Origin of the sequence: Aeromonas sobria, from assembly GCF_000820145.1 — a bacterium.
Classification (GTDB): Bacteria; Pseudomonadota; Gammaproteobacteria; order Enterobacterales; family Aeromonadaceae; genus Aeromonas; species Aeromonas sobria.
The window spans coordinates 1-57,539 of sequence record NZ_CDBW01000003.1; the positions used below are offsets into that span (position 1 = coordinate 1).

Annotated in this window: 52 protein-coding genes and 1 pseudogene (1 of these 53 running past the window's edge); 26 read left to right on the forward strand and 27 right to left on the reverse strand. The window is 59.3% G+C overall.

Translation table 11 applies throughout. The annotated features are described in order from the left end of the window. A pseudogene (locus BN1135_RS00740) lies at window positions 1–221 on the forward strand (IS1595 family transposase); the annotation flags it as partial. Window positions 222–296: 75 nt separating this feature from the next. On the opposite strand, the gene BN1135_RS00745 reads toward BN1135_RS00740, so the two are convergent. From BN1135_RS00745 to BN1135_RS21925, 9 genes are all read right to left on the reverse strand, one after another. Continuing rightward, window positions 297–1,217 (reverse strand): L,D-transpeptidase family protein, encoded by a 921-nt coding sequence (locus BN1135_RS00745; RefSeq protein WP_042018088.1) that lies wholly within the window; start codon window positions 1,215–1,217, stop codon window positions 297–299. Between the two features lie 513 nt (window positions 1,218–1,730). Continuing rightward, the gene (locus BN1135_RS00750; protein WP_042018089.1) at window positions 1,731–2,972 is read right to left on the reverse strand and encodes a tetratricopeptide repeat protein; all 1,242 of its coding nucleotides are present in this window, start codon (window positions 2,970–2,972) and stop codon (window positions 1,731–1,733) included. Between the two features lie 11 nt (window positions 2,973–2,983). After that, window positions 2,984–3,619 carry an energy transducer TonB gene (locus BN1135_RS00755; RefSeq protein ID WP_042018090.1) on the reverse strand — a complete coding sequence of 212 codons (636 nt, stop codon included), beginning with the start codon at window positions 3,617–3,619 and terminating at the stop codon, window positions 2,984–2,986. A gap of 16 nt (window positions 3,620–3,635) precedes the next feature. Beyond that, window positions 3,636–4,043: an ExbD/TolR family protein gene (locus BN1135_RS00760; RefSeq protein WP_033137735.1), complete on the reverse strand. Its 408-nt coding sequence runs from the start codon at window positions 4,041–4,043 to the stop codon at window positions 3,636–3,638. Window positions 4,044–4,110: 67 nt separating this feature from the next. Further along, complete coding sequence (locus BN1135_RS00765; RefSeq protein WP_042018091.1) at window positions 4,111–4,638, reverse strand: MotA/TolQ/ExbB proton channel family protein; 528 nt, start codon at window positions 4,636–4,638, stop codon at window positions 4,111–4,113. A gap of 10 nt (window positions 4,639–4,648) precedes the next feature. After that, a complete protein-coding gene (locus tag BN1135_RS00770) occupies window positions 4,649–6,022 on the reverse strand; it encodes a MotA/TolQ/ExbB proton channel family protein (protein WP_042018092.1) in 1,374 nt (457 codons plus the stop codon). Further along, window positions 6,019–6,783: a DUF3450 domain-containing protein gene (locus tag BN1135_RS00775; protein WP_042018093.1), complete on the reverse strand. Its 765-nt coding sequence runs from the start codon at window positions 6,781–6,783 to the stop codon at window positions 6,019–6,021. The genes BN1135_RS00770 and BN1135_RS00775 overlap by 4 nt, the downstream gene beginning before the upstream one ends. Window positions 6,784–6,891: 108 nt before the next feature. Further along, window positions 6,892–9,447 (reverse strand): TonB-dependent receptor, encoded by a 2,556-nt coding sequence (locus BN1135_RS00780; protein WP_042018094.1) that lies wholly within the window; start codon window positions 9,445–9,447, stop codon window positions 6,892–6,894. Between the two features lie 443 nt (window positions 9,448–9,890). Next, entirely contained in the window at window positions 9,891–10,187 is a 297-nt protein-coding gene (locus BN1135_RS21925; protein WP_139245129.1) for a hypothetical protein, read from the reverse strand. On the opposite strand from BN1135_RS21925, the gene BN1135_RS00785 reads away from it, so the two are divergent. From BN1135_RS00785 to BN1135_RS00810, 6 genes are all read left to right on the forward strand, one after another. Then, on the forward strand, window positions 10,186–11,211 hold the full coding sequence (locus BN1135_RS00785) for an ABC transporter permease subunit (protein ID WP_042018095.1): 1,026 nt from the start codon (window positions 10,186–10,188) through the stop codon (window positions 11,209–11,211). The two genes, BN1135_RS21925 and BN1135_RS00785, sit on opposite strands and share 2 nt — an antisense overlap. A 216-nt stretch (window positions 11,212–11,427) precedes the next feature. Beyond that, window positions 11,428–12,471 carry an ABC transporter permease gene (locus tag BN1135_RS00790; protein ID WP_013724081.1) on the forward strand — a complete coding sequence of 348 codons (1,044 nt, stop codon included), beginning with the start codon at window positions 11,428–11,430 and terminating at the stop codon, window positions 12,469–12,471. A 149-nt stretch (window positions 12,472–12,620) separates the two neighbouring features. Continuing rightward, window positions 12,621–14,438, forward strand: a complete 1,818-nt coding sequence (locus BN1135_RS00795; RefSeq protein ID WP_042018096.1) for an extracellular solute-binding protein — start codon at window positions 12,621–12,623, stop codon at window positions 14,436–14,438. 31 nt (window positions 14,439–14,469) lie between these two features. Beyond that, window positions 14,470–15,591: an ABC transporter ATP-binding protein gene (locus BN1135_RS00800; RefSeq protein WP_223290083.1), complete on the forward strand. Its 1,122-nt coding sequence runs from the start codon at window positions 14,470–14,472 to the stop codon at window positions 15,589–15,591. Continuing rightward, complete coding sequence (locus BN1135_RS00805; RefSeq protein WP_042018097.1) at window positions 15,588–16,604, forward strand: ABC transporter ATP-binding protein; 1,017 nt, start codon at window positions 15,588–15,590, stop codon at window positions 16,602–16,604. The genes BN1135_RS00800 and BN1135_RS00805 overlap by 4 nt, the downstream gene beginning before the upstream one ends. A 202-nt stretch (window positions 16,605–16,806) precedes the next feature. Next, entirely contained in the window at window positions 16,807–17,598 is a 792-nt protein-coding gene (locus BN1135_RS00810) for a substrate-binding periplasmic protein (RefSeq protein ID WP_042018098.1), read from the forward strand. An 11-nt stretch (window positions 17,599–17,609) separates the two neighbouring features. On the opposite strand, the gene BN1135_RS00815 is transcribed toward BN1135_RS00810, so the two are convergent. Next, window positions 17,610–18,221, reverse strand: a complete 612-nt coding sequence (locus BN1135_RS00815) for a YitT family protein (RefSeq protein WP_005349421.1) — start codon at window positions 18,219–18,221, stop codon at window positions 17,610–17,612. A 245-nt stretch (window positions 18,222–18,466) separates the two neighbouring features. On the opposite strand from BN1135_RS00815, the gene BN1135_RS00820 reads away from it, so the two are divergent. The 5 genes from BN1135_RS00820 to BN1135_RS00840 all read left to right on the forward strand — a co-directional run bounded on the left by BN1135_RS00820 (window position 18,467) and on the right by BN1135_RS00840 (window position 23,195). Further along, on the forward strand, window positions 18,467–19,846 hold the full coding sequence (locus tag BN1135_RS00820) for a UDP-glucose dehydrogenase family protein (protein ID WP_042018099.1): 1,380 nt from the start codon (window positions 18,467–18,469) through the stop codon (window positions 19,844–19,846). Next, the gene (locus BN1135_RS00825) at window positions 19,843–20,856 is read left to right on the forward strand and encodes an NAD-dependent epimerase (RefSeq protein WP_042018100.1); all 1,014 of its coding nucleotides are present in this window, start codon (window positions 19,843–19,845) and stop codon (window positions 20,854–20,856) included. Before BN1135_RS00820 ends, BN1135_RS00825 begins: the two co-directional genes overlap by 4 nt. A gap of 165 nt (window positions 20,857–21,021) precedes the next feature. Beyond that, complete coding sequence (locus BN1135_RS00830; protein ID WP_042018101.1) at window positions 21,022–21,222, forward strand: hypothetical protein; 201 nt, start codon at window positions 21,022–21,024, stop codon at window positions 21,220–21,222. Window positions 21,223–21,377: 155 nt separating this feature from the next. After that, entirely contained in the window at window positions 21,378–22,229 is an 852-nt protein-coding gene (locus BN1135_RS00835) for a lytic transglycosylase domain-containing protein (RefSeq protein WP_042018102.1), read from the forward strand. Between the two features lie 129 nt (window positions 22,230–22,358). Further along, on the forward strand, window positions 22,359–23,195 hold the full coding sequence (locus BN1135_RS00840; protein WP_042018103.1) for a phosphorylase family protein: 837 nt from the start codon (window positions 22,359–22,361) through the stop codon (window positions 23,193–23,195). A 107-nt stretch (window positions 23,196–23,302) separates the two neighbouring features. Here BN1135_RS00840 and BN1135_RS00845 read toward each other — a convergent pair whose 3' ends face one another. Beyond that, window positions 23,303–23,809, reverse strand: a complete 507-nt coding sequence (locus tag BN1135_RS00845) for a YgjV family protein (protein WP_042018105.1) — start codon at window positions 23,807–23,809, stop codon at window positions 23,303–23,305. 57 nt (window positions 23,810–23,866) lie between these two features. Beyond that, a complete protein-coding gene (locus BN1135_RS00850; protein WP_042018106.1) occupies window positions 23,867–24,442 on the reverse strand; it encodes a Crp/Fnr family transcriptional regulator in 576 nt (191 codons plus the stop codon). Between the two features lie 243 nt (window positions 24,443–24,685). Between BN1135_RS00850 and ettA the strand changes: the two genes are divergently transcribed. From ettA to glnE, 5 genes are all read left to right on the forward strand, one after another. Beyond that, window positions 24,686–26,353 carry an energy-dependent translational throttle protein EttA gene (gene ettA / locus BN1135_RS00855; RefSeq protein ID WP_042018107.1) on the forward strand — a complete coding sequence of 556 codons (1,668 nt, stop codon included), beginning with the start codon at window positions 24,686–24,688 and terminating at the stop codon, window positions 26,351–26,353. Between the two features lie 96 nt (window positions 26,354–26,449). Beyond that, window positions 26,450–26,779, forward strand: coding sequence for a hypothetical protein (locus BN1135_RS00860; RefSeq protein ID WP_042018109.1), 330 nt, complete (start codon window positions 26,450–26,452; stop codon window positions 26,777–26,779). A gap of 297 nt (window positions 26,780–27,076) precedes the next feature. Further along, the gene (locus BN1135_RS00865) at window positions 27,077–28,420 is read left to right on the forward strand and encodes an NCS2 family permease (RefSeq protein ID WP_042018111.1); all 1,344 of its coding nucleotides are present in this window, start codon (window positions 27,077–27,079) and stop codon (window positions 28,418–28,420) included. 161 nt (window positions 28,421–28,581) lie between these two features. Next, a complete protein-coding gene (locus tag BN1135_RS00870) occupies window positions 28,582–29,028 on the forward strand; it encodes a GNAT family N-acetyltransferase (protein ID WP_042018112.1) in 447 nt (148 codons plus the stop codon). Between the two features lie 159 nt (window positions 29,029–29,187). Next, complete coding sequence (gene glnE / locus BN1135_RS00875; RefSeq protein WP_042018113.1) at window positions 29,188–32,097, forward strand: bifunctional [glutamate--ammonia ligase]-adenylyl-L-tyrosine phosphorylase/[glutamate--ammonia-ligase] adenylyltransferase; 2,910 nt, start codon at window positions 29,188–29,190, stop codon at window positions 32,095–32,097. A gap of 88 nt (window positions 32,098–32,185) precedes the next feature. Here glnE and BN1135_RS00880 read toward each other — a convergent pair whose 3' ends face one another. From BN1135_RS00880 to BN1135_RS00930, 12 genes are all read right to left on the reverse strand, one after another. Further along, window positions 32,186–32,716: a GNAT family N-acetyltransferase gene (locus BN1135_RS00880; protein WP_042018114.1), complete on the reverse strand. Its 531-nt coding sequence runs from the start codon at window positions 32,714–32,716 to the stop codon at window positions 32,186–32,188. A 95-nt stretch (window positions 32,717–32,811) separates the two neighbouring features. Continuing rightward, the gene (locus tag BN1135_RS00885; protein WP_042018116.1) at window positions 32,812–35,022 is read right to left on the reverse strand and encodes a glycoside hydrolase; all 2,211 of its coding nucleotides are present in this window, start codon (window positions 35,020–35,022) and stop codon (window positions 32,812–32,814) included. Between the two features lie 108 nt (window positions 35,023–35,130). Next, complete coding sequence (locus BN1135_RS00890) at window positions 35,131–35,964, reverse strand: DUF2861 family protein (protein WP_042018117.1); 834 nt, start codon at window positions 35,962–35,964, stop codon at window positions 35,131–35,133. Then, a complete protein-coding gene (locus BN1135_RS00895; protein WP_042018118.1) occupies window positions 35,961–36,608 on the reverse strand; it encodes a response regulator transcription factor in 648 nt (215 codons plus the stop codon). Before BN1135_RS00895 ends, BN1135_RS00890 begins: the two co-directional genes overlap by 4 nt. Next, window positions 36,605–37,987, reverse strand: a complete 1,383-nt coding sequence (locus tag BN1135_RS00900; protein ID WP_042018120.1) for an ATP-binding protein — start codon at window positions 37,985–37,987, stop codon at window positions 36,605–36,607. Before BN1135_RS00900 ends, BN1135_RS00895 begins: the two co-directional genes overlap by 4 nt. 322 nt (window positions 37,988–38,309) lie before the next feature. Next, window positions 38,310–39,929 (reverse strand): DUF7305 domain-containing protein, encoded by a 1,620-nt coding sequence (locus BN1135_RS00905; protein WP_042018121.1) that lies wholly within the window; start codon window positions 39,927–39,929, stop codon window positions 38,310–38,312. Continuing rightward, window positions 39,926–40,486, reverse strand: coding sequence for a PilW family protein (locus tag BN1135_RS00910; RefSeq protein WP_042018123.1), 561 nt, complete (start codon window positions 40,484–40,486; stop codon window positions 39,926–39,928). The genes BN1135_RS00905 and BN1135_RS00910 overlap by 4 nt, the downstream gene beginning before the upstream one ends. Beyond that, entirely contained in the window at window positions 40,480–40,872 is a 393-nt protein-coding gene (locus tag BN1135_RS00915; RefSeq protein WP_042018125.1) for a type IV pilus modification PilV family protein, read from the reverse strand. Before BN1135_RS00915 ends, BN1135_RS00910 begins: the two co-directional genes overlap by 7 nt. Further along, a complete protein-coding gene (locus tag BN1135_RS00920) occupies window positions 40,869–41,288 on the reverse strand; it encodes a GspH/FimT family pseudopilin (protein ID WP_042018126.1) in 420 nt (139 codons plus the stop codon). The genes BN1135_RS00915 and BN1135_RS00920 overlap by 4 nt, the downstream gene beginning before the upstream one ends. A gap of 1 nt (window position 41,289) precedes the next feature. Continuing rightward, entirely contained in the window at window positions 41,290–41,679 is a 390-nt protein-coding gene (locus BN1135_RS00925) for a type IV pilin protein (protein WP_042018129.1), read from the reverse strand. A 610-nt stretch (window positions 41,680–42,289) separates the two neighbouring features. Then, complete coding sequence (locus BN1135_RS21930; protein ID WP_175479096.1) at window positions 42,290–42,436, reverse strand: hypothetical protein; 147 nt, start codon at window positions 42,434–42,436, stop codon at window positions 42,290–42,292. Then, window positions 42,437–44,614 carry an AsmA family protein gene (locus BN1135_RS00930; protein WP_042018130.1) on the reverse strand — a complete coding sequence of 726 codons (2,178 nt, stop codon included), beginning with the start codon at window positions 44,612–44,614 and terminating at the stop codon, window positions 42,437–42,439. Between the two features lie 313 nt (window positions 44,615–44,927). Here BN1135_RS00930 and BN1135_RS00935 point away from each other — a divergent pair, with 313 nt between their 5' ends. The 5 genes from BN1135_RS00935 (at window position 44,928) to rbsK (ending at window position 50,461) form a co-directional block, all read left to right on the forward strand. Further along, the gene (locus BN1135_RS00935; protein WP_042018131.1) at window positions 44,928–46,472 is read left to right on the forward strand and encodes an AlkA N-terminal domain-containing protein; all 1,545 of its coding nucleotides are present in this window, start codon (window positions 44,928–44,930) and stop codon (window positions 46,470–46,472) included. Continuing rightward, a complete protein-coding gene (locus BN1135_RS00940; protein ID WP_042018132.1) occupies window positions 46,469–46,969 on the forward strand; it encodes a methylated-DNA--[protein]-cysteine S-methyltransferase in 501 nt (166 codons plus the stop codon). The genes BN1135_RS00935 and BN1135_RS00940 overlap by 4 nt, the downstream gene beginning before the upstream one ends. Before the next feature lie 273 nt (window positions 46,970–47,242). Beyond that, window positions 47,243–48,463 carry a PfkB family carbohydrate kinase gene (locus BN1135_RS00945; protein WP_042018133.1) on the forward strand — a complete coding sequence of 407 codons (1,221 nt, stop codon included), beginning with the start codon at window positions 47,243–47,245 and terminating at the stop codon, window positions 48,461–48,463. Window positions 48,464–48,523: 60 nt separating this feature from the next. Further along, window positions 48,524–49,525 (forward strand): GRP family sugar transporter, encoded by a 1,002-nt coding sequence (locus BN1135_RS00950; RefSeq protein ID WP_042018134.1) that lies wholly within the window; start codon window positions 48,524–48,526, stop codon window positions 49,523–49,525. A 15-nt stretch (window positions 49,526–49,540) separates the two neighbouring features. Then, window positions 49,541–50,461 (forward strand): ribokinase, encoded by a 921-nt coding sequence (gene rbsK / locus BN1135_RS00955; RefSeq protein WP_042018136.1) that lies wholly within the window; start codon window positions 49,541–49,543, stop codon window positions 50,459–50,461. Window positions 50,462–50,550: 89 nt separating this feature from the next. Here the strand turns inward: rbsK and BN1135_RS00960 are convergent, their stop codons facing one another. The 3 genes from BN1135_RS00960 to BN1135_RS00970 form a co-directional block, all read right to left on the reverse strand. Beyond that, complete coding sequence (locus BN1135_RS00960; RefSeq protein ID WP_042018138.1) at window positions 50,551–52,410, reverse strand: peptidase U32 family protein; 1,860 nt, start codon at window positions 52,408–52,410, stop codon at window positions 50,551–50,553. A gap of 143 nt (window positions 52,411–52,553) precedes the next feature. Next, window positions 52,554–53,162: a LysE family translocator gene (locus tag BN1135_RS00965; protein WP_042018141.1), complete on the reverse strand. Its 609-nt coding sequence runs from the start codon at window positions 53,160–53,162 to the stop codon at window positions 52,554–52,556. Between the two features lie 127 nt (window positions 53,163–53,289). Continuing rightward, window positions 53,290–54,231 carry a LysR family transcriptional regulator gene (locus BN1135_RS00970; protein ID WP_042018143.1) on the reverse strand — a complete coding sequence of 314 codons (942 nt, stop codon included), beginning with the start codon at window positions 54,229–54,231 and terminating at the stop codon, window positions 53,290–53,292. A 225-nt stretch (window positions 54,232–54,456) separates the two neighbouring features. On the opposite strand from BN1135_RS00970, the gene BN1135_RS00975 reads away from it, so the two are divergent. The 4 genes from BN1135_RS00975 to BN1135_RS00990 form a co-directional block, all read left to right on the forward strand. Next, window positions 54,457–55,545 carry a ketoacyl-ACP synthase III gene (locus BN1135_RS00975; protein WP_042018144.1) on the forward strand — a complete coding sequence of 363 codons (1,089 nt, stop codon included), beginning with the start codon at window positions 54,457–54,459 and terminating at the stop codon, window positions 55,543–55,545. 262 nt (window positions 55,546–55,807) lie between these two features. Next, entirely contained in the window at window positions 55,808–57,022 is a 1,215-nt protein-coding gene (locus BN1135_RS00980; protein WP_042018145.1) for a methyl-accepting chemotaxis protein, read from the forward strand. Between the two features lie 9 nt (window positions 57,023–57,031). Continuing rightward, window positions 57,032–57,400 (forward strand): response regulator, encoded by a 369-nt coding sequence (locus BN1135_RS00985; RefSeq protein ID WP_042018146.1) that lies wholly within the window; start codon window positions 57,032–57,034, stop codon window positions 57,398–57,400. A gap of 13 nt (window positions 57,401–57,413) precedes the next feature. After that, a protein-coding gene (locus BN1135_RS00990; protein ID WP_042018147.1) for an STAS domain-containing protein crosses the window boundary here: on the forward strand, window positions 57,414–57,539 show its 5' portion. 201 nt of this gene lie beyond the right edge of the window; only the first 126 of its 327 coding nucleotides appear in the window; it begins with the start codon at window positions 57,414–57,416; its stop codon lies beyond the right edge, outside the window.

The following is a 57,539-nucleotide window of genomic DNA, read 5'->3' on the forward strand; positions in this document are numbered from 1 at the left end:
AAGGTGAACGGGTCATGGGGGCATACCACATTCAACATGTAAACGGGTATCACCATAGGTTGAAGGAGTGGATGGAGCGTTTCCATGGAGTAGCAACTCATTACCTGAGGAATTATCTGGGTTGGCGCAGGATGCTGGAGCGTTACGGGAAGGGAGTGAATATCAAAGCGTGTTTGCATGAGGCGCTGGGGCACCCCATGCAACACGTAATTGGGACATAGCCATAAAAAACGGCGACCAGATGGTCGCCGTTTTCTTTATCTTGCCAGTGCACTCGGCACCGCCAACTGCCTCAATCAGGGATTGAGACGGGTCGGCATACCGGTACGCTGTTCCAGCACCTGCTTGACCACGTTGGAGTCAGACTCGACATGGGCGATAAAGCGGGTAGTAGCCTGGGTCATCGGAAGCGGCACAGAGGCAGTGGAGTTGAACTCCTCCTCGTTGCGCGACAGCGGCTCGTGCACTTCCATGTAGCGACCACCATCCGGCTCGACCGAGGTCTTGACCGGCTGGTTGACGAACTGGACACGAGTACCGACCGGCACGTTGTCGAACAGATACTTGATGTCATCGGCACGCAGACGGACGCAACCGCTGCTCACCCGCAGGCCAATGCCGAAGGTGGCGTTGGTGCCGTGGATGGCGTAAAGGTTGCCGATGTAGAGGGCGTGCAGACCCATGGGGTTATCCGGGCCAGCCGGCCAGACCGCAGGCAGTGTCTTGCCCTGAGCGGCATAGCGGCGACGGATGTTCTCGGTCGGGGTCCAGGTCGGGTTGGCGCGCTTGCGCTCTACCTTGGTGATCCAGTTCTCCGGGGTGTTTACCCCCAGCTGGCCGATGCCGATGGGCAGCACTTCCACCACATTTTTCCCTTTCGGATAGTAGTAGAGACGCATCTCGGCGACGTTGATGACGATCCCTTCGCGGGGTGCGTTGGGCAGGATCAGCTGGTGGGGGATGATCAGGGTGCTACCCGCCTTCGGCAGATAGGGATCAACGCCCGGGTTGGCTTCCATGATGTTGGTCAGACCCAGCTGGAAGTCAGCAGCGATCTGCTCCAGCGGACGGTTGTCCGCAGGCACCACGTATTGCTGGTTTTCACCGATCAGGCGGCTGTTGGCCGCAGGCAGGTGGTACTCGACGGCGGCAGCCTGCTGGCTGACCAGCGCAAATGTGCATAAAAGGGCCGAAGCGGCAGTGCGAAGGGGATTCATAAAATTCCTGTGTGGTTTCCTGTACCAAATGGGCCGTGGGCCGTCTCATCCTCGGTCTGCCGGTGGCGGGTAAACCTGCACCACGGCGCCAATAACCGAGCGCGCATTCTTTCCTGAGTCGGCCAAAATTTCAACTTCGATATGTTGCTTTTCTTGTTAAAAGTGGCCGTTTGCGGTGTGACTCTTATCAACAGGGCAAAAGCTACCCTAGCAAGTCGCCGCTGAGAGAAAGATGAACAGCACCAATCTACTGCCAACGGGCCACCCGCGCCCCCATCAACCACAGCGCTGCGCCACCTGGTGTCACGGTGGAAGCAGAGGCCAGAACGGTTATAACACCCAAGTAGATAAGCCAATGTCGACAGTGGCACTTTATTGGTATGAAAAGGAGTAAAACAGCACATCAGCCACCAGCTGGTGCTTGCTGCCATTGAGATAAAAAAACCGCTCCGAAGAGCGGTTAATGGAGCCACCAGGCAACCATAAAAGGGACTACAGGTGTTGTCATTGGAATTACTGGACCGTCGCCTCCCCTGCGCCACTCTGCTCCTTGAGGAAGCTGATCCAGGGGGATGCCCGACCACTGACGTTGCCATTCTGAGCCGCTTGGGTGAAGGCGTTGAGGGCCTCCTTCGGCTTCTGTTGCTCAAAATAGGCGACCCCGGTCAGGAACTTGAGATCCGCACGCTGTTCACCATTGGCATTGGCCGCCGGTTTGGTGGCTAGCGCCACCAGATCCTGATAGCGCTTGCTCTGAATCATCATGCGCGCCATTTTCAGCTGCAATTCGGCGTTCGGAGCCAGCAGATAGGATTTGGCCAACGTGTCGATGGCCGGATCCAACTCTTTGGCCTGATGCCAGTAGTTGGCGAGGGTCTTGTAGTTGCTGGCGCTCTGCCCAATCACCCCATCCTTCATCCCCTTCTCCATCACCCGTGCCGCGCGATGGGGAATGCCGGTGAAGGCGAGGTAGTTGGCCAGCCGCTGCAGCTCGGCGGCCTCGGTCAACATGCCGAGGTTGTAGGCCGACTCCAGCGCTGCCAGCGCCTTGCCATCATTACCCGCCTGCATATGCATGGCCGAGAGCTGGGTCCAGTACTTCTTCTTCTCCGGGAACATGCTGACCAGGGTTGTCAACACCTCGGTCGCCGGTTTGTACTGTTTCAGCTCGTAGTGAGCGCCCATCTTCAGCAGATACCAGGACTCCGGCGCTTTACCTGCCGACAGCTTGATGGCCTGATCCACCGCCGGGATCGCGTCACGGTACTGCTTGAGCTGCACGTGGGCGTTGGCCAGGGTGATATAGGCATGGGAGTTGGGCTTGTCATCCTTGCCCTGGTTGGCAAACCACTCCTTCATGGTCTTGATCGACCCCTGGTAATTGCCCTCAGCCATATAGAGCTGGGCCAGGTTGTAGCGCACCTGCTGGGCCACCGGTGGCGGCAGGCCGCCTGTCGCGATGGCATCGGCAAAGTACTTGGTCGCCTGACCGTATTTCTCCTGCTGGGCGGCCACGAAACCGAGAGTCTGCAATATGACCCCCTTGTCGTAGACCCGCTCGCCCGCACCGGAGAGTGCATCTTGCAACTTGGCATTGGCCTCGCCGTATTTCTTCTCGGTGATCAGCGCCTGCGCCTTGTTGACCGCCCGATAAGCCCGATCCGACAGGGCCGGCTGCTCGGCGGCCCAACTGGCGGTGCTGAGCAGCACCGCCATGGCGACCGGGGCGAGGATCATCTTGTGTAACTTGTTCATCGCCACCTTCCTTAGTTGACCGCAAACTCGATTTCTTGCTGCATCCGGCTCGCTTGCGGCTTGCCATCCACCATGGACGGCTTGAACGTCCACTTGGCGATGGTTTTGCGCGCCTCTTTGCCGAGGTCATAGCTGCGCGGCTCTTCCTTGACGATCCGCACGTTGCTGACGGTACCACGCTCGGTGACGGTGAACTCCACCAGCACCTTGCCGGAGGCCAGACCCGCCAGAGCCGCCTTGCGGGGCATCATGGGCTCGAAGGTTGCCAGCGGAATGGCGCCGTTGTTGCCACCCACTCCGCCACCACCACCGCCGGTGCTGTAGGCACCGAGGGCGTTGCCACCACCGATATTGACCGGGATGTCGAGCTTGGGCATGTCCATGGGAGAGCTCTCCATCTGCGGCCGATCCGTGCTGGCCACCTCCATCTCTGGAGGGGGCGGCGGACGGTTCGGCGGCGGCGGTTTCGGCAGCTCCCGTTGCTTCTCTTGCAGGGTCTCCTGGGGCTTGATGCGAATGAAATCGGTCATGGCGACGTCATCCTTCTCAACCAGCTCCCGATGATCCGGTGTGATCAGCTTGTTCATTCCCAAAAACAGAAAGAACACCACCACACAGGAGACCACCAACGATATCAGGTATCTCATAGGTCTCTCTCCAGCATCAGCTGCTCTTGCTGGCAGCGATGGAGATGTTCTGGACACCGGCCATACGGATCTGATCCATGACCTGCACCACCAGACCAGAACGGGATTCGGTATCGGCCTGGATCACCACGGCGCTCTCCGGGTTTTCGGCCCGCAGCCGCTCGATGTTGGCACGAACCGCCCCTACTTCCACGATGCGCTTGTCGACCCAGACCTGACCGTTTTCGCGTACCGCGACCATGATATTGCCCTTCTTCACCGTCTCGGCCGTGCTGGCACTGGGACGGTTGATCTCGACACCGGACTCCTTGACGAAGGAGGTGGTGACGATGAAGAAGATCAGCATGATGAACACTATGTCCAGCATGGGGGTCAAATCGATAGCCGCCTCGTCAGCACCGCTGTCGCTGTAACGTTTTCTCATAGCAGAAACTCCTTGCTTGTTCTGTGCCCCCGGCAGGCCATGCCTCGCCGGGGGTATGCATCCTGCATCAACCGTGTTTCAGGTTGTCTTCCAGCTTTTGCACCGCCAGTTTGGCTTTGTGATCGAGCTGGTTGACAAAAAACAGGCCGGAAAGGGCGGCAATCATGCCCGCCATGGTCGGTACCGTTGCCTTGGAGATCCCCGATGCCATGGCCCGCGGCGAACCGGTGCCGGTGATGGCCAGGGTGTCAAACACCTGCACCATCCCCACCACGGTGCCAAGCAGCCCCATCAGTGGACAGAGGGCGATCAGCACCTTGATGACCGGCATCCCCTTGTCCACCGCCATGGCGACCCGTGAGACCAGCTCGCGCCGGATCTGCTTGGCAGACCAGGAGAGATGATCGCTGCGGGCCAGCCAGGTGGCCTTGGTCTGCTTCACCTGCTTGGGGTAGACCGCCATGAAGTAGATCCAGCGCTCCAGCAACAGGGCCCACATCATCAGGGTCAGGAAAAACAGGGCGACCAGCACGTCGCCCCCCAATCCCAGAAACCGGCGGACCGACTCGACTTCTTCAATCAACCAGAACCACATGGGTGACTCCTTACGCTGCAGCTTTGGAGGCGTGCAGACGTTCCTGATAACGGGCAACGAAACCGGCACTCTGCTCTTCCAGCACCTGGATCAGACGACGGCTCTGGGTCTGCACAATGGTGTAGAGGAACAGCATGGGCACCGCGACAACCAGACCCTGCATTGTGGTCACCAGCGCCTCGGAGATACCGCCCGCCATCAGCTTGGGATCGCCGGTACCGAACAATGTGATGGCCTGGAAGGTGGCAATCATCCCCACTACAGTACCCAGCAGGCCCAGCAGCGGTGCGACGGAGGCGATCAGCTTGATGATGCTGATGCCCTTCTCGAACTTGGGCACGTTGCGCAGGATGATCTCGTCGAGCTTGGACTCCAAATCCTCGATGTTGTCCCCGCGATGGCTCTGGTAAGCCCCCAGCATGTCACCAATGGGGTTGCCCTTGATGATCTGATCGGATTTCAGCTGCTTGCGCATGGACGAGCCGATCAGCGACAGGCGGATACCGCAGAAGATGGCCAGCAGGGTACCGAGCACACCGAGCACCATGATGACGTAACCCACTTCACCACCCTGATCGACCCGCTCCTTGAAGGTCGGAGACTGCACCAGCAGGGAGAGGATCACGCCGCGAGACGGGTCGATGAAGATGGGTTTGACCCCGTCACCACCCTGTTCAAACTCGGCGATCGGCTCCAGCACCCCCTTATCCGGTTGACGAGAGAGCTGCTCGAACTTGCCGGTCTCCGGCACGAAGGTGAGGTACTTGCCTTCGGAGACGGTGTTGAACTCACCGATCTGGGTGACGGTCTTCTCGGCCTGGTTGCCCTCGCCATAAACCACGGTCGCCGGGATCTGGCTCACTTTGCCACCGTCCACCATGCGGCCGAGGGTGGTAGTCCAGAACGCTTCCAGATCGTCGCTTGAGGGGAGTTCTTTACTCTCGGCCAAACGGGTCAGCAGGGCGGATTGCTCCGGATGCTCGACCCGGCGGGCGGAGGCGTTGAAGATCCCCTTGAACTCACCGGCGAACTGACGCAGCACCCCGAACATCTCCCCCATGTTGCCGGAACGCTGGCGCAGGGTTTCAGTCAGTTCGGTCAGCTGCTTGTCGTTGGCATCGAAGGCCGCCTTGAGCTGCTCGCCCTTGGCGGTTTCGGCAGCCAGCTCGGCCTTGGCCTTCGCCAGCAATGCCCCTTGCTCGTTCTTGTCAGCCAGGAAACGGGCTTCCCGCTCCTTGTTGAGCTGGGATTCGCTCAGGCTGGAGGCCTTGACCTGATTGAGCAGCGCATTGAGATCCACCGGTTTCTCGGCGGCGGTCACCGGCAGGGTGACCAGGGTTGCTCCCGCAATCAGGGAGGCAATAGCAAGTTTGATTCCTTTCATGATGCTTTCTCCGCAGTTTGAACCGGCAGCTTGATCAGCGCAGGAGGCGCCTGCTTCTTGGCGATGCGAAGGCCCTGTTCAACCGCACTGCGATACTCCTGGGGCAACTCTTCCCATTGACGGGTCTTCTTGTTCCATATGCCGGTCTCATTGCCATCCGGGGACTGATAGAGCAGGGCAATGCGGCCAACGCGCAGGAACTCGTAGGTCTTCTCGCTGCCATCCTTGTCTAGGCTCGCCTTGTAGGACTCGATGGTGCGGCTGAAGCCCTCCTCGATCTGGTAGGCCTCCAGGATCTTGCGGTACTTCTCGGAGATGGTGACATCGGCGCTGTTCATCAGGTCGGTCAGCGCGGCAACCCGATCTTCACGCTCGACCTTCTGGAACGGCAGATCCAGTGACACAAACTGCTCGAGGGAGTCGATCATCTTGAGCATCAAGGGCACCACTTCGGTGCTGGTCTGATCAATCTGGGCGATCTGCTTTTGCATCGACGCCAGCTCGGTGGTCTGGGACTCGACCATCTTGCCCACCTGCTCGTTGTAGGTGCGCAGACTGTCGACCTGACGCAGGGCAGCCTTGTACTGGGCCAACGCAGATTCGGCAGAGTCGGCATAGCTGTCGATCTTCTGCTGGGAAACTTTGGATGCATTATTGGTGGCGGCTTGAGTGTCCACGGCCTGACCGGCGGTGGCAGCACTCAGATTGAAGCTGGTCAACAAGGCGGCCGAAACCAGGCTGCCAAGAAGCGCTTTCTTCATTGTAATGGTCCTTGTCTTCATAGGATTACCCTATCTCCGTAACTTCCTTGGACGTTGGGCACAGCCGACCCGACCGGGCCGGCTGAGGTTGTATATCAACGGGGTTGATTAGAACTTCTGGGTGTAGTCGATGTAGTAGACACGACCGTCGATGCCGTAGAGGTCTTCTTCATAGGTGAAGCCATCGCTCGACAGGGAAGGTCCGCGGTTAAACATGTTCTTCACGCCGGTCTGGATCTTGGCATTCCAGCTGGTATCGACAGCTACGTTCAGGTTCCAGATGGTGTTGGAAGCGATATGACCCTCTTCCTGTCCATTCACGTAATCCTGACTCTGGGAGTCGATATAGTTGGCGCTCAGATAAGCATCCAGATTCCACCACTGCGGGAAATTGGCACCGACCCCGGAGTTGAAGCGAAGGTTTGGCAACGCATTCCAACCCTTCTTGTCGATCATTGGGCCACCGGCAAACAGACCTTCTTCATACTTCAGGATGTAAGTACCACCGAAGTCATAGCGCATCGCGAAGAAGTTGAAGTCGTACTTGTAGTCAGCCTTGAAGTCGATACCACTGGTCTTGAGTTGCCCCAGGTTGACCATGCCGGCGTAAACCATCTCGACATCGCCGTTGGCGTCACGAATGACGTTCGGGTTGCTGCCGGTGTTGAGCTCCTGATAGAACTGGGTCTGGGTGGTAGCCAGCTGGATCACGTCATCAATCTTGATGTAGTAGTAATCGAGCGACAGGTTCAGGTTGTCCAACGGGTTGTAAGCAGCCCCTATGGTGAAGGTATTGGCGGTCTCTTCCTTCAGGTTTTTGTTGGCTTTACGCGTTGTGTCGTACTGCGCTTCGGAACAGTTGGCAACGCCATTGGCCTGGCAACCTACATAGTCCTTGGCAAAGTCGGCAGAGAAGGAGTCTGCGGCATAGAGATCATCCAGACCCGGTGCGCGGAACGACTGGGACCAGGAGGTGCGGAACATCAACAGGTCGAGCGGCTGATAACGCAGACTCGCTTTGGGCGAGAAGGCGCTGCCAAAGTCGCTGTACTTGTCGTAACGGCCCGCCAGGTTCAACTCGATCTGCTCGGTGATGGGGATCAGGCTCTCGATGTAGGTGGCAAACACATCGCGCACACCGCTACCTGAGTTTCCAGATGAACCCAGCACGTTACCCGCTTCGGACTGACTGTCATAGGTATCGGAGTAAACCCAATCGTTATACTCGGCTCCCAGATACCAGCTGACGGGGCCAGCAGGCAGTTCACCCATCTCCCAGCCCAGACCTCCGTACCACTGGAAGAAGTCCATTTTGGAGGCACGACTGGTATCGTATGAAAGGTCCTTAGTGGCCGCATCAGAGAAGCTGCCATTAACGAATTTGCCGCTATTGACCTGAGTCTGTACTGCGGGCTCCAGAACGTAGCCGGAACCATTGCTGCGGTTATCTGTTTTGGAATACATGTAACCGGCGTTCCACTCCAGATCGCCCACCGCTTCGGTCGGCACAGTCCCTTCAAAACCAAGGTTCATGTTACCGGTCAAGTCAGTCACATCGTTATCACGGGGACCGACGTTGTTGAAGCGGTAGTAAACGGTCGCAGCCTTGGCGGTGCTGAAGTTGTTGGCAGACAGGACTGCTGCGCTTTCAGGGGTGGAACCATCCACGGTGAAGGCACCGGCAGCTGGCGCGAAGCGGCCAAAACTGGTGACGCGGGAACCAATCAACTGCGGTACGAAATCCACATTGTCATTTATATGGTAGCGACCATTCACATAGACGGTATCGCGAGTACGAGAGGCAGTCTTGGCGGCGACCTTGGCAAAGTCGAAGCGGCAAGCCGTGCCCTTGGTGACGAAGCCGGTTCCGGTACTTTCACAGTCAACCCCATTCAGGGTACGGGTAACTGTCTTACCGGTGGTGGCATCCACCCCTTTGATATTGCGGCCATAGAGACTCGGCGCCGTGGCCCCCTCTTTCGCCAGATAGTCGCGATCCTTGTAGTAGATCTCGTCCTTCACATCGTGCTCATAAACCATCATCAGGGAGCCTTTCTCACCCGAGATGCCACTGACGATGGAACCACTCTGCTCGTCACCACCCTCTTCGGTCGGCGAACCAATACGCCCCTGGAAAGTCAGCCCTTCGAAACCCTCTTTGAGGATCACGTTGATAACGCCGCCGATGGCATCAGAACCATACAGGGCGGAGCCGCCATCCAGGTTCACTTCCACCCGCTCAACGGCTGCCATGGGGATGGTGTTTAGGTTGATGGAAGTACCACCCATGGTCGGTGAACCGGCGATCCGCTTGCCATTGAGCAGTACCAGAGTACGGGTAGAGCCCAGACCACGCAGACCAACGGTTCCCTGAGATTGATAGGAGTCACCGGAGGAAGGGGAGTAACCACCAAAGGAGTTGTAGGAGGCCTGTTTCAGATAATCGGCCACAGTCTGCTGACCAGACTGTTCAATTTGGGCCTTGCTGACAGAGACAACCGGAGTCGCCCCCTCAACATCAACACGGGAGATACGGGAGCCAGTGACTTTGATTTTCTGCAATTTTTCGACGTTCTGCCCTTCTTCGGCAGACACTGATGGGGCCACTGCAAGGCTCGCCAAGGCGAACGCAATCGCAGCAGAGATTCTGCTCTTCCTAAGCATCGCTTATATCCTTCCTGGTTGTTTTTTGTTTGCTTCCTGATATCGCCCTCTTTGGAGCGATGTGTAAGGCTTATCAATCTTTGACTGGCGGCGTCAATGGAGTAGGGGTGTGGCGAGGTCAGGCGTAGAATAAGCGGAGTGTATTAATTTTGACCGGAATAATTAGTGAATAATTCTGCCAAAAACAACCAATGCAATGTGAAAACATTGTTAATGAATGTAAATGACGCTGAATTAAAATTTGATGAACTTATTAGTTAACGTGCTGTCCGTTTATATCTTATTTCGATTTATCGGCCTTAATAAGAATAAAACACTAACTTCATCACCAGTGAACCACACCAATTTGGTAGTGGAGATAGATAAAATCGCCGAGATGATATCGTTTTCCCTCAGTTTCACCACCCCAACAAAAACATTAACAATCAATGAGTTAAAAACAGTTAAAACTTAAATAAACAGCTGTTTATATTTTTTAAAATAATGTTGAGCAGTAGCGTTTTGTTTTGATTTTCACTTTTTAGATAAAAAACATCATTTTTCGGCGTTTTTGGTCTCAGCGGGTCATTTGTCCCAGTTTTCCATTTCCTTGTACTTGATTTTTGTTGCAGAGCTTTTACAGTGGCCAAGCTGATTGTCTGCTGTTTGGCAACCAATCCAGCGCGTAATGCCAGGAAGGATAGGCCCGTCACCGGATTTGACTGGTCGCAAAAAGAACAACAAGGACGAGGTTCCACCATGCTGTCGTATTTCCTACGCCGGATGCTTCTTATCATCCCGACGTTTCTCGGTATCACCCTGCTCGTCTTCACCATCACCCGTTTCGTGCCGGGCGGCCCGGTCGAACGCATGCTGCTGCAAGCCCAGGTTTCCCAGAATGAATCTGGCCGATCCAGCGGCAGCAAGGGGGCGCAGGCACTCTCCGATGAACAGATCGAGGAGCTCAAGGCCTTCTATGGTCTCGACAAGCCCATGCTGGTCGCCTATTGGGAGTGGTTGCAGAAGCTGGCGGTGCTGGATCTGGGCGAATCGACCCGCTACTACGAGCCAGTGTGGGATCTCATCAAGGATCGGCTCCCCGTCACCGCCTTCTTCGGGCTGGCGACCTTTCTGCTGAGCTATGCGGTCTCCATTCCGCTCGGGGTGGCGAAGGCGCTCAAGCACAACAGCCGCTTCGACTCGTTGAGCTCCATGCTTATCTACATGGCCTATGCCCTGCCCGCCTACGTGGTGGGGATCTTCCTCATCACCGTCTTCGCCTTCCATCTGGAGTGGCTGCCCATGGGAGGTTTTCCGGGGGACGATTTCGATTCCATGGAGAGCAGCTGGGACCAGATCCGTACCGTCTTCGCCCATGCGCTGCTGCCGCTTATCGCCTACGCCATCGGCGATTTTGCCATCCTCACCATGACCATGAAAAACAGCCTGATGGAGAACCTGTCGGCCGATTATGTGCGTACCGCCGTGGCCAAGGGACTGCCATTTCGCAAGGCTGTCACCGACCACGCCATGCGCAACAGCCTGATCCCCATCGCCAGTCATCTGGGGTCTGTGCTCACCGTTTTCTTTGGCGGCTCCTTCCTCATCGAGACCATCTTCAACATCGACGGCATCGGCCTGCTCGGTTACGAGGCTATCGTCGAGCGGGATTACCCCACCGTCATGGGCATTCTGGCCATCACCTCCATGCTGATGCTGATAGGCAATATCGTCTCCGATATCTGCGTTGCCCTTGTCGATCCCCGTGTGCGGTTTGGAGATTGACCATGAACCAGACCCTTTTTGCCATGCCGATGCTGACATCACGCCATATCGTCTCCGATATCTGCGTTGCACTTTCTGTTGCCCCCCGTGTGCGGTTTGGAGACTGACCATGAACCAGACCTCTATTGCCATGCCGATGCTGATATCACGCTATATCGTCTCCGATATCTGCGTTGCACCTTCTGTTGACCCCCGCGTGCGGTTTGGAGACTGACCATGAAGCTCAATCCGGTTACCTTGAAAAAACTCAAGCGCTTCAAGTCGATCAAGCGCGGTTACTACTCCTTCATCATCTTCACCACCCTGGTGCTGCTCTCCCTGCTGGCGGAGCTGCTGGTCAACAGCCGGGCACTGATGGTGAGCTATCAGGGCCAGCTGCACTTCCCCACCTATGGCGATGTGATCCCCGGTCAGCAGTTCGGGCTCGATTACGAGTACGAAACCAACTACCGCCAGCTCAAGGCCAAATTTGCCGCAGAGGGCCAAGGCGACTGGGTACTGCTGCCGCCGGTACCCTGGAACCCCTACGAGCAGGATTTCAAGGAGGATGCCTACCCGCCTTACGCCCCCAGCGCGGCCGAGCGCCACTTCCTCGGCACCGACACCAGCGGCCGCGACGTGCTGGCGCGACTGGTTTACGGCTTTCGCATCGCCATCGGCTTTGCCTTTATCGCGCTGGCGGCCAGTTACGCCATCGGGGTCACCATCGGCTGTCTGATGGGCTTTCTCGGCGGCCGCTTTGACCTCATCCTGCAACGCTTTATCGAGATCTGGTCCCAGGTGCCGTTTCTCTACGTCATCATGATCCTGGTGTCGCTTGCCAAGCCCAACTTCGGCCTGTTTGTCGCCATCAACGTGCTGTTCGGCTGGATGGGGATCACCTGGTATATGCGCACCCTCACCTACAAGGAGCGGGCACGGGACTATGTGATGGCAGCACGGGCGCAAGGGGCGACTACCGGGCGGATCATCTTCAACCACATCCTGCCCAACACCCTGATGATGATCGTCACCCTGGCGCCGTTCGCCGTGGTGGGCAATATCTCCACCCTGACAGCCCTCGACTATCTTGGCTTCGGGCTGGCACCGCCGACCCCGAGCTGGGGGGAGCTGCTCTCCCAGGGGATCAACAATCTGGATGCCATCTGGATAGTCAGCTCGGTGGTGGCCGCGGTGAGTCTGGTGCTGATCATGGTCTCCTTTATCGGCGAGGCGATCCGCGAGGCGTTCGATCCGCGCAAATTTACCCGTTACCAATAAGCCAGCCGATGCCAGCGCATCGGCAGGCGCCGGGTAACGAACAGTCATTAATGAAGGACGGGCCGCCGCCACTGGCGGTCCCGAGAGCAAGGGATAAACCCGTTATCAATCAAGACCCCCAGTGCAGGGGCCAGACTTGGAAGTCAAACATGAAAAATAAAATCAAATGGATAGGTGCTCTCTTTGTGCTGGTGAACGGATCCTGGGTCTGGGCGGCAAGCTTGCCCGCGGATCTCAAATGGGAAACCAACGACACGGATCCGGTATTCGCCTCTCCCAAGGCGCTGCCGGGCGGCAGCCTCAATATGTTTGTCGACAGCTTTCCGCTGACGTTCCGTACCGTGGGGCCTGACTCCAACGGTTCGTTCCGCTCCTTTATTCAGGACAACCAACTACGACTCATCAGCTTTCACCCCAATACCGGCAACCCCATCCCCTCGCTCGCGACCCACTGGGCCATCGCGCCAGACAGCCAGACCGTCTACTTCAAGCTGGATCCGCAGGCCAAATGGTCGGATGGCAAACCGGTCAATGCTGACGACTACACCTTCGGCTACGAGATGATGCGCTCAAAAGAAATCCGCGCCCCTTGGTACAACAACTACTACACCACCGAAGTGGTAGCGGTAGAGAAGATCGATGACCACACCATTATGGTCAAAACGGGCAACCGCAAGGCCAAGCTGGACCTGCTCAACACCACCGAGCTGTACCCTCAGCCCAAGCACTACTACAAGCTGACCCCCAACTGGGTGAAACAGTACAACTGGGCCGTGGTGCCCACCACAGGTCCCTACGTGATCAGCGACGTCAAGAAGGGCAAGTCGGTCACCTTCAGCAAGCAGAAGGATTGGTGGGCACAGAACTATCGCTACAACCAGCACAGATTCAATATCGATACCATCAAGGTGCAGGTGATCCGCGACCACAACATCGCCTTCCGCCACTTCCTGAAGGGGGAGATCGATACCTTCGAGATGATCCTGCCCAACTGGTGGCATGAAAAAGCGGTCACCCCGGAATACAAGAAGGGCTACGTGCAGAAGGTGATGGCCATGACCGACACCAAACAGGGGGCGCAGGGACTGCATCTCAATGTGGCCAACCCCAAGCTGGCAGATGTGAACGTACGCCTCGGCATCCAGCACGCCTTCAATATCGACAAGATGATCGAAACCGTGCTGCGCGGCGACTACGACAGAGCCACCACCTTCGGCTCGGGTTTTGGCGAGTTCACCGAGATGACGCTGCCGGAGCGGGCTTATGACATTGGCAAGGCGCGGGAGTATTTTGCCAAGGGCGGCTACAACAAGCCGGGGCCGGACGGCATCCTGCAAAATGAGAAGGGAGAGCGGCTGACGCTGGCGCTCACCTACACCAGTCAGGAGCACTCCAAGCGACTGACTGTGCTGAAAGAGGAGGCCAAGAAGGCGGGTCTGGATCTGGAGCTTAACCTAGTGGATGGCGCCACCGGCTTCAAAGCGATGCTGGAGAAGAAACACGAGGCAGCCTGGATGGGCTGGGCTGGCGGCGGTCTCTATCCGCAATATTGGGAATATTTCCACTCCGCCAACGCCAACAAGCCGCAGACCAACAACCTGTTCAACGTGGCTGACAAGGAGCTGGACGCGCTGATCGACGCCTACAACGTCGAATTCGACATGGCCAAACGGGCCAAGCTCTCCCAGCAGATCCAGCAGCGCATCTATGACCTCGCCATCTTCGTGCCCGGGGTGCAGCTCAACTATGTGCGGGCCAGCAGCTGGCGTTATGTGATGCTGCCGGAAGTGCCTGCCACCAAGAACACGCCGGATCTGCTCTACTGGCCGATGGACGGTTATCCTCACAGTAGTGGCGGTCTGCTCTGGCTCGATCCCAAGGTGAAAGAAGAGACCCGCAACGCCAAGGAGGCAGGGGAGGCGCTGGCGCCCATCAACCTGCTCGACAAGACCTATGCACGTCATTGATATTCAGGCCATTGCGAAGGGAGCAGCCGTTATGCCCAACACTCAGGCCCCCATTCTTGACGTACCGGATAACGGGGGGGAGTTCGCCGCTGATAGCGGCCAGCACCCAGCCTCGATCCTCGACGTACCGGATAACGGGGGGGAGTTCGCCGTTGATAACGGCCAGCACCAGGCCCCCATCCTTGAGGTAAGCGATCTCGAGGTGGAGTTCGCCGTCGATGACGGCAAGATCAAGGTGCTCGACGGGGTCAGCTTCAAGGTGGCACCGGGTCAGACGCTGGGGATCGTCGGCGAGTCTGGCTGTGGCAAGAGTGTCACTTCACTCGCCATCATGGGGCTGCTGCCCAAGCCCCACGGTCAGGTAGTCGCCGGTTCCATCCGCTTTCAGGGGGAGGAGCTGCTGTCGCTTGCGCCGGATCAGATGTACAAGGTGCGCGGCAACCGCATCTCGATGATCTTTCAGGAGCCGATGACGGCCCTCAACCCGGTGCAGACGGTCGGTGAGCAACTGATGGAGGTGTTTCGCCTCCATCGCCCCGAGTATGACAAGGCCCAGCGTAAAGCCGCAGCCATCGCCATGCTGCAGAAGGTGGGGATCCCGGAACCGGCCCAGCGCTTTGCGGTCTATCCCCACAACCTCTCCGGCGGTATGCGCCAACGGGTGATGATCGCCATGGCGCTCTCCTGCGAGCCAGACCTGCTGATTTGTGACGAGCCGACCACGGCGCTGGATGTCACCATTCAGGCCCAGATCCTCGAACTGATGAAAGAGCTACAGACCCAGACCGGGATGGCCATCATCTTTATCACCCACGATCTGGGGGTGGTGGCAGAGCTGTGCGACGAAGTGGTGGTGATGTACGCCGGCCGCGCGGTAGAGCAGGCCGATGTGTTCGAGCTGTTTGACCATCCCCGTCACCCCTATACCCACGGCTTGATGAGCTCGATCCCGCGCCTCGAGGATGAGCCCAAGAGCCTGCTCAAGACCATCAAGGGACAGGTGCCAGCCCTGCATGAGATGCCCGCTGGCTGCCGCTTCTCCAACCGCTGCCCCCATGCGACCGATCTCTGCATCAGCGCCATTCCGGCGGTGGAGCAACTCAATCCGCGCCACCATGTCGCCTGTCACTACTGGAAGGAGTTGACCGTATGAGCACTCTGTTATCGGTCAGGGATCTGAAACAGCACTTCCGGCTGGGAGGCGGGTTCCTGCGCAAGCAATATACGGTTCACGCGGTGGATGGTATCAGCTTCGACCTGAAACAGGGGGAGACGCTGGGGCTGGTGGGTGAGTCGGGCTGTGGCAAGTCCACCCTCGGACGCAGCCTGCTCAAACTGTTCGAGCCGACCGCAGGCACCATCACCTTCGAGGGGCGCGATATCACCGCCCTCAGCCCGAAGGAGATGCGCTCCCTGCGCCAAGAGATGCAGATGGTGTTTCAGGATCCTGCAGAATCCCTCAACAGCCGCCACACTGTGGGCCAAATTTTGGAGGAGCCCTTTATCATCCACGCTAAAGGCAACACTGAGCAGCGGCGCGGCTGGGTGCAAGAGTTGCTGGCAAAAGTGGGCCTGCCGGGCAGCGCGGTGGATCGCTACCCCCACGAGTTTTCCGGCGGTCAGCGCCAGCGTATCGGCATCGCCCGCGCCATCGCCCTCAAGCCCAAGCTGCTGGTGTGCGACGAGGCGGTCTCGGCCCTCGATGTCTCGGTGCAGTCGCAGATCGTCAACCTGCTGCTCAGCCTGCAGCGGGAGATGAACCTCTCCATCATCTTCATCGCCCACGATCTGTCGGTGGTTAAACACATCTCGGATCGGATTGCAGTGATGTATCTGGGACGGATCGTCGAACTGGCGGATGCCCAGTCGCTCTATCTGGCGCCGCGCCACCCTTACACCCAGGCGCTGATCTCTGCCATTCCGGTACCGGACCCGCGCAGGCGCAGCCAGCGCATTCTGCTGACCGGCGATGTGCCCTCCCCCATCTCGCCGCCAAGCGGCTGCCACTTCCACCAGCGCTGCCCCCATGCAACCGAGCTGTGCAAAAGCAAGGCGCCAAGGCTTGAGGCGCGTGATGAATCCCATCATCAGGTGGCCTGTCACACCCCGCTCGCCGTCGGTAGTCACGCCATCAGCGGCGACAGTAGGCTGGAGCAGGCGAGCTAGACGCAGCGAACAAACGCCAGGGTAGAAACAGACGAGGCGGCCATCAGGCCGCCTCGTGCTATCGGGTCACTCTTGTCTTATCGTGTCACGGCTGCCGCTCGTCAGGCGGCAATACCCCCGAGAATTTCGGATGTTAATAAGTAGTTAAACACCGTATTTGTAATGCCATACTTATGACGCGCTCAAAAAACATGGTATTCAGATGCACAAAGTCATTGCGTTATTAGTACTGGTGTTCAGCCTGGCTCCGAGTGCAAAGCCGCTTCGCTTTGTTGTACAACACTTTCCCCCTTACACCTTCAGTGACAATAACAATCAGCTCACTGGCGCATATGTCGAAATGGTGGAAGCTGCCTGCAAAGAATGGCCAGACGGATGCGACATCATTCAGTTGCCCAATCTGCGCGCTCGCAAGATGCTGCAAAAAGGCTTGGTTGATGGCATGTTTCCCTTGGCCAAAAACCAAGAACGCGCTCAAGAACTCTGGTTTAGCCGTCCCCTGAGTAGGGCTGCCTGGGGATTTTTTTCCCATGCAGATAACCCACAGACAAACCTGACCTTCAACGCTCTTTCCGGTGCCCGCGTTGGCGTGACAAAAAACTCATTTAGCGAATATTTGCTGCTAAAGCTTGATGAGCAACTCCAACTAAACGGGTCCAAACCATTGCGCATCGACGGAAACGTCACTGACTCGATGCGCAGTCTGGAAAAATTGCTGCGAAGCTCACGCTACCAGTTCTATTTTTCCAATATCGATGTAGCCCTCCACTATATGGAGCAAAGCGGTAACCACCAGCTCAAGTTATTGAAAATAAGTCACGTTGGTAACTACTACATAGCTTTCAATAAGCAGATGGTTAACCAGGAACAGCTGATGGCATTTAACAAGATCCTGGAGCGACTGGAAAAAGAAGGTGTCTTGCTTACGTGTAGAGTGCGCTGGGGAATATCATCTCCAATTAAAGATGACCATATGTCCCCCCTGTTCCACTGATATAAAGCCCGTCAGGCAATCTGGTAGCGGCCCGGCTTGTGGTTGAGTGTCAACACCAGATTACAGATAACCGCCGCCACGATGGAGAGCGCCAGGATCCAGGGCTGAACCACGAAAAACGAGGCGACAACAATGGCGCAATCGAGCCCCATCTGCAGCTTGCCCGCCCGGATGCCAAAGCGATCCTGAATAAAGAGCGCCAGAATGTTGAAGCCCCCCAGACTCGACTTGTGACGGAACATGATGAGCAGCCCCATGCCAATTAGGGTACCGCCGATCAGCGCCGCATAGAGAGGCTCTATCTTGCCGATCTGCAACACACCGTTGAGGTGATCGGTCATGTAGGAGACCGCCGCCACCGAGACAAAGGTGTTGAAGGTAAAACGTGGCCCCATCCGCAGCCATGCCAGCGCATAGAATGGCAGGTTGATGCCGAAAAACAGCAGGCCGAAGCTGATACCGGTCACCTTTTGCAGCAGCAGTGCCAGCCCGGCGGTCCCGCCGGTGAGCAGGCCAACCTGATGAAACAAAAAGATGCCAAGGGAAACAAAGCCGGCCGCCGTCAGCAGGGCCAGCACATCCTCATAAATAGGATGGGCAGTGCGAATCGAGGTGTTGTCCATAACCTGTATCCAAGCGAAGTAAAGAGAGAGAGTGTCTGTCGCCTGCCGTTGCGGGCGGGCTGCGAGCCCTGTCCACAGGGCTTCGTTATGGGGTCCAGTCTATTTTTTGTGAAAAGGATCACAACAGTCGGGCTGAACGCCCCATTCTGGTGCCTGTCATCTGGCATTGACACCCGCTGCACCAAGATGCAGCATGCCGCGGTTTAAGCGCGCCATCACTCCATTTACAGCACGAGGCACTTTTCATGAAGGTCACCATTTTTGGCACAGGCTATGTCGGGCTGGTGCAGGCCGCCGTTCTGGCCGAGGTGGGCCATCAGGTCTGCTGCGTGGATGTGGATGGCGAGCGGATCGCCGCCCTCAGGCTGGGGCAGATCCCCTTCTACGAGCCAGGGCTGGCCCCGCTGGTCGAGAGCCATCTGGCCAGCGGCCGCCTGAACTTTACGGTCGATCCCGCCATTGGCGTGGCACACGCCGACCTGCTGCTGATCGCCGTGGGCACCCCGGCTGACGAGGATGGTTCAGCCGATCTGCAACATGTGCTGGCGGTGGCCGACACCATAGGCCGACTGATGAGCCGCCCCAAGCTGGTGGTGACCAAGAGCACTGTGCCGGTCGGTACCACGCAGCAAGTAAGAGAACACATTGAGCTGCAGTTGGCCGCCCGTGGGCTGCCCCTCGCCTGCGAGGTGGCGGCCAATCCCGAGTTTCTCAAAGAGGGGGCGGCGGTCAACGACTGCATGCGGCCGGATCGCATCATCATCGGCTGTGACAGCGAGCGGGCGCTTGAGCCGTTGCGCGCCCTCTACGCCCCCTTCAACCGCAATCACGACCGGATCGTGGTGATGGATCTGCGCAGCGCCGAGCTCACCAAATACGCCGCCAACGCCATGCTGGCCACCAAGATCTCCTTTATGAACGAGATGGCGGCCCTCGCCGAGCAGCTGGGTGCCGATATCGAGGCGGTGCGGCAGGGAATGGGGGCCGATCCCCGCATCGGTTACCACTTTATCTACCCGGGCTGCGGCTACGGCGGCTCCTGCTTCCCCAAAGATATCAAGTCATTGCGCCATACCGCGGCGAGTGTCGGCTGCGACGCCCCGCTGCTGGCGGCGGTCGAGCAGGTCAACCTGCGCCAGCAACAGAAGATGGCGCAAACCCTGCTGACCCGCTTCGGCCCGGATCTGCGCGGCCGCACCTTCGCCCTGTGGGGACTGGCGTTCAAACCCGGCACCGACGACATGCGCGATGCGCCGAGCCGCCCGCTGCTGGCCGCCATCTGGGCCGCCGGTGGCCGAGTGCAGGCCTTTGATCCCAAGGCGATGGAGCGTGCCCATGAGATTTACGGCGAGCGGCCGGACCTGCAGCTCTGCCCCACTCAGGAGGCGGCACTGGAAGGGGCCGATGCCCTGCTCATCTGCACCGAGTGGCAGGCGTTTCGCGCCCCCGATTTCCAGCAGCTGAAGGCCTTGCTCAACCAGCCAGTCATCATCGATGGCCGCAACCTCTATGATCCGCGCCAGCTCAGCGAGATCGGGTTTGACTATCACGCCATCGGGCGGCCACATCTTCCCGCCCAAAAGCAGCCAGCCAACACCAGCTGCAACCAGGAGACCCAACCATGATCTATCTGGTCACCGGCGTCGCCGGCTTTATCGGTTTTCACGTGGCCAGCCAGCTATGCGCCGCAGGTCATCGGGTGGTGGGGATCGACAACCTCAACGACTACTACGAGGTGAGTCTGAAAGAGGCACGGCTGGCCCAACTGGCCAGTTTCCCCAATTTTCACTTCGAGCGGCTGGATCTGGCGGATCGCGAAGCCATAGCGACCCTGTTTGCCAACCACGGTTTCGAGCGGGTGATCCATCTGGGGGCGCAGGCGGGGGTGCGCTACTCCATCGACAATCCGTTCGCCTATGCCGACAGCAACCTCACCGGCATGCTGACGGTACTGGAAGGGTGTCGTCACCACGGGATCCAGCACCTGATCTACGCCTCCTCCAGCTCGGTCTATGGCATGGGGGAGCAGATGCCCTACTCCACCGCACAGCAAGTGGATCACCCCATCTCCCTCTACGCCGCCACCAAGAAGAGCTGCGAGTTGATGGCTCACTCCTACTCGGCGCTCTATGGTCTGCCCACCACCGGGTTGCGCTTCTTTACCGTCTACGGCCCCTGGGGCCGCCCCGACATGGCCATCATCAAGTTCACCCGCGCCATTCTGGCGGGCGAGCCTATCGATGTGTACAACCACGGCGATCTCAGCCGCGACTTCACCTACATAGATGACATCGTCGCGGGGATCCTCGCCGTAGCCGATCAGCTGCCCAGTGCCAATCCCCATTGGCAATCCGGAGCAAGCAACCCGGCCGAGAGCGCGGCCCCCTACCGCATCCTCAATATCGGCAACGGCCAGCCGGTACGGCTGCTCGATTTTATCGAGGCGCTGGAGGAGGCCATCGGCAAACCCGCCATCAAGCGGATGCTGCCGATGCAGGCAGGCGACATGCACGCCACTTGGGCCGACAGCGAGCCGCTGCACACCCTCACCGGTCTGCGCCCCGCCACGCCCCTCAAGCAGGGGGTTACCGAGTTCGTCCGCTGGTATCTCGACTACTACCGGCCAGCCTCCTGACGAGATCGGGGCCGCCCAAAGAGCCGAAATGACAACGACAAGTGTGATGACACCACGGATCGGCAGTGGCGCCGCGCGATATACTCGCCTCGAGCCACCCGGGAGCGACGCCCGACACCAGGCAAGCGATTCGCAGCCACGCCCCATGACCACAAGGAGCCACCCATGATCCGAACCCTGCTTTTGACCGGTGCCGCCATCGCGGCCTATGCCCTGCAACAGAGCCACTCTCTGCTTCCCCTGCTCAGCCTGCTGGCCCTGCTTTCGCTCTGGGTCGTGAGCGAAGTTGGCCAATTCTACCGTGACCTCCCCGATGCCAACACAGATGCCAACGCCGATGAGCAGGAGTATCACCACGACTTCTAACCGGATGAAAAAGGGTGTGAAACTATCGAGATGCCGTTAGTTCCATACCATTTTGCTCTCTGAAATCCCCGGGCTATAACAACAGGATCCACTAGGTTTGTGGCGATAACAGCCATGTTCCTCTATATCTTCTGTACTCAAACAGGAGATAACCCATGCGGGACATCAGCGAAAACGGACTGTTTTTGCTGCTTTTTTTGTCGTTGTTACTGGCAGGTACGCCGCGGGCGATGGCACAAGGCAGGGATTTCAGACAGGCCCCCAAGGCGCTGACGGCGCTCAAGCAGGGCCAGAACGCCCAACACAGCGGCAACCTGCAAAAGGCCATCGCCCTCTACTGTGTCGCCGCCAGCACCGGCAACCCTGAGGGGTATTTTCGGATCGGTCGCCTGCTCGCTACCGGCCCCGCTTCGGTACGCAGTGCCAAACTGGCCAACAGCTATCTCGCCATGGCGATGCGCCTGGGCAACCAACAGGCTGCCCGCTACTACAACGCCCGCATCGGCAATGCTCCGATGGGGGATCAGTGCGGCATCGGGATCCGTGGCGGTCAGGGTGGCTATCTGGCACAGATCCCCTCCACCCCCTTCAATGTCGACTCCTGGGTTGCCCGCCAGCCACCCGCCAAACAGAAACTGGTCTCCATGCTGCGTCACGCCGCCAAGCACCACAAAGTGGATGCCCGGCTGGTGCTGGCGATTGCCATCGCCGAATCCAATCTCAACAGCCGCGCCGTTTCACCCAAGAATGCCCAGGGGCTGATGCAGCTCATCCCCGAAACCCAGCAGCGATTCGGCGTCACCCAGCCATTCGATCCCGCCCAGAACATCAAGGGCGGCGTCACCTATCTCAAGTGGCTGGATCGCCGCTTCGATGGCGACTGGGTGCTGATCTCGGCGGCCTACAACGCAGGGGAAAAAGCGGTGGAGCGCTATGGCGGGATCCCGCCCTATGACGAAACCCGGCAGTATGTGAAACGGGTACTCTATTTCGCTGGCCACAAGTAACCCTGATGCAGTTATCGCCACCGGGGGAGCCAGATAAATCGCTCTAATCACAAAATGATTAATAAATTTGCGCAATCGTTTTCCTGCAAGTAGAATCCGGCGCTTTCCCGCAGCCCTGACAGGTAAAACATGAATTTCTTTAAATCCTTGGCGTGTCTGATCGCTCTGGTGAGCGCACCGCTATTTGCCGCCAATACGCCAAACACCCCTACCGCGCCCATCCTGATCCAGGGGGCCATGGAGGTGGAAGTGGACACCATGATCGCCGCCCTGCAAGAGAAGCAGGAGCTGACTGTCGGCGCATGGACATTCTGGCAGGGCACGCTGGCGGGCTATCCGGTGATTATCTCCCGCACCGAAGTGGGTCTGGCCAATGCAGCGGCAGCCACTACGCTGGCCATCGAACGCTTCAAGCCGCGCCTCATCATCAATCAGGGCACCTCAGGCGGTCATGACCCGGCACTCCATCGCGGCGATATCGTCATCGGTACCAAGAGCTTCAACATGGGAGCTTATCGCAGTGATTTTACCTCGGCAGATCAAGGGATTGACTCGCGTAAATGGCACAACTTCGATGTGACCATGCGGCTGCGCGACAACGGCAAACTGGTAGAACACACCTCGTTTGCTGGCGACCCCGAGCTGGTTGGCCGCGCCCTGGGTATGGCTGACCGTTATCAACACGGTCGCGTGGTGGCAGGTATCATCGGCACTGCCGACGAGTGGAACCGCCAGGTGGCGCGTATCAACTGGCTGCACCAGACCTACAACACCGCCACAGAGGAGATGGAAACCTCTGCTGCCGCACTGGTCGCCGAAGCCTACAAGGTCCCCTTTGTCGGGATCCGGGTGCTCTCCAACACCGATCTCCATGGTGAGGAGTTCGATCCGAAAACGGCTATCCACTGCCAGCAATTCGTCATCGACTACACCAAGGCCCTGATCAACAGCTTTAACAAGGCTTGATAGTGCCAAAGAGGCCGCTGCAATGGCGGCCTCTCTCTCTTGCCCCCCCCCAGCCTCAACCAGACCGCCATCCTCCATACGCCTCTCAAGTCAGTCAGCAACCATCATCAACAGACAGCCACCTTGCGCCCGTAGTGGCGGTAATACCCCACCAGATTGCTGACCAGAAACAGCCCCTCCATCAGTGCCGCCACCGGTGAGCCCACCAGCAGGTTGTTGGCCAACCAGCAGAGGGTGCCGAGCAGCATCCAGCGCCGCAGCAGACGATCATCCTGGCAGAAGGCCGCCCGGGTTTGCAGCAGACTGCCCAACAGGCCAAGCAGCGCCAGCGGCCCCTGATAGGTCGCCAGCACGGCCGCACAGGCCAACCCCATGAAAAACCACATCAAGATGCTGCGAACCAGCCAGATACTGACCAGAAAGCGCACGCTGGCCAACAGCAACAGGCTGGCGGCTGACCACTGCCCGAGCAGGGCAAAGTGACCGGCATTGAGCACGCAGGAGAGGGCCAGACAGGCCAATATCCCCCGACGATCCCGCAATTGAAAAGAGGCCAGGTCAAGCAGCAGCGCCACACTCACCACCAGTTGCGACCACAGAAACAGCGACATCATCCACACCTCATCCTTCGTTTGGATGGCGCAGCATGAAGTGGCAACCAGCAGACGGCATTAACCCGTGTTAATGCGGCGGCGGATCCGCGACAGGGTGACCGGGCTGATACCGATGTAGTTGGCGAGCTGCACCTGAGTGAGCCGCGCTGGCCAGTGAGGGAAGGTGTGGCAGAGCTCCCGATAGCGATCCTCGGGGGAGTGCAGCAACAAAAAAGCCTCCTTGCGCTCCTTGTAACCCAGTTGCTGGCGCAACAGGGCCATGCAGACTGGCTGCCAGGCGGGCTCATCCAGAAGGGCGAGCGGCACCCGCACCACTTGCAGTTCCGTCAGCGCCTCCAGCTGATAGCGAGCTGGCGACCCCGTGAGCCAGCTGTCATAAAGCAGGCAGAGCTCCCCTTCGAAATAGAACTCCTTGCAGCGCTCCTGGCCATCCCGGGTGTAGTGGCAGGCACGGGCGATGCCCGCTTCGATATAAAACGCCGAATCCTGCTCCGCCCCTTGCGCCAACAGCGCCTGACCGGCGTGCAACGTCAGTCGTGGCAAGCGCAGGCAGAGGGATGCGCTCAGCGCGGCATCCAATCCCATGGCACAGAGAAAGGCGGCCAGAGTGGGTGCCTGAGGGGATGGGGTCATGATGGCTCCGGGGCAAAACAGCAGCCCACATCATGCCAAGATTGCACGGCTGATGCAGCAAGACGTGACCGCGGCGGCAAAGGGGAGCGCCAACCGGGCGCCACCTTTGCCCACCCCTGTCCATTGGTTTACAATCGACGGGTTTTTTGGAACCGGGTTGACGGCGTGTCGACCTGGCCCCACCACGACATCAGTCTGTTAGTGCCAAGACATTAACCTGCTGAAAAGGAAGAGAATTAGCCAATGGCTCAATTTATTTACACCATGAACAGGGTTGGCAAGGTTGTGCCGCCCAAGCGTCATATCCTCAAGAACATCTCCTTGAGCTTCTTCCCGGGCGCCAAGATCGGCGTACTGGGTCTCAACGGTGCCGGTAAGTCCACCCTGCTGCGCATCATGGCGGGCATCGACACCGATATTGAAGGGGAAGCCCGTCCGCAACCCGGCATCAAGATCGGCTACCTGCCCCAGGAGCCCAAGCTGGATCCGGAGCAGACCGTGCGCGAAGCGGTCGAAGAGGCGATCGGCGAGGTGAAGCGCGCCATGGCCCGTCTCGACGAGGTCTATGCGGCCTACGCCGATCCGGATGCGGATTTTGACAAACTGGCCCGCGAACAGGGCGAGCTGGAAGCCATCATCCAGGCTCAGGGTGGCCATAACATGGAAAACCAGCTGGAGCGTGCGGCCGATGCCCTGCGCCTGCCAGCCTGGGACGCCAAGATCCAGCACCTCTCCGGTGGTGAGCGCCGCCGTGTGGCGCTGTGCCGTCTGCTGCTGGAAAAGCCGGACATGCTGCTGCTGGACGAACCGACCAACCACTTGGATGCGGAATCCGTGGCCTGGCTGGAGCGCTTCCTGCACGACTACGAAGGCACTGTGGTCGCCATCACCCACGACCGTTACTTCCTCGACAACGTAGCGGGCTGGATCCTGGAGCTGGACCGCGGCGAGGGTATCCCGTGGGAAGGCAACTACTCCTCCTGGCTGGAACAGAAGGACGCCCGTCTGGCGCAGGAAGCAAGTTCCGAAGCGGCCCGTCGCAAGTCCATCGAGAAAGAGCTGGAGTGGGTGCGTCAAAACCCGAAAGGCCGTCAGGCCAAGTCCAAAGCCCGTATGGCTCGCTTCGAAGAGCTCAACACCAACGACTACCAGAAGCGCAACGAGACCAACGAGCTGTTCATTCCGCCCGGACCGCGCCTCGGCGACAAGGTGCTGGAAGTGGCCAACCTGCGCAAATCCTACGGTGATCGGGTGTTGATCGACGATCTGTCGTTTGCCATTCCGAAGGGGGCCATCGTCGGCATTATCGGTCCTAACGGTGCCGGTAAATCGACCCTGTTCCGCATGATGTCGGGTCAGGAGCAGCCGGATTCCGGCGCCATCACCCTGGGTGAAACCGTGGTGCTGGCTTCCGTGGATCAGTTCCGCGACAGCATGGATGACAAGAAGACGGTATTCGAAGAGGTCGCTGACGGTCAGGATATCCTGCGCATCGGCAACTACGAGTTCCCGAGCCGCGCCTATATCGGCCGCTTCAACTTCAAGGGTTCCGACCAGCAGAAGCGGGTTGGCGAACTCTCCGGTGGTGAGCGTGGTCGTCTGCATCTGGCCAAGCTGCTGCAGACCGGCGGCAACGTGCTGCTGCTGGATGAACCGACCAACGATCTGGATATCGAAACCCTGCGCGCCCTCGAGAACGCCCTGCTGGAGTTCCCGGGTTGTGCCATGGTCATCTCCCACGACCGCTGGTTCCTCGACCGTATTGCCACTCACATTCTGGATTATCAGGACGAGGGTAATATTGCCTTCTTCGAAGGTAACTTTACCGAATACGAAGAGTGGAAGAAGAAGACCTACGGCGCCGAGGCGATCCAGCCCCATCGCGCCAAGTACAAGCGCATCACCAAATAAGGCTGACTGCGTCGTGTTAAGGGGAGCTTCGGCTCCCCTTTCTATTTCCTTTTAGCTTACAATCCAAGACGGATGCCTTTGCATGGATGTAGCAAGATGACGACCCCCATAGAGAAAAAACTGACCATCCAGATCCGGGTTGAACCGGGTTGCCTCGGGCCGGATGGCAAGGAGCACATAGAGACCTTCTGTGCCGCTGCCGCCAAGATTTTTGCCGCCGTGGATCCCGAGCTGGTGAGCTGGATGCTGCTCCCCCGCTACGACAAGCAGCTGCCGGAGCAGGAGTTCTTTATCGAGGGGCGCAAGCTGACCGAAGAGCAGGCCAGCCTGTTTCTGCGCCGCTTCGGCCGCGAACTCGGTGAGGTACAAGACCGGCTCGACTCGGTACTGGCCCAACTGGTGGAGCGTTACTTCAAAACCCTCTAATACCCGATTTTGGCTTCCGATAAAACATTCTCGATAGCAAGTTGTTGATAAAAGGTTCTCTGGTGAGAACCTTTTTTGCTGTTCAAAAAGCAAACGTTTTAATTTTTACCCTATTCATTGATCTGCCTCGCAGATCCAGGGTTTGTAAACGGCGCCGCCTGTGTAAAAATGTGCGCACTGTCACGGTATCAGGACGAGCTTGGTTACTTAACCACCAAGATCAGGGCAATTTACCCCGCATGGATGGAATAGCCCGGTCCCCTGCTGCTTATTTCACGTCACCTATTGGAATCCAACATGAACCAACAACACCAAGCTGCCAACCAGGCCGCCGGGCAAGGATTGCTTGAGCGCCTGTTTGCCCTGCAAGGCCATGGCACCAATGCCCGCACCGAAGTGATCGCCGGCATCACCACCTTTCTGACCATGGTCTATATCGTGTTCGTCAACCCGCAGATCCTCTCTGCTGCGGGCATGGACACCCAGGCGGTGTTCGTCACCACCTGCCTCATTGCCGGTATCGGCAGCATCCTGATGGGCCTGTTGGCCAACCTGCCCATCGCCCTGGCCCCCGCCATGGGCCTCAACGCCTTCTTCGCCTTCGTGGTAGTCGCCGGTATGGGTTACTCCTGGCAAGTGGGCATGGGCACCATCTTCTGGGGTGCCATGGGTCTGCTGATCCTCACCCTGCTGCGGGTGCGCTACTGGCTGATCGGCAACATCCCGCTCACCCTGCGGGTCGGCATCACCGCCGGTATCGGTCTGCTGATCGCCCTGCTCGGCCTGCACAACGCCGGGATCGTGGTCGCTAGCCCCGCAACTATGGTGACCGTGGGCAACCTCACCTCCCTGCCCTGCCTGCTGGGGCTGCTTGGCTTCTTTATCATCTGTATCTTCTCCGCCCGTGGCGTCCACTCTGCCGTGTTGATCGCCATTGTGGTCACCACGGGTCTGGGCTGGCTGTTTGGCGATGTCACCTTCAAGGGCTTTGTCTCCATGCCCCCCAGCATAGAGCCGGTGTTCGGCCAGCTGGATCTGATGGGATCGCTGGATATCAGCCTCGCCGGGATCATCTTCTCCTTTATGCTGGTCAACCTGTTCGACTCTTCCGGCACCCTGATTGGCGTCACCAACCGCGCCAAGCTGGCCGATGATCGCGGCCACTTCCCGCGCATGAAACAGGCGCTGATGGTCGATAGCGTCAGCTCCGTCGGCGGCGCTTTCATGGGTACCTCCTCGGTCACCGCCTTTATCGAGAGCAGCTCCGGCGTCGCCGTCGGCGGTCGCACCGGCCTCACTGCTATCGTGGCTGGCGTCCTGTTCCTGCTGGCGATCTTCTTCTCCCCGGTTGCTGCCATGGTGCCGGCCTATGCCGCCGCTGGCGCCCTCATCTACGTGGGCGTGCTGATGTGCTCCGAGCTGACCCGGGTGAAGTGGGAAGATCTGACCGAAGCGGTACCGGCCTTCATGACCGCCGTCATGATGCCGTTCAGCTTCTCCATCACCGAGGGGATCGCCATCGGCTTTATCTCCTACTGCGTGATGAAGGCTGGCACCGGCCGCTGGCGCGAGATCAACCCCTGCGTGCTGGTGGTTGCCCTGCTGTTCGTGCTCAAGTTCGTCTGGGTCGACAGCCACTAAGCCGCTGTTCCACCAATAAAATGGGCCTCCGATATCGGGGGCCCATTTTTATAACCGGGGTTAAAAAGGGTGGCAGCGCAACGCTCACCCCGTCAGGTAAAACTGTTAACATGGCTGTCGATATCCAGAAAATGTCCATCACCATCCAGCAAGGAGCCAGGATGCAGAACAGAGAAGAGCAGTTTCAATTCGAGATCAGTGACGACAAGGGTCGGCTCGACCTGCCGCTGATCCACCGCTTTTTATCGGAAGAGGCCTACTGGTGCCGGGGCATTCCCCACAGCACTGTGGTGCGGGCCATCAACCACTCCCTCTGCGTTGGCGGCTATGTCGACGGTCAGCAGGTCGCCTTCGCCCGGGTCATCACCGACAAGGCCACCTTCGGCTATCTGGCCGATGTATTCGTGCTGCCTGAGTATCGCGGCCGCGGCTACAGCAAGGCGCTGATGGCGGCCATTGTCGACCATCCCGAGCTGCAGGGATTGCGGCGTCTCGCCCTCGCCACCTCCGATGCCCACGGCCTCTATGCCGGTTTTGGCTTTGCGCCGCCCGCTAACCCGGACAGCCTGATGGAGATCTACCACCCCGCCATCTACCAGCGCACCTGAATGGCTGGCAGCCAATAATTCCCGCCGGATCATGCTTCTCGTCCCTGCGCTGTGACGCGGGGGCCTGACAGTGCTAGATTGGCAGCCACCATTTTGAACCGGCAGTTTCGTTAACCCCGTATCGTTAACCACCTGTCGTGAACCACAAGGACGGCAACCGTGGCCCAGCATTTTGCTTCTCCCTCAGCATCAATCTCCGCATCAATCTCCCCATCTATCACCGCTTTCCCGCCCTTGCTGCAAGAACAGGCCGAACGCCAGTGGCAGCGGCTGGTCGAGCTGGCCCCTGACTATGGCAACCAGCCCGAGCCGGTGCGCAACACTCTGCTGACCCTGCTTGGCCTCTCCGATTTTGTCGCCGACTCTCTCTTCAAACAGCCGGAATTGCTGACCGAACTGCTCGCCTCCGGAGATCTGGATCGGGCCGAACGCTGGCCCGCCTACCAGCAGGATTTGACCGCCCTGCTCGCCGAGGTGAGTGATGAAGAGGCGCTCAAGCGCATCCTGCGCCAGTTCCGCCGCAGCCGCATGCTGGTGATCGCCTGGCGCGAGCTGCTGGGCCATTCCGCGGTGGAAGAGAGCTTTATCCATCTGACCAAACTGGCGGATGCCCTCATCTGCTCAGCCCGCGACTGGCTCTACGCCAAACAGTGCAGCGAGCTGGGCACCCCGATGGATGGCGACGGCAACCCGCAGCCGCTGCTGATCCTCGGCATGGGCAAGCTCGGCGGTGGCGAGCTCAACTTCTCCTCGGACATCGATCTTATCTTCACCTTCCCCGAGAACGGCTACACGGTCGGCGGACGGCGGGAACTCGCCAATCAGCCCTTCTTCATCAAGCTCGGCCAGCGCATCATCAACGCCCTCCACCAGCCGACTCAGGATGGTCAGGTGTTCCGGGTCGATATGCGGCTGCGTCCCTTTGGCGATGCGGGGCCGCTCGCCATCTCCTTTGCCGCCATGGAGGATTACTACCAGCACCACGGTCGCAACTGGGAGCGCTACGCCATGGTCAAGGCGCGGGTACTGGGGCCCCAGTGCGAGCACGCGGTGGAGCTGGCCGAGATGCTGCGCCCCTTCGTGTTTCGCCGCTATATCGACTTCGGCGTCATCGATGGCCTGCGCCAGATGAAGGCGATGATCGCCGCCGAGGTGCGCCGCAAGGGGCTTGAGGGCAACATCAAGCTGGGCGCCGGTGGCATCCGTGAAGTGGAGTTTATCGCCCAGGCGCTGCAACTCATTCGCGGTGGTCGTGAACCGGCGCTGCGAGTGCGTCATCTGCCGGAGGCGCTGGCCGCCATCGCCCAGTGCGGCGCCCTCGAATCAACCCATTGCGACCGCCTGCTGGATGCCTATCGCTTCCTGCGCCGGGTCGAAAACATCCTGCAGGAGATCGGCGATCAGCAGACCCAGACCCTGCCGACCGAAGAGCGGGATCGCCAGCGGCTGATCGCCGCTCTGGGTTTTGCCAACTGGGACGCCTTTATGGCTCATCTGGATGAGGAGATGGCCGCCGTCCACCAAGAGTTCGCCGCCGTGGTGGGGGAAGAGAAAGAGGCCCCCGCCCATCTGGAGCAGCTCTGGCTCGATCTGTGGCGCACCGAGCTAGATGCCGCCGAGCTGGAAAAACTGCTGACCACGCAGGGGGTGGCAGAGCCCGCCCCGCTCTGCGCCGCGCTGCTGCGCTTCAAGGAGGAGTACAAGCGCCGTCAGGTGGGCCCGCAGGGGCGCATCGCGCTGGACTGGTTGATGCCGGAGCTGCTGCGGTTGGTGGTGGCCAGCGAGCAACCCGCCCGCCTGTTCGAGCGGGTGTGCGCGCTGCTGACCCGCATCTTCACCCGCAGCGCCTATCTGCAACTGCTGGCGGAAAACCCGGCTGCATTGCGCCAGCTGGTGCGGCTGTGCGATGCCAGCCATCTGGTGAGCGAACAGCTGGCCCGCTACCCCATCCTGCTGGACGAGCTGCTCGATCCCCAACACCTCTACCACCCCACCCCGCTCGATCAGTACAAGCCCCAGCTGCGCCAGTTCCTGCTGCGCATCCCCGAAGAGGACGTGGAGCAGCAGATGGAGGCGCTGCGCCAGTTCAAGCAGGTGCAGCTGCTGCGCATCGTGGCGGCCGACATCGCCGGCGCCCTGCCGCTGATGAAGGTGAGCGACCACCTCACCTGGCTGGCGGAGGCGATCACCGAAGAGGTGGTCAATCAGGCGTGGGCCCAGATGAGCGAGCGCTACGGGGTGCCGCCCGAGGTGGCGGTGAGCGGCCAGCGCGGCTTTGCGGTGGTGGCCTATGGCAAGCTGGGCGGTATCGAGCTCGGCTACGGCTCCGATCTCGATCTGGTGTTCCTGCACGGTGGCGACCCCAACAGCTACACCGACGGCCGCAAGCCCATCGACAGCCGCCAGTTCTACCTGCGCCTGGCCCAACGGATCCTGCACCTGTTCAGCACCCGTACCCCGTCCGGCATCCTCTACGAGATCGATATGCGACTGCGCCCCTCCGGCGACTCCGGCCTGCTGGTGTCGTCGCTGTCGGCCTATGAGCAATACCAGCAAAACGAGGCGTGGACCTGGGAGCATCAGGCACTGGTGCGGGCCCGCCCTATCTATGGCGATGACGCCATCGTCGCCGAGTTTGCCCGCATCCGCCGCGATGTGTTGGCCAAGGAGCGGGAGCTGCCGACTTTGGCCCGCGAGGTGCGCGAGATGCGCCACAAGATGCGGGATCACCTGCTCAAAGCGGGCGCAGGGGAGTTCGACCTCAAGCAATCCGCCGGTGGCATGGTGGATATCGAGTTTATCGCCCAGTATCTGGTGCTGGCCTACGCAGCTAGCGAACCGGATGCCCTCACCCGCTGGTCCGATAACGTGCGCATCTTCGATGAGTGCGTGATGGCGGGGGTACTGACGCTGGAGCAGGCTGAGGGGCTCAAGCACGCCTATCTGGAGATCCGCAACCTCGGTCATCGCCTCAACCTCTCGGAGATCTCCCGCAAGGTGAGCGACGATCAGCTGCAGAACGAACGCAGCCATGTGCTCGGCGTCTGGCAAAAGCTGCTGGGGGAGTAATTCCCGCCGACAGCAATGAAAAGGGGCCCGCCTGAATCACTTCAGGCGGGCCCTTCTCTTATTGGCAAAGCGGCGTCCGTACGGTTGCTCAGCCGTGATCCATCACCGTCTCCACCAGCATCTGGTTGAAGCACAAGTAATCTTCCTCCTCGAGAGGCGCCGGATAGCTCAGCATCCGCAGGGCATGGCCCTCGTAGTCAGGCTGATAAGGCGGGTGCACATGGGCATAATCGTTGAGGCAAAAGCCCAGCCCCTGATAGAAACGCAGGCGGCGAATGGCAATCTCATCCTCTGGCGGATCGATCTCGAGAATGACGGTTTTTCCCGCCTGTTCGCAAAATTCGGCCAGCAGACGGCTGCCGTAGTTGCGGCCACGGAGCGCCGGGTTGATGGCCAGATGTTCGATATAGATCTGCTCACCGCAGGCCCACCAGAAGATGAAGCCGAGCAGCTGGCCGTCCTGATAAAAGATCTGGCAGTGATAGCGAGGATCCCGCATCTTCTGCGACTGATGCTGTGACTGGCGCTGCTCGTAGCGGGGAAAACTCTCCCCATAGATCTGCCAGACCAGCGGCCACGCCGGATGGTTTATCTCTCTAATCACTTCACTTTCAATCATCAGGACTACCTCTTATTCATTTATCGGAATCTTCATCTATACATGAAAAGTTCTGCCACATCATCCTCTGAGTAAATAACAGCCAGGTTCCCGGATTAACGGGCGCCATCAGCTTGCGAAGCAAACTGCAGCTGCGTGCCATCGGGCAACAGCGCCAGCACGCTTTGAGCGGCCAGCTTTATCCCTGCCAACTCGGTGGCCGGGCCGAAGTTGGCTATCAGTCGGGTGCCATCGGCAAACTCGCTCTGCTGCACCTCTCCTCGCTTATCGAGCCAGCGAAAACCGGTGAGCGGCTGGTTGTAGAGCCGTTGGTGCAGCGGGCGGAAGAAGGCATCGAGCCCCTTGAGGTAGGGAATGCGCGCACTGGCACTATCCAGACTGAGGTTGAGCAGGGGCGGCACATTGTAGAGCTGCTGCAACAGTTCGGTGACCTGACGGCTCTCCTTGAACTTGAGGCTGTCCATCGTCCAGTGGTGGGTGGTCACTATGCTGTCGTGAAAGACGCTCTGGAACAGCGGCAGCCGCAGCGCCGGATCGAAGTAGAGCCCCTGATACCCGGGCTTGAGGCGGCTCTGGCGAAAGAAGTAATCGGGCTGATGCTCGGGATACCAGGCCCCCAGATAGTAGGGTGAGCGCTTGTTGCGGCGCATATCGGGATCCTGCCAGCCAAAGCCGCTGGTCTGGGGGCCGTGGGCAAAGGCCGCGGTGCGGTTGGCAACCGCCCCGCCCTCCTCGGAGCCCACCAGCACACCCTGACTCTTGGCAATCCACGCCATCCCGGCCAGCCGGTTTTGCGCATCCTGCGCCTGAGTGGTCGGCTTGGCCGGGTCGAAGTCGTCAAACACCATGCCGGTCGCCGCCACATCGAGGAACCAGCTGTTGTAGTGGCTCGCCTGCTGCAACCAGGGCACGCGTTGCTCCATCACCGGGCGCACGCAGGCCTGATTGGTGTAGACGCCGCTGTTTTGAAAACCGCTCTTGCGCCGACCGTTCTCCTGCATGATGCCGCAGCGCAGATAGATATCCTGCCCCATCTGGGCGGTGAGCCAGCTCTGCTGCCGATTCCCCTCCGGCAGCGCCGTATCGTAGGAGTCGTAAGGGGCAATGAGATAGCCCGCCGCTTTGGCAAGTTCAATCCCCTGCGGAGCGGCAAAGCCCGCCGTCCACTGGGGCAACCCCAGCCAGAGTTTTGGTAGTCCAGCCTGCTTGAGAGCAGCCATCATCTTGGCCGAGCTGCCATCACCCCAGCTTTGCGGCTCGTTGAGCGCAGCGCCCAGTTGCGTGGCCGCCAGTGCGCGCCGGGCAGTGAAATCGGCCGGTTGCTGACCCGGATGGCGCACCGCCAGCGCCTGTTCTACTCCGGCCAGCACCCGGTTTTGCAGATAGCGGTTGCGGGCCAGATCGGGCGCTTGCAGCGCCGTTTTGCTCTCCCCCTTGAGCCAGTCAGCGGGCATCAGGCGGCGTAGCGTGGGCCAGCTCTTCACATCCTGTGGCACCAGCAGTCGCTCGCCCCAAAGGTAGAGGTGAGAGGCGCCGATCAGCCGTTTGCCATCCGGTACCGCCGCCAGCTTGCTTTCGAGCGACACCAGCTCGCCCCGTGCCTGCAACCAGTGGCGATAGGCCTTGGCCGCCGCCAGCCAGTCGTTGCCCGGCTGCAGCGACACCGCCACCTCATAGGGGTCAGCCTGATTAAGGCGATTGACGCTGTGGGTCGCAGTGAGGGCAATGCCATCTTGCTTAGGAGCAAAGGTGAGCCGGTTGTTGAAAGGGTTGGCAAAGAGGATCGCCAGCTGTTGCTCCCCATGATCCAGCCCGACCAGCGGCAAGGTCAGATTATCCGTGGTGTTGATCCCCTGATACTCCTCCACCAGCGCCTTGCGCCACGCAGTGTGGGTAGCCGGAATGCGAAATCCCTCGTGGATCGGCAGCATCAGCGCCTGTGCCCCTGCCGGAACCCGCGGCCATACCAGCTCGCCAGTGGTCGCGCGGCTCAGGGTGAGGATCAGGCGGTTGCCCTCAAGGCGGGCCAAGGCCAGCACCTCGCCATCGGCGCGGATCAGCCAGCTGGCACGCTCCCCCTCCTGCAGCAAGGCGGTGACAGGCTGACGCGGGCCGGGAGAAGAGATGGCAAGGTGCTTGCCCGATGGCAGCACAGCCTCGGCCGCCAGGGTGGCGGGATCCAGCTCGATGCGCCACTGATCGTTGGCAAGGGTCAGCGCCTCCACAGGCAGTGAGAGCAGGGAGAACAGCGGCGCCAACAGCAGCAGCGGGCGGATCCGGCTCGCTAATTCGGGGGGGAAAGTCATGGTCGGTGATTCCTGATAACACACGGGAATCGCCATTTCAGCAGATCGGCAGCCTGCGATTGTCAGGCCAATGTCAGGATTGCGTGCACCAGCCTATCAAGACGACCATTAATCCACCGGCCCAGCCTGACTGTGGCTTAGCTGCAACACCAGCTGGCCGCGCTGGCTGGTCTGCAGCAGCGAGAGGGTGCGCCAACTGTCGGGCGTGGCGGCTGGCCAACCCACCTTGCCATCGAGAGGCAGACGGTTCCACCACAGCAGGGAATATTGCGGGCGGGCCAACATCGCCTGATCGAGCCAGAGCGGCGTACAGGAAGCGGGATTGGCGGGGGGATTGGCCACCGCCTGTGGCGAGCGGGAGAGCCAGTCCAGATCCTGCACCGCAGGCAGCGGCAACGCCACCTGCCAACGCTGGCCCGCCACCGTCAGCCGCAGCTGATAGAGTCCGGCTGGCAAGGGCGTCGGTAGATCGGCCCCGACAACCCTAACTCCGGAGTTCTCTTCCGCCTCCCACTGGGCACCTGCCAGTCGGTCACGGCCAGCGGGATCGATAAGTTCCGCGGCGGTGATGGGCCCCTCGCCGGTCAGCTGCACCCGATAGTCCCGCAACAGCGGCGCATCGCGCTGGATCAGCTCAAGACGCAGCTCGCTCACCCCATCAGGCAGAGTGAGCGGGAAATCCTTGCCGCAGTGCTGGGCACTGAGCGCAGCCAGCATCCCCTGCCAGCTACGGCGCTCGGCATCACTTGTGAGGGCGGGCCATGCCTGCTGCAAAGATTGCCAGGCGTGCCGGTTATCCCCCAGCAACAGCGCCAGGGTAGCCGGTTGCAGTGGATCGGGGCGATCGGTTTCCAAGAGGCGTTCGGTTGCCATCACGCTGCCTGCATTCAGAAGGCCGCCGCTTAGAGCCAACAGCAGCGCAGCCAGCGTTGTGCGCTTCACGCTATCACCTCCAGCCGGTAGCCGATGCCGCGCACCGTCTCGATAGCCAACCCGGGCAGCTTCTGGCGCAGTTGCAGAATATGGGTATCGACGGTGCGGGTGGAGGGAAACGCCTGATAGCCCCATACCCGGTTGAGGATCTCCTCCCGGCTCAGCACCCGCCCCGCCATCCGCACCAGCAGGGTGAGCAGGGCAAACTCGGTGGGGGTAAAGCTCACCTCCGCATCCTGCCAGCTCGCCTGCATCCGGGCGGGGTGGAGCTGCAAGCCGCCCACCGCCTGAGTGCCATCCCCCAGCTGGCGCAGCTGAGCCCGGATCCGCGCCAGCAGCTCGTCGTGGGAGAAAGGCTTGGTCAGGTAGTCGCGCGCCCCCGCATCGAGCCCGGCCACCCGATCGCTCACCTCCACCCTGGCGGTGAGCACGATCACCGGCAGCGCCTTGCGCGCCAGCCACAGGGGCAACCAGTCGAGAGCATCCCCCTCCGGCATGGTGCGATCCAGCAGCACCAGATCCGCCGCCAGCCACTGCTGCTCCGCCGCTGTCAGGGTATCGCACCAGAGGCAGCGATATCCCTCGCGGGTCAGATAGCGTTGCAGGTTCTCTGCCAGCAGCGCCTCGTCTTCGACAAGCAGGATGGTCTTCATGATTCGGGGTCGCTCCAGAGTTGGCAGGGCAGCGTCAGGGTGAAGGTGGTGGGCGGGCCGGATAGGGTGAGGCGCCCGCCAAGACGGCGCAGCAGATGGCGCACGATGGCAAGCCCCAGCCCCAGACCATCGGCACGGGCACCGCGGCGCAGCAGGGTGGCGAGCCGATAACTCGGCAGCTCGCCGCCATCGCTGACCGCGAGGATCAAACGCCCCGCCTGCCAGCTGGCACAGACGCGAACCGGTGCACGGCCATGCTGGCTGGCGTTGCGCAGCAGGTTGTCGAGGGCGAGATCGAGCCAGTAGAAGGGGAGCGCCAGAGTCATCTCCCGCTCAAGGCAGAAGGTAGCGCCATGGCGCTCGCAAGCCAGGGTGAGCCACTCGGTGAGACTGACCGCCACCCGCTCATCCTCGAGAGTCTCTGCCGCCAGATAGTGGCGACTGGCCTGCGCCAGCTGATGCAGGCGGGCGACACTGCCCAGCAGTTGCCCCACGCTCTGCTGAGCGGAAGGGGGCAGCCGGTCGAAATCGTGGCGCAGCTCCTCGCTGATGCCAGAGAGCGCCATGATGGGGGTGCGCAGCTCGTGGGTCAGCATCTGCAATGCGACGCGCCGCTCCCGCAGCAGGCGCCAGCGCTGCCAGCTGGCCCATCCCAGCAGCAAGATGAAACCAAGGGAGCTGGCCAGCGCCAGCCACTGCCAATGCAGCATGGGGCGCTCGTTGATGCAGAGCGCGCCGACCCGCTCCTGACAGGGGCCATCGACCCGGCTATCCAGCATCACGCCGAGCCGCTCGGCCAACGGTTGCCACCGCCCGGCGCCATAACGGCACCACTGCCCATCGGCAAGCAGCCAGAGCTGGCCGGATTGTAACAACCAGCGATCGCCCCGCAGCAGGGCGTCGAGGTTGTCATCATCAAGATCCCCAAGCCGCCCCAACTGATCGCGCCGCTCCCGCACATGGAGCAGAGCGTCGAGCCCGAGCGCCGGATGGCGAACCAACCAACGGGCGGCGCTGGAACCGCCCAGCGGATAGACGGGGTGAGCGGCAAACCAGCTGGCTGAGGGCACAGGTCCCTCTTTGCAAAGTGCCCGCAGCAGCGGCAACCACTCGGCGGGCAAGGCGTTATCTGCCCCGCACTCCTGCTGGTAGCGATAGATCGCCTGCAACTGGCGCAACGGGTAGTGTTGCCAGCCGGGCTGAAGGGAGTCGGGAGCAATCAGGCGACGGTCGAGCCGCTGCACCTCGTCAAGAGGCAACACCTGTTCGGGAGCCAGTTCGGCCAGCTCACCAGCCAAACGATCCGCCAGCGGTCCGGCCAGCACCGGATACGCAATGCCGTAGCAGATCAGGGAGCAGAGCAGCAGGATCAGGCGCATGGGTTCAACTCGGCATGGCTCCGGATAGGAGAGGTGCAATAGAAGGCGGCGACACAAAAAACGACTCGCCCCAAGAAAAAATGTCAGCGCCATTCTTCAATGGCACTGACATCCGGTCAACCGCTAACGGCCTTGGCGCCGTTCCCGCCACATCATTTGAACCGTGACTCACATTGAGCCGGCACCAGTGCCGTCTGCCCCTCGCCTTTGACCCGCAAGGCGGGCTCAAAGAGCGGGATATCCTTGCTGCGGGCGATGCCGATAGATCTGCATAGTAGACAGTCGGTCGCTCCGTTCGATCCTTGTTAGCGGCTCGTCAGCCTCACTGGACAAAGTGCCACTGACGCAACGCCAGCGTAGGAGCTGGCCCCTGATCTTCCCCCATATCCGCCATGCCCAGCGCCTCGTCATAATGCACCCCGCCCGCACCGCTCTCGGTCAGATACTTGGCACGCACCGCCCCGTATAGACCGCCACTACCGGCGATCTTCATCTCGGTGAGCGGAGCATAGAGGGCGGCATAGAGCGGGGTATTGCCCGACAGCTTGACCCCATCCTTGCCACTGTATGCGGAATAGATGGAAATCGCCGGATTACCTGCCGGTGTCAGTCCCTGCTTGCCTGCCGTGACCTCGGCTCCGGCCCCGAGATCGATCTTACCGCTGACGATCAGGGTCAGACTGCTCCCCTCGCTCACCGTCAACTTGTTGCTGCCAGTCATGGTGAAATCCTTGTCGATCAGCAGCACCACATCCCCCTTGATGGTGAGACTGGCATCGGCCCCCATATTGAGGCTGTCGAGCTTGTAAACGGTCTGCTCCTTGCCAAACAGCTCCCCCTTGCCGGGTAGCGGCAGCCCGGGCTTATGCTGGTTGCTGCTGGTGACCGAGCCGGTGGCGGGATCCGTGGTCAGCACCATCTGCTGGGTGGCCCCCAGCGTCAGCGGGCCATTAGGCGGCAGATTGGCCAGCTTGGGGGATTTGGGCAGCGCCGCCACGTTGAGCGGGTCACACACCTGCCCGGCCACCGGTGGCAACTTGGGGTGGGTGCGGTATTGGGGGTCCAGATACTTCTGGTTTTCAGGGTCATTGAAGCTGCCAATGCCGCCATAGCTCAGCTGTCCACTGTCAATACTCGTCTTCCAGCCCATAGCAACGTCACCATTGACCGCCACCTGACCACCGATGCGCCCCCCTTTCAGGGTCAAACTGCCGCCCCCTTTCACATTGCCGGAGACCCGGACAATCTTGTCCGAAGAGGGGGAGATAATGACGTCGCTCCCTGCATTCACGTTGCCGGAGATCGGTGAGGAGCCGTTGAGGGTCACGGCCCCGGTCGCTCGCACATCGCCCCAAATCGGCGAATTGCCGTCGAGCACCACATTGGCCTTGTCGCTGACGGTCGCCACCTTGGCATTCTGGTTGATGTTGGTGCCACCATATTTGCCCTTGCGCGAATCATAGCTGTCGATAAAACCACTGCCGGAGAGGCTCAGCCCTTCGCACGCCACCACCGAATCCTGAAAAACCTGATTGCCCGGCTCGCGCTTGAGGGCAAACAGCGCATTGAGACTGGCATTTCCCTCCAGATAGCGGCCATTGCTCTGCAACGCCAGCTTGCTGTCGGTGGAGGCATCCAGCTGATCGATGCTAAAGCGGCTGCCCACCATGGCCCCTTCGCCCTTGCCCGGTACCTTCTGCACCAGTTGATCCCACTCGATGCGCGGTTCAGCGCCGAGCGCCTGATGCAGGGCGCGATAACTGTCGTTCATCCCCTGCTCGGCACTAAGCTGCGCATTGATCTTCTTGTGAAAATTGCCGCTCAGACGAGTCTGCAGTTGGTTCTCCTGAATGCTAGTAAACACCAGCAGACTCGACAGCAGGCTCACCACCAGCACTACCAGCAGCACGGCTCCCTGCTGCCCCTGCAATCCCTTGTTCATCCAGCTCCCCCTGCTGTGGCGTTGGCACCGGATGTGGCCAGCGCTGCCGCCCAGACCGCCTTGCGGCGGGCCACCTGCACCTCTACTCCCGGCTCCAGATAGCTGGGCAGCCCTTCGGGCAAGATGCGGATATTGACCAGCGCACCCTGCTGGCCGAATTCAAGATCCTGAAGATCCGCCAGCAACAGGCGCGGGCCGTCCCCGTCATCGCAACTGAGTACCGGCGGCGTGAAGCGGTATTGCTCGGTAAAATTGGCGGTTTTCTGGTTGCCAAGGCAGGAGAGCACCTGGCCGCCCCCCTCCACCTTGAAGGCCAGTGTCAGGCGATCCGGTGTGACGGCAATCAGCTGATCCGCCTGCTTGATGCTGTTGGTAAAGGTGAGGGTGGCAAAGCGCAGCACCTCGTTCGCCTGCTCCAGCGCCTTGCTCTGCGCGACCGTGCTCTTGATTGGGGCGTAACCGGCAAAAATCGCCAGCATCAGCATCAGACCAAGCACCATGGAGATCATCAGCTCGACCAGACTGACGCCTCGCTGTCGGGAAGGGACGCTCAGCATAGGGGCGGAAATCCTGCGTTCAACTCAACCCGCTTGGCACCGGATACCCGCTCATCCTGCCACTCGATGGCGACCACAAAGTTGTCGCTGTAACGGTTCGGCAGCACCAGCCGGTGGCCATCCTGCAGGGTGAAACGCTTGAGAAAATCGGCCTGGGTAAACCGCTCCGGCTTGCGCTGCACCTCACACAGCGAACTCCAGATCTGCTCCACGCTGTTGCTCGCCTCGATAGTGGCCAGCGTGCTCTGCAAGCTGTAGTGCGCCTGCTGCAACGAGACCACCTGACCCTTGGCGAGACCGAGAAACACCATCACCGCCAGCACCATGGAGACCATGATCTCCACCAGATTGAAACCCTGCTGGCGGGCAAGTCCAGCGTGTCTCATGAGCAGCTCCCTTGCAGCAGCTGGCCGCTCGGGGCCACGCAGAGCACCCGCTGATCACCAATACGATTGGCCAGGATGATCTCGGCGTGGCTGCTGCTGCCGGTTGGCGCGATCTGGATGGGCTTAAACGGCTGGATCACCACGCCGCCACCGGGGGCCGCCGCCTGACGCAACAGCTGGCTGTCAGCCATCACCTCCCAGCCACCGTTTTCGGTGCCCTGCAGCACCACCGGCAGGGTCAGCTTGACCGCTTCGCTGCGGGCAAAACGGTAGGCGGAAGCGAGTTCGGTCGCACTGCGATCGAGCCGCTCGGCCGCGAGGCGCTGGCTCATGGAGGGCACCCCGACCAGCAGCAAGATGGCGGCAATGCCGACCGTGATCATCAACTCAATCAGGGTAAATCCGCGCACGTTCATCTTATGATCCCCAGCAGTCATGACGATTGGCCGCGCGATAACCGGTCTGATCGAGGGTCAGAGTGCCGCACTCATCCTGTTGTCGCGTCGTTGGAATGGCTTTGAGCAGGTAGTCACCAGCGTCTTGCTGGCTGTAGCTGAATTGGTAGAAATCCGTGTTGGAAGGGGTGGCAAACAGGTCGGGATAACGGCCCTGCTGGGTATAAATACGCTCGAGGGCGAGCGCCTGCTCCAGCAGTTGCTGCTGCGCGTCGTAGCGACGCCCCTGTTGCAGATAACCCTGATACGCAGGCAGCGCGATGGCCGCGAGAATGCTGACAACCGTCATGGCGATCAGCAACTCGATCAGACTAAAGCCCCGGCAATGGGGCCATGCCGTACAGTCGCTCACTTATCATCCTTGGCAAGTGTTGTTATTGGTCGGCCCTGGGCCGTGAAACAGCTAACTTAATAATCATAAAAAATTAACTATCTCGATTGAACAATACAACGCCACCTCACTCAACGACAAAAAGATAATTATGTGATCTGTTATTAGTTTTTAAGCCGCTTGCACCACCACTAATCTCGCCAAGCAAATAAAGTTGAGCTAATAGTGCCCCCGACCCATCCGCAGTGCGATCCCCTGCTGGAACCGCGCTAAATGGATAAAAGTGAGATGGATAGTGAGACGGATAGTTAGGCGGAAAGTGAAACGAAAGCGTGAAAAGAGAGAGTGAAAAAGAGGGTAAAAAGAGAGTAAAAAGAAAAGTGCGGCCGACTTTTGCTATCCCTGTCCGTTTCTGGTTAGTCACCCCCTTACTCTCTTGCCATCTATTCCAGCAAAATATCCCGGCAAAGCCGCCACGCCATGAATGCCAAGCCAAGCCCAGAGCCGTCAGCGCATGAGGTGATCAACAACCTCAGCCGCGAACAATGCCGCGCGGCTCGCCCGCGATGCCTGCTTTGATGACCGCTTCTTTACTGGCATGCTCTCGACCGCCATCTAGTGGCGACCTGAACTAGCCCCACCGCCCGTGGCAACCGGCCTGCGCACGGGGATGCTGGCGGGCGACACGGCCCGGCAGCTGACCCACGCTCTGCTGGGCGAAAGAGAGCTGCCGATCGAAACCGTGGCGCAGCTCCCGCCAGCCCATATGAACCGTCACCTATTTGAACAGTCCCTTGAGCAGCTGATCGGCCACCCCTTTGACGGCATCATTATCGGCCTTGTCGCCGAGCAACTTCTTGAGACCGCGCTCGGCCTCCTTGCGCGCCTTCTCCTCCAGCAGCTTGTTGTTGCTGAGCAGCGCCTTCACGTCGAGCTGATAGCTGGGCGCCTGCCAGTGGCCGCCAATCCGCACCGGAATGGTGATCTCTTGCAGTTCATCCAGATCCTTACCCCCCTGCCCCTTGCTGCTCTCGACGATGGAGGTGAGAAACAGGAAGTCGAGGCTCTCCGGCACCAGCGCAGTCTGCCCTTCGCCCTTGACCCGCAAGGCGGGTGCAAAGAGCTGGATATCCTTGCTGCGGGCGATGCCATCGGCAATCTGGAAGCTGGCGGTCAGGGCGCTGAAGTCGGTCTGGCGCGCCTCTTTCACCTGCTCGGCCCCCTTGCCGGTGAGGGTAGCCCGCGCCTCGCGGATCATCTCCGGCAGGTTGATGCCGTGCAGGGCGCCATCGCTCAACTTCAATGTGACGTTGCCCTGCATCTGGTTGCGCAGCGCCAGCGCGGAGAGACCGCTGCCCTGCACCTGCACATCGAGATCGCCCTTGCCCTCCAGCAGATCGCTGTGAGCCAGGGTCTGCAGCAAGGGACGAATGTTCACCCCGGCCACCTGCTTGTGCACCTTGTAACTGACTGGCTGCTGCCGTGCATCGAGTACGCCGTTCGCCGTCACCTGACCACCCGCCACGGTCGCGTTGAACTGCTTGAGCGTAAGCAACCCCTTGGCGAGCAGAACCTGCAAATCCACAGCGCCGAGATCCAGCCCTTTCAGACGCAGGCTGCCGAGCTGCAAGCGACCATCCAGATCCACCCCCTTGAGCGCACTCAGATCAGGTTCGACTGCGGACAGGGCTTCACTATTGCCAGTTGCCGCTTTATTGCCGCTTGCCGCGGCGTTGGGGGCACTGGCCGCCGGTTTGACCTCTTTCGGCTGTGCGGTCGTGGCCAGAGTCGGCTTGGCGAGCCAGCTGTCGAGATCCAGCTTCTCCCCATGGAGATCAAAGGTGATTGCCGGAGTGGCGCCAAGCTGCACGGCGCCATCGCCGCTCAGCAGCGCCTCATCGGCACTCATCACCAGCTTGCTCAGGGTAATCAACTGCTTGTCGAGCTCGGCACGGGCAAACCCGGCCAGTTTCAGCGTCATCTGTGGGCGCGGCAGCGCATCACCTTCCAGTGCTGCGGTCAGCAGCACATCGGAGAGCTCGGCCAGCTTCATCTCCTTGTCGAGCCGTCCCTTGAGTGTCCCCTCAAGCGAGCCAGCCAGCGCAGACTGTGTGCCCTCGCCTTTGGCCCCCTTGAGCGCCAGAGTGAGGTTGCTCCACTCACCCAAAGCCAGCCGATCTCCCTTGATGGAGAAGTTATCGAGCCGCAAGGCTGGTGCACTCAGGCTACCGCCGAGATCCAGATCTTTCAGTTCACTGGCCATCACCTCTTGCGCCAGCTTGATTTGGGTCTGCCCTTTCACGTCAAAAGCGAGCTTGTCGGCACTCCCCTTGGCGGCCAGGGTCACGGGAACCCACTGCCCCGTAATCAGCTGCCCGATATCGAGATCGAGACGCGCTAGCCGCAGTGAAGTACCACGGCGATCGTCCTGCACCAATGCACTGGCCTGGGAGAGCGCGACACCCTGCAAGCTGATCTGCCAAGGCTGACTCTCGCTAGCCGCAGCCGGTGCGGCAGCAGGCTGAGCTGACTCGCTCGTTGCTGTCGCAGTTGAGGCAGCAGCGTCTTTGATCAGGCCGCTCAGATTGGAGCTGCCATCAGCTTTGGTCTGGATAAAGAGATGGGCGCCACTCAAGGTCACCTTGCCGATCTCCAACCGATGGGAGAGCAGTGGTAACAGGGCCACCGATGCCTCACCCTGCTCGAAGCGGACGAGATCCGGCTCGGCAAAACCGTCCGGATTGCGCAGGGCGACCTGCTCCAGCGAGAGGCCGAGGCTCGGCCAGAAACGCCAGTCAATCTCTCCCGTCATCACCAGCTCGCGTCCCGTGCTGTTGCGCACCTGCTCTGCCAGCTGGGGTTTGAATTGATTCGGGTCGATCAGGCTGACCAGGGCAGCAATAGCAACCACGGCGGCGACTGCCACTCCCAACACTATGTAGATGATCTTCTTCACAACAAGCTCCTTGAATGCGGATCCTGACAGTGACTATATCATCCGGAGCACACTGATGAGCGCGGCGATGAAAGCGGTACTCGTCAGTGGGGATGCGCGGTGGCAATGCTGTCGCAGTGGCTGTAGCCGACCAACTCGATAGATGCGTTGCACATGACCTACCGAGCTGCCCTGCTAAATTGCCCTGCCGAGCCACACAAGGTGAAAGGAAAGGGTGCGACCGATTTTTGCTATCCCTGTCCGTTTCTGGCTAGTCACAGCCCCCTCGCCCCCTTACTCTCTTTGCCATGTTCCCAAGCAAAGCCGCCATGCAATGAATGCCAAGCCAAGCCCAGAGTCGTCACCGGATGAGGTGATCAACACCCTCAACCGCGAACAGTGCCATGCCGCGCGGCTCGCCCGCGATGCCCGCTTCGATGGCCGCTTTTTTACCGGCGTGCTCTCGACCGGCATCTACTGCCGGCCAGTCTGCCCGGCACGGCCACCCCACGAGCACAATGTGCGCTACTTCCAAAGCGCCGCTGCCGCCGAGCAGTATGGGCTGCGACCTTGCCTGCGCTGCCGCCCTGAGCTGGCCCCCGCCGCCCGTGGCGATCTGCCTGCTGAACTGGCACGCCTGCTGGCCCGCATCGATCGCGGCGAGCTGGCTGACGGCACCCTCGCCGAACTGGCTAAAGAGGCCGGGATCAGCGAACGCACCCTGCGCCGCCAGTTCGAGCAGCACCTTGGTGCCTCGCCAAAACAGGTGGAACAGACGCGCCGCCTGTTGCTCGCGAAACGACTGCTGACCGAAACCGGGCTGCCCATCACCGACATCGCATTTGCCGCCGGTTTTGCCAGCATCCGCCGCTTCAATGACGCCTGGCTCAACGCCTACCGGCTGGCCCCGCGCACCCTGCGCCAGCAGGAGCAGCACGATGACGCGCCAGAGCACATGGGCGCGCAGCCGCGTGGCGCCACCCTGACCCTGCAACTGCCCTATCACCCCCCGTATGACGTGGCGGCCATGCTGGCGTTTTACCGGCTGCGGGCGATCCCGAGGCTGGAGCGGGTGGATGGTGAGGTGTATGAGCGGCGCTACCGGGTCGGCGATCTGGTCGCGCTGGTGCGCATCGCACAGGGCAAGGGGCATAGCCTGCAGCTCACCGTCCATGATCTGCCGCTCGCAGCGCTGCCCGATCTGCTCTATCGGGTGCGCCGGATGTGGGATCTCGATGCCGACATGCAGCGGATCGGCGATCTGCTCGGTCAGGATCCGCTGCTCGCCCGTTTGCAGGCACGCTGGCCCGGCGTGCGGTTACCGGGTGGCTGGGACGAGTACGAGGTGATGCTACGCGCCATCGTCGGCCAGCAGGTCTCGGTCAAGGGGGCCATCACCATACTCGGGCGACTGGTGGCACGCACCGAGGCGCAATTCGGGGTGGCGCAGCTGCCGACCCCCGCCCAGCTGTGCGAACTCGATCTCGACGGTATCGGCATGCCCGGCAGCCGCATTCGCACTCTGCGGGGAGTAGCACAAGCACTGGCCAGCGGCGAGCTGACCCTCACTACGGCCAGTGACGAGCAGTTGCTGGCGCTACCGGGCATAGGCCCCTGGACAGTTTCTTACTGGCGGCTGCGCTGCGGGCTGGATACCGATGCTTTCCCCGCCTCCGATCTGGTGCTGCAAAAGGCGCTGGGGGGCGGCGCCAAGCTGCCGGTGAAGGAGGTGTTGGCGCAGAGTGCGGCCTGGCAACCGTGGCGCAGCTATGCGGCCAGCTGGCTGTGGCACGCCATGAGTGAAGCGCCCAATTTGCTGCGCCATGCCACCGACAACGAAAACCAGCCAGATAACCAACCACAGGAGATAACCCCATGATCCGCTACGATATCCTGCCGACCCGCTGCGGCGATCTGCTGGTCGCCATCAATGAATCTGGTCTGGTGCATGTGGACTTTGTGGCGGGCCTGCGGGCACTGCCCGATATGAGTGGCTGGCAGCAAGATCACGGGGCGCTGGCCCCCTTCCTCGCCGAGTTTGACGCCTATTTTGCCGGTCGCTTGCAGCGCTTCTCCCTGCCCCTTGCCGCCCGCGGCACCGCCTTTCAACAAGCGGTGTGGCAAGCGCTGTGTGATATTCCCTACGGCGAAACCCGCAGCTACAGCGATATTGCCCGCGCCATCGGCAAACCCGATGCGGTACGGGCAGTAGGCGCGGCGAATGGCCGCAATCCGCTCTCGATCATAGTCCCCTGCCATCGGGTGATCGGCCGAAACGGCAGCCTGACAGGCTATGCGGGGGGATTGGAGATCAAAAAGATGTTGCTGGATCTGGAAAATAGCCAGCGTAATACCACAACAAGCCACGCTACCTGAATATCACACGTTATATGCTATACCTCGTCATAAATTATAATTGAGAGCACATAGCGTAACGTTAAATAACAAACCAGGCATGATAGCCTTCACATTAAGGTAATATCGCAACATCCAACAACCATGACCCAACGAAAACACAACAATTGAAATGGAAATTTCCTTTCCGTTCCAGATTATCAAGTGTGATTACCATTCATTTTTACCCTCTGCTCAATTAGTATTATGCTGACCACAAACCACTTTTAATGACCGTTAGCGAATCCATATTGAATGAATAAAAATGACCGACAACGCCTGATCAAAACGCGCCTAATAATTGATAAAGAAGTCAGTGTAAAAGCGTTGGCCGGTACTTTTTCTGTGACCGAAAGAACGATCCGCAATGATTTGCAGGCGCTAGCTGACAAGCATCTTTGTGAAATGTTCTATGGCGGTGCCAGATTGATCAAACATGATGAAGACATCTATTTTGAATCAACATCCATCAACAATATATCGACTCTGCTTGAGGCTCCCTCCACCACCAAGGCCAGGAGTTACCCTGCGGTAAGCAGGGCCAATGAAACCTCACCAGAGATTTATATATTGGGATCATTCAATATTGACATTGTATTAGAAGTAAATGAATTTCCAAAAGTTGGGGAAAGTGTGCTGGCACACTCTACTAAATATTATGGTGGTGGCAAGGGAGCAAACCAGGCAATTGCGGCTGCAAAAATAAATGATCAGGTTCACCTGACAATCAAGGTAGGTCAGGACCTGTTTGCCGATAGAGCCAAAAACTACCTGGCGAATGCCAATATTGCCTCATTGAATATTCTTGAGGATGCAGAGCACCCAACGGGTAATGCCATTATTCTGGTATCACAACCCTCTGGCGAAAATAAAATTGCAATTAACTTGGGTGCCAACAGCCACATCACAGTAGATGATATTATTCATGATCTCGATTATATTCGTGACTGTCGCGTTTTTTTGACCCAACTGGAAAACAACTTCGACATCATGTCACTTGCGATAACTTATGCAAAGAAAAGTGGTGCGACTACCATTCTCAACCCGACTCCATATAATGATAGCGTGAAGAAAATATTGCCTTTTGTCGATATCATCACCCCCAATGAGATTGAGGCTTCTGATTTGTCTGGCATTGTTATCAATGATCATGAATCAGCCAGACTGGCGGCAGAAAGAATATATAAGCTGGGGGTTAAACATGTCATCATCACGCTGGGTGATAAAGGGTGCCACTATTTTAACGGGAACCGCCACTTTCATTTGGTTGGGCACAAGGCAGCCGTAATTGATAGCAGTGGGGCTGGCGACTCATTTAATGGATCGCTTGCTGCCTCTATTGCCAATGGTAAATCGATTGAAGATTCCCTGATATTTGCCAATGCATTCGCATCATTGAAAGTCGAACGTCGTGGAGCATCAAATATGCCAGACACATCTCTGGTTGAAGCAAGGTTATCCACAAATAATTTGTAACAAAACACTGCAAACAAATTAACTGCCAATCTATTTACACTATTACTGACAGAGGTATTTATGTTAGTCATCCACTCGTACTCCATTGCGATTATCATGTGTATTATTACCATGATATGTTGGGGCTCTTGGGCCAACACCACCAAGCTGGTTGATGAAAAAAAATGGCCTTTCCAGTTATATTATTGGGACTATTCAATCGGCATCCTGTTGTTTACCTTGCTGCTGGCGTTCACGTTAGGCTCGTCCGGTGATGAAGGTCGCCACTTTATAGCCGATTTACAGCAAGCTGATTGGCACAACTTTGGCCTGGCCATCCTCGGTGGCATCATTTTCAACCTGGGTAATATCTTGCTGGTGGCCGCTATTGCGCTGGCGGGAATGGCTGTTGCGTTCCCGGTTGGCGTCGGGATTGCACTGGTACTTGGCGTTATCGTCAATTATCTAGCCGTACCGGTTGGCGAACCTTATGTGCTCTTTATCGGCGTAGCCTGTGTCACCGTTGCGATTATCTTGACTGCTATTGCTTACGGCCGTCTCAAGCAGCAGCAGAGCGCAAAAATGCGTGGTTTGATCACTGCCATCATTGCCGGTGTGGTCATGGGCTGGTTCTATCGCTTTGTCGCAGCCTCTATGGCCGCTGATTTTTCTGCACCGGCAGCCGGTTTGCTCACTCCTTATTCCGCGCTGGTCTTCTTTGCCATTGGTGTACTCCTCTCCAGCTTTGTCTGGAATACCATCATGATGAAGAAGCCCATCTCTGGCCCGGTCATTAATGGTAGCGATTACTTCAAAGGAACCGTCAAAGAGCATGCGGTCGGTATTCTCGGTGGCATTATCTGGAGTATTGGCATGAGCTTCAGCATTTTGGCCTCTGGCCCGGCTGGCTACGCTATTTCCTATGGCCTCGGTCAGGGTGCCACCATGATTGCCGTTATTTGGGGTGTCTTTGTCTGGCGTGAATTTGCCAGCGCACCAGCCGGAACCAACAAGCTCATCAACGCTATGTTTGCTTTCTATATTTTTGGCATTGCTCTGATCATCGCCGCGAATAGCATTTAATACAGGATAACTATCATGTTGAATAATAAAATTGTCGTTCTGGGTAGTACCAATCAGGATCTGGTTAACAAATCCAGCCATCTGCCAAAAAAAGGCGAGACCATCATCGGCTATGAGTTTTTCAGCGCTCGCGGTGGCAAAGGCGCCAACCAGGCAGTAGCCGTCAGCAACATGGGCGGTAAACTCAGTTTTATCTCCTGCCTGGGTAAAGATGATTTTGCCAACCAGTTGATCGCGGATTATCAGCAATCCGGTATGGATACCAGCAAAATGGTTCAACTGGACGATGTGGCCACCGGCTTGGCCCTTATCATGGTCGATGAGCAAGGCTGCAACTGCATCAGTGTTGCCCCCAACGCCAATGCCATGCTGACCAAAGAATTTGTTACCGAGCAACTCGATAGCCTGCGCCAGGCAGACTACCTGCTGATGCAGCTGGAAACGCCGATTGATGGGGTGGAGCTGGCGGCCAAAGAGGCCCACCAGGCCAATACCTATGTGATTATCAACCCGGCACCCGCCAAACCCTTGAGTGATGATGTCTATCCCTATATCGACCTTATCACCCCCAACGAGACAGAAACCGAGATCCTGACTGGCATCAAGATGACTGATCACGCCAGCGCAGAAGAAGCCGCCACCCTGTTGCAGCAAAAAGGGGTGAAGAATGTGATCATCACGCTGGGTGAGAAGGGGGCGTATCTGCAAAGTGCCGATGGAATCAAGGAGATCATTGCGGGCTTCCGAGTCGATGCCAAAGATACCACCGCTGCTGGCGATACCTTCAATGGCGCATTAACCGTTGCGCTGAGTGAAGGGAAATCCCTGCGCGATGCCGTGCTCTTTGCCCACCGTGCCAGTGCCATCTCGGTCAGCCGCATGGGGGCGCAAAGCTCCATTCCGAGCAGGGAAGAGGTCGAGCAGTTCAACCATTAATGCCACAAACAAAAGCCCCGGAGCCAAACTCCGGGGCTTTTTTATTTCTTCCCGACCCGCTCTGATTTAACAGAACTGCGGTTTGGAAATCACTTCTTCAAACTCCCCATCACCTGCATTTCGCAGCGGTTGCAGTCAAAACGCAGGCGGAAGGTATCTTTACCCATCTTGAGCTCCAGCGGCTCGGCCTTGAGACCGGGCACCTCTTTCGGGCAGAGGTTCTGGCTGTAGCGGATGCAGTGCTTGGTGATCATCAGCACCACTTCCCCCTCCTCTTTGTTCGCCTCATAGGCGGGAGCAATTCGCTCGACCCCATGCTCGCGGAAGAACTGCTCGGCGGCGCTGTTAAGCACATTGCCAAGGTAAGAGAGACGGTGCTGGGGATAGCTGATATCCCGCAGAGCGATGCGTCGCTCGGGGCGCTGGTAGCTGGCCACGCGCGCAGCCTCCAGCGCAGCGATACCATCCCGGCGCAGCCCATTGAGCTGTGATGCCGCGATGAATAGCGGGTAAGTGAATGCCAACTCAATCTTGCGTGCCACAAACAGGGTATTGCCGAGTTTGCCAAGCTGGTCGCGCGCCTGTTGCAGCGCCCGCTCCGGATTGTCGGCCGGCTGCTTGTCGCACGGCAGGGTCACCGCGGCGCTGATGCCCTGCTCGTCGGTGAGATCAAGCCGGATCCCTTCGTCGCACTCACCAAGTTGCATATCGATCCGGATACGGCGATCCGCGCTCGCCTTCTCCAGCATCTTGCTGAACGCCTGATCATGGTTGCGGTAGAGCTCGGTGCCAACCTTCAGCCCCGGCATACGCTCGGAGAGAAGTAACTGCTTGCCCTCGACTTTGTTGAGGCGCATCCCCACCAGCTCGTTATTCGGCTTGAAGAAGCCCAGACCGTCGCCGTTGTTGAGGGTCACCTGCTTGCCGTCGATCTCGATGCCATCCTTGGTGACTCTGGTAACGCGACCCAGCGGCTCACCCACATATTTCGGGCTCTTGGTGGAGTCGATCCCCTGCTGGCGGCCATTGAGGAAGTAGTCGGTAGAGCCACGGTTGAAGCTCTTTTTCGGATCCGGCTCGAAGCTGTAGCTGCAACGACCCGCCGAAGCGGCCACCAGATCGCTGCGACTGTCGAGAATGGCGTCGAGCTTCTTGCGATACCAGGCGGTGACGTTCTTGACGTAGTCGAGCCCCTTGAGGCGCCCCTCGATCTTGAAGGAGCGGATCCCCGCCTCGATCAAGGCCTCCAGGTTGTCGGTCTGATCCATGTCCTTGAGTGACAGCAGGTGGCTGTCGGCCACCAGTACTTCACCATCCGGCTTTTGCAGCGAGCAGGGCAGACGGCAGAGCTGGGCACATTCACCGCGGTTGGCACTGCGGCCGGTACGGGCGTGGCTGATGTTGCACTGGCCGCTGTAGGAGACACAGAGCGCGCCGTGGATAAAGAACTCCAGCTGCACATTGGTCGCCGCGCTGATCTCGCGGATCTGCGCCAGTGACAATTCGCGCGCCAGCACCACCTGAGAGAAGCCCACATCCTGCAGAAACTTCACCTTCTCCGGCGTGCGGTTGTCGGTCTGGGTACTGGCATGAAGCGCGATGGGAGGCAAATCCAGCGCCAGCAGTCCCATATCCTGCACGATAAGCGCATCGGCACCGGCTTCGTAAATTTGGTGGGTCAGGCGCTGGGCCTGCTCCAGCTCGTGATCGTGCAGCAAGGTATTGAAGGCAACAAAGACCTGGGCCCCGAAACGGTGGGCGTGACGTGCCAGCGCTTCGATATCTTCGAGGGAGTTGCCCGCCGCACTGCGGGCGCCAAAGGCAGGGCCGCCCATGTAGACAGCATCGGCGCCATGGTTGATGGCTTCGATACCGTAGGCGAGGTTCTTGGCCGGAGCCAGCAGCTCCAACCGGTTGTTGTGGCTTAAAGGGTGCTTGTTCTGGTGCATGGTCTCGGGATCAGGGCGGACAGCAAATGGCCGCTACTCTAGTCCATTCACCGCCCGCGTGCCTTGATCCCGCTTAAGGTATCCGCAAAATGCAGGATTAGATGGCCACCTTGCGTGCCAGCAGCAGATCGTCCACGAGAGGACTAAAGCACCACCTTCAAGGCCAATCCCAGCAGCACCAGCCCACTGACCTTATCAATCACGAAGGATTTGGCTTTAAGCCACGCCAGTACGGGCCCACGAGAGAGCACCAGCGCCACCAGCACGTACCAGACGGCATCGATCCCGCCAGCGGTAAGCATCATGATGCCCCCTTCACTCCAGCCGGTATCGGCCCGCACAAACTGGCTGAACAGAGCGATAAAGAACACCGCCAGCTGGGGATTGAGAAAGGCCACCATAAAGCCTTCAAAGGCCCCCTGCCGACCACGCAGCTGGTGTACCTCTTCATTCGCTTCACTACTGGCTGGTTTTGCCAGCAGGGCTTTCACCCCGAGCCAGGCAAGAAATGCGGCGCCGCCGTAGCGGATCAGATCAAACAGGATCGGGGTCTGGGTGATCAAAATGGAGAGGCCAAGCGCGGTGACCAGCGCATAGATGCCAACCCCGAGGCCGTGACCGAGCGCAGTGGCGACGCCATGCCCCTGCCCGCCCTGCACCGTGTTGCGGATGATCAGCGCCAGACTCGGCCCCGGGCTGATGGCGCCCATCACGCAGATTGCGGCCAGTGCCAGCCAACTCGTCAGTTCCATGCTTTCCCTCTTTTGTGCTCGATATGATGACCTGCACTCAGGGTACGGGTTGAACCATTATGCCAGTAGTGAAAGTTATGAATAGATTCCATAGCTAATGGCTATAGCGCCACACAACTGACTGGGGCTAACCTGTGTGATCGAGCTGCTTGCGACTCTCGCCGACGGTGCGTTGCAGGTGATCCCGCAGGAAGGGGTAGGCCAGCTCGCGAAACCAGCGATGGGCCGGATCCTGATGGTGGCGCTGGTGCCACAGCAGATGATACTGCTGGTCACGGGTAGCAAACGGCAGATCGACAAAGGTGAGCCCATGGCTGCAGGAGAGCTGCCAAGCGATATGAGCCGGGGTGGTCATCAGACAATCGGTACGCAGCAACACCTCCACCGCCGCCTGAAAGAAGGGAACTCTGGCAAACCAGCGCCGACTCAATCCCTGCGGCGCCAACACCTGTTCCACCGGGCTGTCCTTGTCGCCACCGCCGCTCACTTGCAGGTGAGGCCAGGCGAGATAGTCATCGAGACTCAGCGCCCTGCCCGCCAACGGATGGTGGCTTCCCATCAGTACCGCCAGCCGATCTTCCCCCTGATGCAGACCACGAATCTGATCCGGAACCTGTTCGGTGATGGTGGAGACCAGATCCAGCTCGGACTGCCACAGCTGCGGCAGCTGCCGCTTGTCCCACAGGCTGTACTCCAGCGCCGCCAACGGCGCCTCTTTGGCGAGCGCGGCGCAGATATCGGGCAGGATATGCTGGGCCACATAATCAGAAGAAGCGAGTCGAAATACCCGCTCGCAACGGCTCGGGTCAAACCCGGGCGCCTCGTAGAGCCGCTCCAGCGCGCCGAGAGAATCCGCCAGCTGGGCGGCCAGCAGTTCGGCACGTGGCGTCAGAAGCCAGCGTTGCCCCTCCCGCACCAGCAGCTCGTCGTCGAACTCGCTGCGCAGTTGGGCAAGCTGCTTGCTGATGGAGGGCTGGCTCAGGTGCAACAGCTCGGCGGCGCGGCTGATATTGCGGGTCTCCAGCAGCACCTTGAGGGTGGGCAGCAAGTTGAGATTGGCTCTGAGCAAGGGATACCCTCATCGGTGGGGAAACGCCTATCTTAGGGCAGACGAGTCCCGCGTTTTAAGCAAAATTTCCTACCATGTTCAGCACCTTGCAGCCCTTTCTGGCCAGATGGCGCTACCGCTCGCCCTGCGCATAGCCATGACCACAAGATGACAGTGGTTGTCTCGTACGGCATAATTGCACGATTTTCCGCCCGCGGGCGATCCACTTTGAGAAGCGGTAACAAGATGAAATACGCCAATATCACCGGCTGGGGCAAATGCCTGCCTCCCTCCGTGCTGACCAACGATGACCTCAGCACCATCATGGATACGTCAGACGAGTGGATCTATCCGCGTACCGGCATCAAGGCCCGCCGGATCTCCCACGTCAGCACCTCGGATCTCGCCACCCTGGCTAGTCGCCGGGCTTTGGCCTGTGCCGGACTTGAGGCCACCGATATCGACTGCATCATACTGGCGACAGCAACCCCGGATACCCTCGCGCCCAACGCAGCCTCTGCGGTGCAGCAGAAACTGGGGGCCGTCAACGCCGCCGTGTTCGACCTCAATGCCGCCTGTACCGGATTTGTCTACGCGCTGTCGGTCGGCACATCCCTGGTACAAAGCGGCATGATGAAGAAGGTGCTGGTGATCGGTGCCGAGCGTCTGACTTACCTGCTGGACTGGACCCGCCGCGATACCGCAGTGCTGTTTGGTGATGGCGCGGGGGCAGTGGTGATCGAGGCAAGCGAGCAGGAGTGTGGCCTGATTGCCAACAAACTCGGCTGTGACAGCGAAGCAAGGGAGATCCTGCACGTACCGAACTTTGGTACCGATCGGGTGCGTTTTGCCGATATCGACGGTCTATTTACCTTCAACTTTGAAGGCCAGGAGATTTTCAAGCGCGCGGTGCGCGGGATGGGCGAAGCTACCACAAGCGCACTCACCCAGGCCGGTATTACCCCTGAGCAGATCGATCTCATCGTGCCCCATCAGGCCAATGTTCGCATCATTGAGACCCTGGCCAAGCGGATGAATGCCCCGATGGACAAGGTGATGGTCAACATCGAAAACTACGGCAACACCTCCGCCGCCACCGTCCCTATCGCCCTGTGCGAGGCGCTGGAGCAGGGCCGCGTCACGCCGAACTCCTATCTGCTGACCGCAGCCTTCGGAGCAGGCCTGACCTGGGGCGCAGCCATCATCAAATGGGGTGAGCGCGTCACCCCCATCAACCAGTGCGATGCCGAGCTCCCCCCCTGCGACAAGAGCGCGCTGGAGCTGATTGCCCATGCCGTTGAAGGATGCAAGAAGGCCCACATCAACCAGGCCTGATCCTCATCAGGAGCCTGAACTTTCAGGCTCCTTCTCTCCTCACTTGCCCGCGGCTCTCTGACCACGTCCCTGTCATCCCCTTCGCTCCCCCCGATACCGCTATCGCTGATACAAACAAATCCGATTTGCAGCCAATTTATTTTTTTCCGCTAACCTTACTGAGCCAACTATAAATAAAGAAAAGAGCTTCAAGGGACACCATGACTCTCGCAGTCCCGCTCCTTGACCTCTTACCAGATACTTGCACAGGGATAAGCTACGTATGGCACAACACAAAAGTGGCGTGAACACACCGCTTTGGGAACCGGTTTGCTGGATTTGCTGCATCGGGCTTGCTCTGCTGAGCTGCCTGTTACTGCAACTCGCCGATGCGCTGTCACCTCTTTATCTGCTGATCAATGTGCTGGTTGCCATTGCAGCCGCCCTCTGGGCATCCAGCCACTTCCACCGGCACTTGCAACGAAACAGTACCGAGCGGGAAGAGCCCGTCACAACCAATACCCTCGCCCGCTCCATCGTCGGGCTCGAACAGGTGTGCGAGAAAGCACTGCCCATCTGGTCACAACAGATTGAAAACTCTCGCCAACAGACCGAAGCGGCAATGATTGACCTGACCCAACGCTTCAGCGGCTTGGCCAGCAAGCTGGAAGAGGCGGTCAGTGCCTCCCACCTGGCAGCAGGTGAGCTGGGGGACGCCAATTCCCGTGGCATGGCCGGGGTCTTGAGCGAGAGCCAACAACAGCTCAATGAGGTGGTTGCCATTCTGCACTCTGCCCAGGCAAACCGTGATGCCATGCTGGCCGAAATCAAGAGCCTGACCACCTACACCATAGAGCTCAACACCATGGCCATGGATGTGGCCAAAATCGCCTCCCAAACCAATCTGCTGGCCCTCAACGCTGCCATTGAAGCCGCGCGCGCTGGCGAAGCCGGTCGTGGTTTTGCAGTCGTCGCCGATGAGGTTCGCAACCTCTCGCGCCTCTCCAGCGAGACCGCCCAGAAGATGACCGACAAGGTCGATACCATCAACACTGCTATCGGCCGTGCTTTCCAGATTGCCGAAAATGCGGCGGCTCGGGATCACGCCTCGGCGCTCAATTCGGAACAGACCATAGAGCAAGTGCTGACGCGTTTTCGTCATGCCACCGATAGCCTGGCGGAATCGGCGTCCCTGCTGCAAAACGAGAGCACGGAGATCCACCTCGAAATCTCCAATGTCATTGTCTCGCTGCAATTTCAAGACAGAGTCAGCCAGATCCTTAGCCACGTCAGACAAAACATGGAGAGCCTCTCCAGCCACCTGGTTACTTCCGAGCAGAACAGCCAGGCAGGGGGGCCAATCCAGATCGATGCCAATCGCTGGCTGGCAGAGATGGAGCTCTCATATGCCACTGACGAACAACGCAATATTCACCATGGTCGCACCACCCGTTCTGTCAAAGCGCAGCCAAGCAGCGCCGACATCACATTTTTCTAGGAGAGAGATATGGGCAAAACGATCCTGATCGTGGATGACTCGGCAACCATTCGCCAAGTCGTAGGCATGACCCTCAAGGGAGCAGGTTATGAAGTAATGGAGGCGAGCGATGGCAAGGATGCGCTCAAGAAGCTTGATGGCAAGAAGATCAACCTGATCATCAGTGACGTCAACATGCCGAATATGGATGGCATCACCTTCGTCAAAGAGGCCAAAAAGCTGGCCAGCTACAAATTCACCCCCGTCATCATGCTGACCACCGAGTCGCAAGACAGCAAGAAGCAGGAAGGACAAGCCGCAGGAGCCAAAGCCTGGGTGGTCAAACCCTTCCAGCCCGAGCAAATGCTGGCCGCCGTCGCCAAGCTCATCATGCCCTGATCCGGAGCGCATCATGCAACTACAGAGTGAGCTACTCGACAACAAGGTGGTGGTGACCATGCCGGACGAGATCACCATCTATACGGTCAGCGAACTGAAAGATGCCCTCTCGCCCTTGCTGCATCAGGGGCGCGAACTG

Excerpts from the sequence above, each read along its gene's own strand:
- BN1135_RS00745 (WP_042018088.1), bottom strand. The coding sequence starts at position 1,217 with ATGAATCCCCTTCGCACTGCCGCTTCGGCCCTTTTATGCACATTTGCG.
- BN1135_RS00750 (WP_042018089.1), bottom strand. The coding sequence starts at position 2,972 with ATGAACAAGTTACACAAGATGATCCTCGCCCCGGTCGCCATGGCGGTG.
- BN1135_RS00755 (WP_042018090.1), bottom strand. The coding sequence starts at position 3,619 with ATGAGATACCTGATATCGTTGGTGGTCTCCTGTGTGGTGGTGTTCTTT.
- BN1135_RS00760 (WP_033137735.1), bottom strand. The coding sequence starts at position 4,043 with ATGAGAAAACGTTACAGCGACAGCGGTGCTGACGAGGCGGCTATCGAT.
- BN1135_RS00765 (WP_042018091.1), bottom strand. The coding sequence starts at position 4,638 with ATGTGGTTCTGGTTGATTGAAGAAGTCGAGTCGGTCCGCCGGTTTCTG.
- BN1135_RS00770 (WP_042018092.1), bottom strand. The coding sequence starts at position 6,022 with ATGAAAGGAATCAAACTTGCTATTGCCTCCCTGATTGCGGGAGCAACC.
- BN1135_RS00775 (WP_042018093.1), bottom strand. The coding sequence starts at position 6,783 with ATGAAGAAAGCGCTTCTTGGCAGCCTGGTTTCGGCCGCCTTGTTGACC.
- BN1135_RS00780 (WP_042018094.1), bottom strand. The coding sequence starts at position 9,447 with ATGCTTAGGAAGAGCAGAATCTCTGCTGCGATTGCGTTCGCCTTGGCG.
- BN1135_RS00785 (WP_042018095.1), top strand. The coding sequence starts at position 10,186 with ATGCTGTCGTATTTCCTACGCCGGATGCTTCTTATCATCCCGACGTTT.
- BN1135_RS21925 (WP_139245129.1), bottom strand. The coding sequence starts at position 10,187 with ATGGTGGAACCTCGTCCTTGTTGTTCTTTTTGCGACCAGTCAAATCCG.
- BN1135_RS00790 (WP_013724081.1), top strand. The coding sequence starts at position 11,428 with ATGAAGCTCAATCCGGTTACCTTGAAAAAACTCAAGCGCTTCAAGTCG.
- BN1135_RS00795 (WP_042018096.1), top strand. The coding sequence starts at position 12,621 with ATGAAAAATAAAATCAAATGGATAGGTGCTCTCTTTGTGCTGGTGAAC.
- BN1135_RS00800 (WP_223290083.1), top strand. The coding sequence starts at position 14,470 with ATGCCCAACACTCAGGCCCCCATTCTTGACGTACCGGATAACGGGGGG.
- BN1135_RS00805 (WP_042018097.1), top strand. The coding sequence starts at position 15,588 with ATGAGCACTCTGTTATCGGTCAGGGATCTGAAACAGCACTTCCGGCTG.
- BN1135_RS00810 (WP_042018098.1), top strand. The coding sequence starts at position 16,807 with ATGCACAAAGTCATTGCGTTATTAGTACTGGTGTTCAGCCTGGCTCCG.
- BN1135_RS00815 (WP_005349421.1), bottom strand. The coding sequence starts at position 18,221 with ATGGACAACACCTCGATTCGCACTGCCCATCCTATTTATGAGGATGTG.
- BN1135_RS00820 (WP_042018099.1), top strand. The coding sequence starts at position 18,467 with ATGAAGGTCACCATTTTTGGCACAGGCTATGTCGGGCTGGTGCAGGCC.
- BN1135_RS00825 (WP_042018100.1), top strand. The coding sequence starts at position 19,843 with ATGATCTATCTGGTCACCGGCGTCGCCGGCTTTATCGGTTTTCACGTG.
- BN1135_RS00830 (WP_042018101.1), top strand. The coding sequence starts at position 21,022 with ATGATCCGAACCCTGCTTTTGACCGGTGCCGCCATCGCGGCCTATGCC.
- BN1135_RS00835 (WP_042018102.1), top strand. The coding sequence starts at position 21,378 with ATGCGGGACATCAGCGAAAACGGACTGTTTTTGCTGCTTTTTTTGTCG.
- BN1135_RS00840 (WP_042018103.1), top strand. The coding sequence starts at position 22,359 with ATGAATTTCTTTAAATCCTTGGCGTGTCTGATCGCTCTGGTGAGCGCA.
- BN1135_RS00845 (WP_042018105.1), bottom strand. The coding sequence starts at position 23,809 with ATGATGTCGCTGTTTCTGTGGTCGCAACTGGTGGTGAGTGTGGCGCTG.
- BN1135_RS00850 (WP_042018106.1), bottom strand. The coding sequence starts at position 24,442 with ATGACCCCATCCCCTCAGGCACCCACTCTGGCCGCCTTTCTCTGTGCC.
- ettA (WP_042018107.1), top strand. The coding sequence starts at position 24,686 with ATGGCTCAATTTATTTACACCATGAACAGGGTTGGCAAGGTTGTGCCG.
- BN1135_RS00860 (WP_042018109.1), top strand. The coding sequence starts at position 26,450 with ATGACGACCCCCATAGAGAAAAAACTGACCATCCAGATCCGGGTTGAA.
- BN1135_RS00865 (WP_042018111.1), top strand. The coding sequence starts at position 27,077 with ATGAACCAACAACACCAAGCTGCCAACCAGGCCGCCGGGCAAGGATTG.
- BN1135_RS00870 (WP_042018112.1), top strand. The coding sequence starts at position 28,582 with ATGCAGAACAGAGAAGAGCAGTTTCAATTCGAGATCAGTGACGACAAG.
- BN1135_RS00880 (WP_042018114.1), bottom strand. The coding sequence starts at position 32,716 with ATGATTGAAAGTGAAGTGATTAGAGAGATAAACCATCCGGCGTGGCCG.
- BN1135_RS00885 (WP_042018116.1), bottom strand. The coding sequence starts at position 35,022 with ATGACTTTCCCCCCCGAATTAGCGAGCCGGATCCGCCCGCTGCTGCTG.
- BN1135_RS00895 (WP_042018118.1), bottom strand. The coding sequence starts at position 36,608 with ATGAAGACCATCCTGCTTGTCGAAGACGAGGCGCTGCTGGCAGAGAAC.
- BN1135_RS00900 (WP_042018120.1), bottom strand. The coding sequence starts at position 37,987 with ATGCGCCTGATCCTGCTGCTCTGCTCCCTGATCTGCTACGGCATTGCG.
- BN1135_RS00905 (WP_042018121.1), bottom strand. The coding sequence starts at position 39,929 with ATGAACAAGGGATTGCAGGGGCAGCAGGGAGCCGTGCTGCTGGTAGTG.
- BN1135_RS00910 (WP_042018123.1), bottom strand. The coding sequence starts at position 40,486 with ATGCTGAGCGTCCCTTCCCGACAGCGAGGCGTCAGTCTGGTCGAGCTG.
- BN1135_RS00915 (WP_042018125.1), bottom strand. The coding sequence starts at position 40,872 with ATGAGACACGCTGGACTTGCCCGCCAGCAGGGTTTCAATCTGGTGGAG.
- BN1135_RS00920 (WP_042018126.1), bottom strand. The coding sequence starts at position 41,288 with ATGAACGTGCGCGGATTTACCCTGATTGAGTTGATGATCACGGTCGGC.
- BN1135_RS00935 (WP_042018131.1), top strand. The coding sequence starts at position 44,928 with ATGAATGCCAAGCCAAGCCCAGAGTCGTCACCGGATGAGGTGATCAAC.
- BN1135_RS00940 (WP_042018132.1), top strand. The coding sequence starts at position 46,469 with ATGATCCGCTACGATATCCTGCCGACCCGCTGCGGCGATCTGCTGGTC.
- BN1135_RS00945 (WP_042018133.1), top strand. The coding sequence starts at position 47,243 with ATGAATAAAAATGACCGACAACGCCTGATCAAAACGCGCCTAATAATT.
- BN1135_RS00950 (WP_042018134.1), top strand. The coding sequence starts at position 48,524 with ATGTTAGTCATCCACTCGTACTCCATTGCGATTATCATGTGTATTATT.
- rbsK (WP_042018136.1), top strand. The coding sequence starts at position 49,541 with ATGTTGAATAATAAAATTGTCGTTCTGGGTAGTACCAATCAGGATCTG.
- BN1135_RS00960 (WP_042018138.1), bottom strand. The coding sequence starts at position 52,410 with ATGCACCAGAACAAGCACCCTTTAAGCCACAACAACCGGTTGGAGCTG.
- BN1135_RS00965 (WP_042018141.1), bottom strand. The coding sequence starts at position 53,162 with ATGGAACTGACGAGTTGGCTGGCACTGGCCGCAATCTGCGTGATGGGC.
- BN1135_RS00975 (WP_042018144.1), top strand. The coding sequence starts at position 54,457 with ATGAAATACGCCAATATCACCGGCTGGGGCAAATGCCTGCCTCCCTCC.
- BN1135_RS00980 (WP_042018145.1), top strand. The coding sequence starts at position 55,808 with ATGGCACAACACAAAAGTGGCGTGAACACACCGCTTTGGGAACCGGTT.
- BN1135_RS00985 (WP_042018146.1), top strand. The coding sequence starts at position 57,032 with ATGGGCAAAACGATCCTGATCGTGGATGACTCGGCAACCATTCGCCAA.